Genomic DNA, 57,671 nt, shown 5'->3' with positions numbered 1-57,671 from the left:
GTCCATGAAGAAGAACGTCGCGATCAGCGAAATCGGCAGCGACAGCGAAATGACGAACGTGCTCCAGCCGTCGCGCAGGAAGAAGAAGATGATCAGGATGGCCAGCATGCCGCCGAAAACGGCATCGAACTGCACGCCGCTGATCGCGCTTTGGATGAACACCGACTGGTCGTCCACCGTGCGCAGTTCCGCGTCGGCCGGGATCTGGCTGCGGATCCGCTCGATCGTCTCCTTGACGGCGTCGGCCACGGTGACAGTGTTGGCGTCGCCTTCCTTGTAGATGGCCAGCTCGACCGCCTCGCGGCCGTCGAGGCGGATGATGGCCTCGCGTTCCTTGAAACCCTGGACGACGCTTGCGATGTCGCGCAGGCGGATCGCCTGGCCGCCACCCGGTCCGCTGCCGGAGCCCGACGCCGCGCTCTGTGCGCTCGCCGACGCCGCAAGCGCCTCGGCCGAACCGGTCAGGGCGGCCACGCGCGCGGCCGCGGCCGCCGCCTCCTGCGCCGCGCTGTTGCCACCGCCGGCAGTGCGTGCCGTGATCAGCAGGTCGCGCATCTGGTCGACATCGGAGAACTGGTTGATCGTGCGCACCAGATAGCGCTGGCTGCCGTCTTCGATGCGGCCGCCGGAGATGTTGACGTTTTCGGCCTTGAGCCGGTCGATGACCGTGCCGATGCCGAGGTTGAGCTGGGCCAGCTTCTGCTGGTCGATGTGGACTTGGATTTCGTCCTCGAGGCCACCGGACACCTTGACCGCCGCCACGCCTTCGACCGGCTCGAGCAGCTTCTTCAGCTCGTCGTCGGCGAAGCGGCGCAGGCGCACCAGTTCGGCATTGGCATCGGCCGCACCGGCCTTGTCGCTGGCCGAAAGGGTCAGGCGCACGATCGGTTCGGTGGTCGGGTCGAAGCGCAGAAGCACGGGTTGCTTGGCCTCCAGCGGCAGGCGCAGGGACTCGAGCTTGTCGCGGACTTCCAGGCTGGCCCGGTCCATGTCCGTGCCCCAGGCGAACTCCAGCACGACGTCGCTCTGGCCGGTGCGCGACACCGACTTGAGCTTGCGCAGGCCTTTGACGACGCCCACCGCTTCTTCGACCGGCTCCGAGATCAGGGTCTCGATTTCCGAAGGCGCTGCGCCGGTGTATTCCGTGCGCACGGTCAGGGTGGGATAGCTGAGGTCCGGCAGCAGGTTGACTGGCAGCGACGACAGACCGATCACGCCGAACAGGACAAAGGTCAGCGTCACCATCAGCACGGTGACGCGCCGACGGACGGAGAACTCGACGAGATTCATCAGTTGGAGGTCCCGTTGCCGTTCTGGGCCACCTGGGCGACGTCGGCGTCGACGGCACCGCCGGCGGGCGGATTGAGCACTTCGACGGCGGCGCCGTCGCGCAGGGTGATCTTCCCGGCAGTGACGACCTGTTCGCCTTCGGTCAGGCCCTTGCGCACTTCCACCAGCTCACCGCTCATGTGGCCGACCTCGATCGGCACGCGCACGGCCTTGGCCTCGCGCACCGCGAACACCGCGGTCTCGCCGGCGTCCTCGAGCAGCGCCGCGCGCGGCACCGTCAGCGCATCGGCGCGCTGGTCATAGACCACCTCGATGCGGCCGAACATGCCCGGGCGCAGGCCCTGGCCGCCGGAGAAGGCGGTGACGACGCGGAAGGTGCCGCTGCCCCCGTCCACCACTGGGCTGACGCGGTCGATCACGCCTTCGAACACCTTGCCCGGCATCGCGTCGGCGCTCATGCGCACGGTGAGGCCCGGCTTCATGGTCGCCAGGTCGCGCTCGGGCACGTTGAGCACGGCCTCCAGGCGCGAGTTGTCGACGATGCGGAACAGCGAGGAGTTGAGCTGGATCAGGTTGCCCTGCTTCACCGAACGCTGGGCGATGACGCCGTCGATCGGCGCGATGATGCTGGTGTAGGACAGTTCGAGCTGGGCCAGCTCGTAGGCGGCGCGCGCGGCTTCCAGGTCGTAGCGGATCTGGTCGCTGGCTTCGGCGCTGACCAGCTTGGACGCCAGAAGCTCCTGCGAGCGGCGGTAGTTGTTCTCGAGCTTGCGCACGGTGGCGCGGGCGCGCTCCATTTCCAGGCGCGGGCGATCAGGGTCGATGCGCGCCAGCACCTGGCCGGCCTTCACCTGGTCGCCCTCTTCGGCCAGCAGCTGCAGCAACACGCCCGAGGTCTTGGCGACTACCTGGGCTTCACCCGGGGCCTCTAGGTTCGCGGTGCCGGCGTAGCTGGCCGAGATCGGCCGCTTGGCGACGGCCGCGACTTCGACCGGCACGGCCTCGGGCTTCTTCTCGCCCGGCTTGCCGTCCTTGCCTTCTTCCTTGGCGGCGGCTTCGGCGGTCTTGTCGGCCTCGCCTTCGGGGGCCTGGCCGCCACAACCCGCCAGGGCCAGGGAGATCGCCAGGGCCAGGAGGGCGGCGGCGCGGAGCTTCGGTGAGCGGCTGGAGGTCTTCATGGGTCTCGGCTTTGGCGGGGGTGTTGTAGTTGAATAGAACAGTACAGGAGGGGCGTGAAGATGCGCATATGCCGGAAGTCTGGATGCCCATCGGTGACAGGCCGTCGCGGGCCCGGATGACAACCCCCTGTCCGGGCTTCGGATGCTGCGGCTATAATTTCGGTTTAACGCTGTCCGCCCGACCCTTAGCGAGCCGGAAACCCCTGATGAAGCGAATCCTGTTGTCCGCCGCCAGCCTCGTGCTTGCCGTCGCCGCCCTGCCCGCCGCCGCCAAGGGCGACGCCGAGAAGGGCAAGGCCCTGTTCTACACCTGCACGGGCTGCCACGGCATCGCCGACTACAAGAACGCCTACCCGACCTACCGCGTCCCCAAGGTCGGCGGCCAGAACGAGCAGTACCTGGTGACGGCGCTGACCGGCTACAAGAACGGCGAGCGCAAGCACCCGACCATGCAGGCCCAGGCCGAGTCCTTCTCCGAACAGGAGATCGCGGACATCGCCGCCTACCTGTCCAGCCTCAAGCCGGCCAAGTGAGGGCCCCGATGACCATGCTGCGTACTGCCTCCGCCCTCGCCCTGTTTGTCCTGACCGCCCCGGCCCTGGCCGCCGGCCCGAAGGGCGATGCCGTCGCCGGTGCCGAAAAGGCCAAGACCTGCGCGTCCTGCCACGGCGCCACCGGCAACGAAAGCCTCGACGACACCTACCCGAAGCTGGCCGGCCAGTATCCGGAATACCTGGCCAAGGCCCTGCACGATTACAAGTCGGGCGAGCGCAAGAATGCCGTCATGGCCGGCTTCGCCGCCGGGCTGAGCGACGAGGACATCGACGACCTGGCGGCCTTCTTCGCCAGCCAGCCCGGCGACATCCACGACCTGAGCAAGGTCGACGAACGCTGAGCGTTCCGCACTGTCGCGCTGGAAAACAAGGCCCCGCAAGGGGCCTTGTTCATTTGATGGGCATCTCGGTGGCCTTGGCCAGCGGTTTGCGGCATTGCGCTTCGTACAGGTCGCGCGTGTGGCGCCAGACGTCCTGGCTGCTGGCGCCGACGATGCGGTCCCACCAGGCCTGGCACTGCTTGTCCTCTTCCGGATCGAGCGTGTTCGGGTCGTCGGTTTCGACCACGTAGCCGTCGTTGTTGTTGCGGATGCCGCAGCCGCCGCCGGCGGCGAGGATGGACACCGAACACACCAGCTTCGATCCCGGGCTGCCCGGGATCGGGATCTCGATGCTCTTGGTGGTCTTCTTCACCGCCTCTTCCAGCAGCGAGGTCAGCACGTCCTTGTTCGGCTTCCAGTAGCGGTCGAAGCGCGTGCCTTCGTAGACGAGTGCCGGCTGGCGCTGCATGAAGGTGCCCGACTCCGCCAGCCCCGGCATCTGGAAACCGAACTGGCGATCGTTGCTGGTCGGGTCGGCCAAGCCGCGCTTGACGTCCTCGGGCAGATCGAGCGAACCGTCGGCGCGGAAAAGCTGCAGGCCGCCGGTCGACGGCCTCGCCACCGGCGAGAGTTCCACCGCCTGCATGGTTCGCGACGCCGACGCCGACGGCGGCGGCGACGCGGCGAGCGGCGCGGACGGCGGCGGCTGGCCGACCGGCGCTTCGGGCAGCGGCTCGGGCTCGGGCTCCGGCACGTCGCCCAGGGCGACCTCCGGCTTGATCTTCTTCTTGCGCGGCACTGGCGCGGGCAGCGGCTCCGGTTCCGGCGGCGACGCCACCGACAGGCGTCGGGGTGCCTGCGAAGGCAGCTCGACCGGCGCCGGCGCCGGCGCGACCTCGATGTCGATCTTCGGTGCGGTGGCGACGATGCGCTCGGGCGCCGGCGATTCGACCGGCAGGGTCACCAGCTGCGGTTCGGGCACGTCCAGCACCACCGGCTCGGGTTCCGGAGCGGGCTCCGGCTCGGGTTCAGCGGGCGGCGCGGGTTCCGGCGCCGGCGGGGCTTCCGGCGCGGGCTCGGGCTCGGGCTCGGGCTCGGGCTCGGGCTCGGGCTCGGGCTCGGGCTCGGGCTCGGGCTCGGGTTCGGGTTCGGGTTCGGGTTCGGGAGCCGGCTCCTCCGGTTCGGGTTCCGGAGTCGGTTCGGGCTCGGGTTCTTCCGGCACGGGGGCCGGCACCGGTTCGGGCTCGGGGATGGGCTCCGGCTCCGGAATCGGCTCCGGAATGGGCTCGGGCTCCGGCGGCGGATCCAGGAAGACCAGGGTCGTGATGCGGTCGCGCTCGGGCGGCGTCACGCTGAAGGTGCTGTTGTCGAAAACCCACAACGCCAGCATGTGACCGCCCAGCACCAGCATCAGCACGCCGACGCGGATGCGCAGGGGCAGCGGCTCCGAGCGCGTCGAGAACGACCGCCAACGCCAACGGTACCCGGCTTCGTTGAGCGCCTGTGCCGGATCGAAGTCGTGGTCGTCGCTCACGGGCACCGCGGATGTGGGGAGGGCCGCGAGAGAGTAACGGCCTCCCCCGGAAAGAATCGGTTAAGCGGCGCAGCGGCGCCGGCTCCGTTCAGCCGCGGGCAATATACGGCGCATCGCCGGTGCTGTGGTCGGTGGCGTCGCGCACCGCGGTGACTTCCGGCAGTTTCGCCATCAGGGATTTTTCGATGCCCTGCTTCAGCGTCACGTCGGCCATGCCGCAGCCGTGGCAGCCGCCGCCGAAACGCAGGTAGACCACGCCGTTGGCGTCGATCGAATCCAGCGTCACGCGACCCTTGTGCGACGCCAGCTGCGGATTGACCTCGGAATCGAGCAGCCACTGCACGCGCTCGACCAGCGAGGCGTCGCCCTTGGGCTGGTCGCCCTTGATGCGCGGCGCCTTGATGGTGAGCTGGCCGCCGGTGGCATTGCCGACGAAGTCGATGTCGGCCGAATCGAGGAAGGGCGCGCTGGGCGCGTCCACGTAAAGCGTGAAGCCCTCGCATTCCACCGCCCACTCGTCGCCCAGCAGGTCGCCGTGCTCGGCGAACTCCAGGCGGGCGTCGGCGCGCGGCGTGCCCGGGTTGACGGCGGAGAGGCGGATGCCGACGGCATCGCCGCCCTGGGACTGGAGCAGGCGCTGGAAATAGCCCTGCGCGGATTCGGAGATGTTGATCATGGCGCGCATTGTAGACCCGCGGCCTATACTTTCCCCCAACCGCCACGGAACGCTGTCATGACCTCGATCAATGAACTCGCCTCGCGCCGCTGCCAGCCGCTCAAGGGCGCCCAGCACCGGCTGTCGGAAGAGATGGTCGCCCGTTACCTCGAAGCCCTGCCCGGCTGGGACCTGGTCGAGGACGGCGCCGCCATCCGCAAGACCTTCCGCTTCCCGGACTACTACCGGACGTTGGCCTTTGTGAACGCCCTGGCCTACGTCGCCCACGCCGAAGACCACCACCCGGACCTGGGCGTGCACTACGACCGCGCGGTGGTGCGCTATTCCACCCACGACGTGGGCGGGCTGAGCGAAAACGATTTCATCTGCGCCGCCAGGGCGGAGCGGCTGTAATCCGGCTCAGACCAGGCGGTCGAGCACGGCGGTGAGGTCGTCGCTCAGCGGCGCATTGATCAGGTAGGGCATCTTGCCCTTGTCGAGGGCGAACTCGATCGAGGCGGCATGCAGGAACAGCCGCTTCAGCCCGACCTGCTGGGCCAGGCGCTTGTTCGCTTCCTCGTCGCCGTACTTGTCGTCACCGGCCACCGGATGGCCCAGGTGCGCGGCGTGCACGCGGATCTGGTGCGTGCGCCCGGTCTCGATCCGCACTTCGCAGTAACTGTGGCCACCGCGGCGCTCGAGCACCTTGAAGTGGCTGACCGAGGGTTTGCCGGCCGGGTCCACGCGCACGGAGCGCTCGCCGCCCTGCAGCACCGACTTCTGCAGCGGCGCATCCACCGTCAGCGTGCCGTTGGGCACGCGGCCGACCAGCAGCGCCAGATAGCGCTTGCCCGGGCCTTCGTCGTCCTCGCCGGCGCGCATCAGCGCCTGGAGCTCCAGCAGCGCCGAGCGCTTCTTGGCGACGATGATCACGCCCGAGGTGTCGCGGTCGAGCCGGTGCACCAGCTCCAGCGGCTCGCCCGGGCGCAGGGCCCGCAGCGACTCGATCAGGCCGTGGCTGATGCCGCTGCCGCCGTGGGTGGCCAGGCCGCTGGGTTTGTTCACGGCCAGCAGGGCCTTGTCCTCGAACACGATGCTGGCGGCCAGGCGGTCGAGCAGCCCCTTCGGGACCGGGCGGGCCTCCCCGGCCTCGTTCAGTTTCACCGGCGGGATCCGGACCTCGTCGCCCCCGGCCAGGCGGCTGTCGGCCTTGGCCCGCTTGCCGTTGATGCGGACCTGGCCGCTGCGCACGAGCTTGTAGACCAGGCTCCGCGGCGCGCCCTTGAGCTGCAGCAGCAGGAAATTGTCCAGGCGCTGGCCGTCCCGGTCTTCCGGGACCTTGACCATCCTGACGCCGGTGGACGCTTCATTTGCCGCCATGGGGGTTCCGCCTATACAATCGCTTCGCGAGATAACGTCCTGATTTCGCTGGGGGTGTCGGCCGAAAGCCGCCCACCCGCGAATCCCGAGGAACCGCTACCACACCCCACGGGGGTGACCATGTTAGCCGGTGCCGAAGGCAGACGGATATCGCCGCGAACCCCCGGGTCCGCGAACACCGGATCGCGCTCGGCGCGCCCCGGGCCCCTCTACCGAACAAAACACAACAAGCGCTCCCGCGGGTACGCCCAAGGTAATGAAGCGCTGGAAGTTCCTGCCAGGCCTGGGTGCGCAACGCGCCCCGGGTCGGAAACATCGGGCGCGGACCCCGGCGTTCCTCGCGGTAAGAGCGCGTGAGGACACCAGACAATGAAGCGTATGTTGATCAATGCCACGCAGGCCGAAGAGCTGCGCGTGGCGATCGTCGATGGCCAGAACCTTTACGACATCGACATCGAGCAGCCCTCGAAAGAGCAGAAGAAGTCCAATATCTACAAGGGCCGCATCGTCCGCCTCGAGCCCTCGCTTGAAGCGGCTTTCGTGGAATACGGCGGCGAGCGCCACGGCTTCCTGCCGCTGAAGGAAATCTCCCGCGACTACTTCGTGCCCGGCGTCGACCCGAACAAGGCCGGCCTGAAGGAATTCCTGCGCGAAGGCCAGGAAGTGGTGGTCCAGGTCGACAAGGAAGAGCGTGGCAACAAGGGCGCCGCCCTGACCACGTTCATCTCCCTGGCCGGCCGCTACATGGTGCTGATGCCGAACTCGCCCACCGCCGGCGGCGTCTCGCGCCGCGTCGAGGGCGACGACCGCCAGGCCCTGAAAGAGGCCATGGACGCCCTGACCATCCCCGACGACATGGGCGTGATCATCCGCACCGCCGGCGTCGGCCGCGCCGCCGACGAGCTGCAGTGGGACCTCGATTACCTGCTGCAGGTCTGGAAGTCGATCACCGATGCCGCCCTGGCCAAGCCGGCGCCCTTCCTGATCTACCAGGAATCGCGCCTGATCATCCGCGCCCTGCGCGACTACCTGCGCGCCGACGTCGGCGAGATCCTGGTCGACACCCGCGAGATGTACGACGAGGCCAAGGACTTCATGGCCTCGGTGATGCCGCAGAACCTGCGCAAGCTCAAGTTCTACGAAGACCCGACGCCGCTGTTCAACCGCTACCAGATCGAGTCGCAGATCGAAGGCGCCTACGAGCGCCAGGTGCGCCTGCCCTCGGGCGGCAGCATCGTCGTCGACCAGACCGAAGCGCTGACCGCGATCGACGTCAACTCCTCGCGCGCCACCAAGGGCAGCGACATCGAAGAGACCGCGTTCAACACCAACCTGGAAGCCGCCGACGAAGTTGCCCGCCAGATGCGCCTGCGCGACCTGGGCGGCCTGGTGGTGATCGACTTCATCGACATGTCCTCCGGCAAGCACCAGCGCCTGGTCGAAGAGCGCCTGCAGCACGCCCTGAAGCAGGACCGTGCGCGCGTGCAGATCGGCCGCATCTCGCGCTTCGGCCTGCTGGAGATGAGCCGCCAGCGCCTGCGTCCGTCGCTGGGCGAATCCAGCCAGATCGTCTGCCCGCGCTGCGAAGGCCACGGCCGCATGCGCAGCGTCGAATCGCTGTCGCTGAGCATCCTTCGCCTGGCCGAAGAGCACGCGATGAAGGAGAACACCGGGCAGGTGCTGGTCCAGGCCCCGCCGGAGATCGCCAACTACCTGCTCAACGAAAAGCGCCGCGCCCTGGTCGAAATCGAGACCCGGCACGACGCGCCCGTGGTGGTCGTCGCTGACGACCAGCTCGAGACGCCGCACTTCAACATCAGCCGCGTGCGCGAGAACGAACTGGGCGAAGAAACCAGCAAGCCCAGTTACCACCGCACCACGCCGCGCAAGCTGGCGGTGCACTCGCTGACCAAGGCCCATATCAACGTGCCCGACCTGCCGGCTGTCACCGCCGTGCGCCCGCCGAACCCGGCGCCGGTGCGCGAGGAAGCCGAGCCCGAAGTCGCGCCCGCCCCGGTGTTCGCCAATACCGCGCCGGCGCCCAAGCGCGGCTTCTTCTCGCGCCTGATGGCCGTGTTCACCGGCGACGAAACCCCGGCCGCGGCGGCCCCGGCGCAGCCGGCCCGCCCGGAACGCGGCGAGCGCAACGATCGCGGCGGCAATGGCGGCCGTCGCGACCGCAACGACCGCAATGGCCGTGGCCGCGATCGTGGCGACCGCGGTGAGCGTGGTGACCGCGGCGAACGCGGCAACAAGCCGGCGCAGCCGCAGGCCCAGGGCAAGCCGCAGCAGCCGCCGCAACAGCAGGCCAAGGCGCCCAAGCCCGAGCGCACTGAAGAGCAGAAGAAGCTCGACGAGATCAAGCGCCTCGAGGCGCAGGTCCGCCGCGAAGAGCAGCAGAAGAAGGAAGCCGAACGCCGCGAACAGCAGCGCCAGGAAAACATCAAGCGCGAACAGGAGCGCCGCGAGGCCCGCGCTGCCCGCCTGGCCGCGCAGGCCGCCGCCAGCGGCGGTGAACTGGCCGAGGGCGAAGCGCCGGTCGCGCCGGTTGTCGACGCCGATGGCCAGCCGGTCGCGGGCGTGGAGAACAGCGCCGCGCCGGGCACCGACGCCGCCAATGCCGAAGGCAGCGGCCGCCGCCGCCGCGGCCGTCGCGGTGGCCGTCGCCGCCGTCGTCCGGACGGCAGCCCGGAAACCGCCGAGAACGCGATGGGCGGCGAAGGCCAGCTCGCCGACAACGACGCCGACTACGAAGACGAAGAGCCGGAACTGCAGGACGCCGCCACCCCGCGTGCCGCTGCCGCGCCGACCGTGACCGCCGCCGAGTCCGACTTCGACGACCTGGGTCCTGCACCCATGGCCGCGCCGAAGCCGGCTGCGCCGGTCGCCACCCCGGTTCCGATGGCCATGCCGGCCATCGCGCCTGTCGTGGCCGCCGTGGTGCCGACCCAGACGCCGCAGGAAGCGCCGGTCACCCCGACACCGCAGCCGCAGCCTGTGCCGACACCGGTGCCCGCACCGACGCCGGAACCGGCGCCCGCCCCGGCCCCGGCGCCAGCACCGATTCCGACCCCCGTGCCGGTGCCCGAACCCGCGCCCTCGCCTGCCCCGACGCCGGTGGCACCGGTGGCCACCGCCGTGCCGGTGCAGGCCAGCCTGATCCCGGCCGAACCGGAGCCGCAGCCGGTGGCGCCCGCCGCCCCGGTGAACCCGTTCCTGCGCACGCAGCCGGCCGTGTTCGACGCGCCGCCGCCCTACGAGGCCAAGCGCGAAACGCCCGTCGCCGAAGCCGCGCCGGGAACTCCGGCCGACGACGCGGACGCCATCCCGCCGCCGTCCAACTGGACGCTGGAAGGCGGCGACGAGCCGCCCCAGCCGGGCAAGCCGGGTTGATCGAAAGGGCGCCGCAAGGCGCCCTTTCCTTTTGCGCCGCTCAGATCGCGTAGACCGGATCGGAGACGCCGTGCCGCGTGGCCAGCCGCGCCAGCGCCACCGTGTCCTTGATGCCCAGCTTCTCGAACAGGCGGTACTTGTGCGTGGCCACCGTCTTGCCGCTCAGGCTCAGGCGCTTGCCGATCTCCTCCATGCGCATGCCGTGGCACAGCATGCGCGCGACCTCGAGCTCGCGCGGCGACAGCAGGTCGAAGGGCGTACCGTCGCCGGAGATCTTCGCCAGCGCCATGTGCTGGGCCACGTGACTGGCCAGATAGCGCCGGCCGCGGAACACTTCGCGGATGGCCTTCACCAGCTCCTGCGCGTCGCAGCCCTTGCCCAGGTAGCCGCTGGCGCCGGCTTCGATCAACCGGCGCGGCATCGGCCCGTCTTCCTGCACCGACACGATCAGCACGCGGGCACCGGAGTCGCCGCGCACGATGCGTTCGGTCACGTCCAGGCCGCTGATGCCTGGCAGGTGCAGGTCGCACAGCACGACGTCGGGCTTGATGCGGCGGATGAGCGGCAGGCCCTCTTCGCCGCTGCCGGATTCGCCAACGACTTCGATGTCCTTTTCCTGCTGCAGGATCAGCCGGTAACCGGTGCGCACCAGCGCATGGTCGTCCAGCAGAAATACTCGGATCATGTTCGCGCTCCCCATTGGCACGACCCCACGCTAGCGACCGGCGGCCCCGGCAGCCAGCGCACTTGGCTGGCGGACGGGTAGGAATTGATCGGTGCCGGGGCGGCGGGATCATCATGCGTCGCGACGGAGCGAACCGCGCATGAGGGCCCGAGCTTGGCTCCATTCGCTAACGCCATTAGCGATACTGCATCAGCATCGGCGCGGGCGGGTTTTCGCAGGCTAGGATGACCGCGTAGCCCCTTCTGGAAGGCCGATGACGCTGCGTCGGAAACTGCAGTTGTTGGCGATGTCGCTGCTGCTGCCGGCCGTGCTGCTGGCCTGCACCCATGTCTTCGTGGCCGCGCTGATGCGCGTGGGCGACAGCGACCGCGCTATCGTCTGGGCCCAGGGTGAACCGTCGGCCATCGCCGCCGTGCGACGACAGGTGGAATCGAACCAGGATTTCCGCAATGGGCGCGTGGAAATTCCGGCTTTGCCGCGTTACCGCCCCGCCGACTGCGCGCCGGAGGCCGTCGAGCTGTCGTTCGGCGGCCTTGGCGCGCACGACGCCCAGGCTGCGCGCGACGCGCTGGAATCGCACGCCGAACAGGGCGGGCTGCAGATCTGCGCCACCGACATCTTCCTGCTCAACGACACCCGCACCGATGACGCCGCCGGCCGCGCGCGCTTCGTCGCGATGCACCTGCTGCTTTACCTTGTAGTTCCCGGCGGCGTCGCGCTGTGCGTGTTCTGGATGTTCCGTGAACAGTTCGCGCTGCCGGCGCCCTTCCCCGCCGGTTCGGCGGCACGCGGCCTTGCCTGGGGCCTGGCCGCCCTTCCCGCACTGGTCGCGATGGCCGCCGCCATCAACCTCGCCTTCGGCCTGCCCTGGCCCGGCGACCGTCCCGGCCTGGCGCCGGGCACGGACGCCGCGACGGTGGGCATGGTGCTGGCGCTCGTCGCGCTGTCGCCGCTGTTCGAGGAAACCGCCTGCCGCGGCTGGCTGATCCCGCTGGCCGAACGCGCGATCGGCCCCTGGGCCGCGGCGGCCCTGTCGAGCTTCGTGTTCGCGGCATCCCACCTGCCGGCGTCGGAACGCGAGTGGGGGTTGGGCCTGATGCTGGGCGCGGTCTGCTCGCTGCTGTACCTGCGCACGCGGTCGCTGTGGGCGCCGATCACCGCGAACGCGGGTTTCAGCCTGCTGATGCTCGCGGCGAGCACGGCGCTGCGCTGAAAGATGGCGGAGAGAGTGGGATTCGAACCCACGGAAGGTTTGACCCTTCGGCGGTTTTCAAGACCGCTGCCTTAAACCACTCGGCCATCTCTCCGTTGTTCCACAAAACCGTTCCACGCGCTGCGGCGGGCGATACATATCTATGTATCCGCGGCCGCCCTGCCCCGGCGGCCGCGCCGCGATTCTACGCGTGCGCCTTGACCGGCGCGCCATTGCCGGGCGCCTTGGGCTTCTCGCAGGGCACGCCGCCGGGCGTGCCGCATTTCAGGCGCGTGTCTTCGATCAGAGTGGGCAAGCGCTCGGCCAGGAAGTCGATGAACACGCGCACCGCCGGCAGCAGGCCGCGGCGCGACGGGTAGATCGCGTGGCAGATGCCCTGCGGCAGGTTCCATTGCGGCAGCACCACCTCGAGCTCGCCGCGGCGGATCGATTCGGCGCAGGTCAGCTCGGGCAGCAGCACCACGCCCATGCCTTCGCGCGCGGCCGCCATCAGCAGCGGGAAGTCGTGCGCCATCAGGGTCGGGTGCAGGTCCACCTTCTGCACCTGGCCGTCGGGGCCGTGCAGGGTCCAGCGCTGGCGGCTGTCGTCCTCGCTCATGCTCAGCGTGGTGTGGTGGGCCAGGTCGCTGGGCAGCTGCGGGCGGCCGATGCGGTCGAGGTAGCGCGGGCTGGCCACCAGCAGTTCGCGCAGCTGGCCGAAGCTGCGGGCCACCATCTCGCCGTCGTCGGTGAGCTGGCTGCGCACGCGGATGGCGATGTCGAAACCTTCCTGGATCACGTCCACGCGGCGGTTGCTGACGTGCAGCTGCACGCGCACCTGCGGATGCTTTTTCATGAAGTCGGGCAGGATCGGGCCCAGCACTTCCTGGGCGATCGCCACCGGGCAGCTGACCTTGATGCTGCCGCGCGGCGTGGCGCTGACGCGGTCCACCGCCTCGCGCGCGGCCTGGGCCTCGGCCAGCATGGTCTGGGCGTGGCGGTACACGCTCTGGCCGACGTCGGTGACGGCGAACTTGCGGGTGCTCCGCTGCAGCAGGCGCACGCCGAGCTCGGTTTCCAGCTGGGCGATGCGGCGGCTCAGGCGGCTCTTGGGTATGCCCAGGGCGCGTTCGGCGGCGGCGAAACCGCCGTGTTCGACCACCATGGCGTAGAACTGCAGGTCGTTGAGGTCCGGGTGGTTCATCCGATGCGCTCCTGGTTGCCCATGTAGGGCCGCAGTACTTCGGGGACGACGATGCTGCCGTCGGCCTGCTGGTAGTTCTCCATCACCGCGATCAGGCAGCGGCCGACGGCCACGCCCGAACCGTTCAGGGTATGCACGGGTTCCGGCTTGCCGGTGGCCGGGTTGCGCCAGCGGGCCTGCATGCGCCGGGCCTGGAAATCGCCGCAGTTCGAGCAGCTGCTGATCTCGCGGTAGGTGTCCTGCGACGGCAGCCAGACTTCCAGGTCGTAAGTCTTGATGGCGCCGAAGCCCATGTCGCCGGTGCACAGCAGCACCTTGCGGTAAGGCAGGCCCAGTTTTTCCAGCACCACTTCCGCACACCGGGTCATCCGCTCGTGCTCTTCCTCGGATTCTTCGGGCCTCGCGATGGAAACCAGTTCCACCTTTTCGAACTGGTGCTGGCGGATCATGCCGCGGGTGTCGCGGCCGTGGCTGCCGGCCTCGGCGCGGAAGCACAGCGAATGCGCGCTCATGCGCAGCGGCAGCTGGGCGTCCTCGACGATGCTGTCGCGCACGATATTGGTCAGCGGCACTTCGCTGGTCGGGATCAGGTAGCGCCGGCTGTCGCCCACGTCGGTGGCGAACAGGTCTTCCTCGAACTTGGGCAGCTGGCCGGTGCCGCGCAGGCTGTCGGCGTTGACGATCAGCGGCACATTGGTTTCCAGGTAGCCGTGTTCGCCGGTGTGCAGGTCGAGCATGAACTGGGCCAGGGCGCGGTGCAGGCGCGCCAGCGGGCCGCGCAGCACGGTGAAGCGGGCGCCGCTGAGCTTGGCGGCGGTGTCGCCGTCGAGCCAGCCGTCGCGGGCGCCGAGTTCGACGTGGTCCTTGACCGCGAAGTCGAAGGCGCGCGGCGTGCCCCAGCGGTGGATTTCCTTGTTCTGGGTCTCGTCGCTGCCCAGCGGCACCGAGGCGTGCGGGATGTTCGGGATGGTCAGCGCGATCCGGTCGAGCTCGGCGCGGATCTGCTCCAGGCGCTCTTCCGACGCCTTGAGCTCGTCGGCGATGCCGGCGACTTCAGACATCAGCGCAGTGGTGTCCTCGCCCTTGCCCTTGGCCATGCCGATCGCCTTGGAGCGCGTGTTGCGCAGGTTCTGCAGCTCCTGGGTGCGGGTCTGCAGCTGTTTGCGCTCGGCCTCCAGGCGCTCGAGCGTGGCCACGTCCAGGTCGTAGCCGCGGGTGGCCTTCAGGCGCGCGGCGGTGTCGGCGAGCTGGCCGCGCAGCAGGGTCGGGTCGAGCATGGGGTCATTCCATAAATGAAACGGGACGCGGCATTATCGCCGCGCCCTGCCCGCCCATGCAACGAAAATCCCGAGTCAATCCGGGGGCAGAGTGCATTTATTTGGCCGACGCGGCCAAGATAAATGCACTCTGACCCCGGATTTCAGCGGAGCTCGCGGCGGAGGATCTTGCCGACGGCGGACTTGGGCAGGCTTTCGCGGAACTCGATGGCCTTGGGCTGCTTGTAGCCGGTGAGGTTCTTGCGGCAGTGGGTGCGCAGGTCGTCCTCGCTCAGGGCCGGGTCGCGGCGCACCACCACCAGGCGCACCGCCTCGCCGCACTTCTCGTCGGGCATGCCGACCACGGCCGCTTCCAGCACCCCCGGATGCAGGGCCACCACGTCCTCGACCTCGTTCGGGAAGACGTTGAAGCCCGAGACCAGGATCATGTCCTTGCGGCGGTCGAGCAGGAAGTAATAGCCCTGCGCGTCCTGGCGGGCGATGTCGCCGGTGCGGAACCAGCCGCCGTCGAAGAAGGCCTGCGCGGTCTCACCGGGCTGGTTCCAGTAGCCGGTGGTCATCTGCGGGCCGCGGGCGCAGAGCTCGCCGGCTTCGCCCGGCGGCACCTCCACCCCGTTCTCGTCGCGCAGGCTGATCTCGACCTCGCCCAGGGCCAGGCCGATCGAGCCGACCGGGTTGGGCGCGTCCCAGCGGTTGTAGGTGATGGCCGCGCTGGTTTCCGACAGGCCGTAACCTTCCACCACGTCCTTGCCGGTGAGCTGCTTCCAGCGTTCGGCGGTGCCGCGGCGCAGCGCGGTGCCGCCCTGCAGGCAGAGCTTGAGGCCGGACAGATCGAGCTTCGCAAAATCCGGATGGTTCATCAGCGCGTCGTACAGGGTGTTCACGCCGGAGAAGAAGGCCGGCTTCACCCGGTCCAGCGTGGCGACCAGGCCGGGGATGTCGCGCGGGTTGGTCACCAGCTCGGCACGGTAGCCATGCACCATCGTGAACAGCAGGTTGGTGTAGGCGGCGATGTGGTAGATCGGCAGGCAGATCACGAAATCGTCGGTGGCCGGGTCCATCGCGTAACCGAAACACTGCTCGGCCGCGGCCACGTTGGCGATCAGGGCCCGGTGCGGCAGGATCGCGCCCTTCGACAGCCCGGTGGTGCCGCCGGTGTACTGCAGCTGCGCGGTGTCGGTGGCCTTGGCGGACGACACCACGCGCGGAAGCTTGCTGCCCGCCGCCAGCGCCGCCGGCCAGCGGATCGCGCCGGGAATGGCGAAGGCCGGGATCATCTTCTTCACCCGCTTGAGCATGAAGTCCACGATCAGCGACTTCGGCCAGCGCAGCATGTCGCCGACGCGGGTGGTGATGACGTGTTCGACGGGCGTGCCCGGCAGCGCTTCCTGCGCGACGGCGCCGAAGTTGTCCAGCACCGCCAGCACGCGCGCGCCGGAGTCGGCGAGCTGGTGCCTGAGCTCGCGCGCGGTGTACATCGGGTTCACCAGCACCGCGACCAGGTCCGCGCGCTGCACGCCCAGCACCGCCACCGGGTACTGCAGCAGGTTGGGCAGCATGATCGCGACGCGGTCGCCGGGCTGCAGCTTCAGGTCGTGGCGCAGGTAGGCGGCGAAATCGGCGCTCTGCCGGTCTATGTCGGCGAAGCTGAGCGATTGCCCCAGGTTGCTGAAGGCGGTCCGGTTTCCATGGCGCTGGCAGCAGTCGATCAGCAGCTGCGGCAGCGTGTGGCCGGCGTCGAAGGCGCGGCTGGCGACGTTGCGGAAGTCCGGCTGCGCGAGCACGGACACCTGGTTGCGGCCGAACGGCTGGGTCATGGCGCCCTCCCCTGAGCAGGCTTCACCTTACCCGCGGGGTGGCGCCGGGCCAAGCCGGGGCGCAGGCGCACCCCGACCAGGCCGACGGGCGTCAGGCGCCCTTGCGGCTCAGCCACCAGGCCATCGGCAGGCCGGCCAGGAACCAGCCGGTCACGGTGCCGATCAGGCTGCCCAGGGTGAAGGCGTCACCGAAGCGATACCAGTTCCAGTACGGCACGCTGATCACCAGCCAGGCGAACAGGCCCAGCGCGGTGGCGATGGCCAGGCGCTTGCCGAAACCGAACGGCGCCAGCGCCAGGATCCAGGCCGCCAGCAGGGCCGAGACGAGGTTGGTCGCGAATTCCTTGCCCAGCTGCGGCCCCATGGCCATGCCGTCGCGGCCGACCGGCTGGTAGAAGATCACCGCGTTCGGGTTGGCCGTGGCCTTGGCCGAATAGGCGGCAACGGCGGCGGCGTCCTCGTACTTGTCCGGCGCGAGACCCGGCACGTGGTACACGCCCTCCTGCGCCGGCAGCCCGTCCTTGAGCGCGGCCATCACCACATCCTCGTTGACCGCCTGCCCGTGCCCCATCTCGCCGACGGGCAGGATCATGTGCGACACGAAACCCCAGAAGAACAGCACGGTGCCGCCGAGCAGGGCGGCGATGAGCAGACGCATGGTTTGTCTCCTTCCCCAAGGAGGCTTGAGCCTACGCCCGGGCGACGAACGCGACAACTCCGTGCGGGTTGCGGCTTGGACTACTGAACCGCCACCTCAGTTGCGCCGAAGCTCGAATCAAGTGACCCTGACCCCGATTAACCGGAGAAACCTGTTGATGATTGGCGCGCGCAAGGTGATCGCAGTCGGGCTCCTCATCGGGGCATTGCTCCCCGCTCTCCTGTATTCCGCGCTCTATCGGCACGCGGAGGGTCCGGTGCCTGTCGCCCTGCCGGTGACGATGGGTCTGGTCGTGCTGGCACGGATGCTGTTCGTAACCTATCTCGTGCCATGGGTGTTTTGGCGGGTGTCGCGGGGAAGCCGATGGTCGTTCGTTCGCGGCCTGGCGCCAGCGACCGCTGTCCTCGTGCTTGCCTTCGTGGGGTGGGTCTGGACCCGTGCAATCCAATGGGAACTGGCGATTGCGGCATCGCCGATGAACCGCGTCGGCAACGTCGTGGACGCGCCGGCGTTGGCAGCGGTCCGGATGGACGAAGTGTTGCCCGCGTACGTGTGTGCGATCACCCTGTCCGTGTGGGCACACCTGACGCGGGAGGAGGCATCGCGTGGTACGTTCGCGCGGATTCAGTGGTACTTCGTCCTCGCGCTGGCCTCCTCCTTGTTTGCCGCGTGGCTCGCCATTTGGCTCGATACCGCCATCTCAGTTCTCGGTTGATAAATGCTCCGGCGGCGAATGTGGACTTCGGATTCAACTTAAGCCAGTGATTGCCGCAGCCCAGTCGCCGTGCCAGAAGGACTCTTGTGCCGCTTCGCCGTTGATCCCAGCCATCGGCGCCTAGGTGCTCATCTGCCTTACGCTCAACCCCCAACGCCATCCTATCGACCAGGATTTCGTGGACAGATGCGAAATCAACCCGACTTGATGACATCGGCCAAGCGCGCGCCCGCCCATACCAGGAAGAACCCACCCACCAGCGTCAGCCCGAGATACCCCGCCAGCACACCGGCCTTCGCCCCACGCGCCATCATCAGGCACTCCAGCGTCAGGGCGGAGTAAGTGGTCAGACCGCCAAGCACGCCGACGATCAGAAAGGCGCGCAGGTAGAGCGCGCTGGGGCCCCGGCCTTCCAGCCACACCAGCAGGAAACCCGCGGCGAAGCTGCCGAGCAGGTTCACCGCCAGCGTGCCCCAGGGCATCCCATCGCCGAGCTGGCGCAGCAGCCAGCCGCCGATCAGGTGCCGGGCGCCGGCACCGAGGGCGCCGCCGGCCATCACCAGCCACAGCAGGCTCCAGTTCACCGCTTCTTCGCCTGGGCGGCTTCGCGCGCGGCGCGCAGGCGGTCGAGTTTTTCCTTGAGCTTGATCTCGAGGCCGCGTTCGACCGGCTCGTAATACACGCGTTCACCCATCGCGTCCGGGAACGCCGTCTGGTCCAGGGCGATGCCGTCGGGCGCGTCGTGGTCGTACTGGTAGCCGCTGCCGTAGCCCAGTTCCCTCATCAGCCTGGTCGGCGCGTTGCGCAGATGCAGCGGCACGTCCTGGGTGCCGTGTTCGCGAACGTCGGCCTGCGCCGCCTTGAAGGCGACGTAGCCGGCGTTGGATTTGGCGCAGCTGGCCAGGTAGATCACGAGCTGCGCGAGGGCGAGGTCGCCTTCCGGGCTGCCCAGGCGGTCGTAAGTGGCCCAGGCTTCGATGGCCATCTGCAGGGCGCGCGGGTCGGCCAGGCCGACGTCTTCCACGGCCATGCGGGTCATGCGCCGGGCCAGGTAGTGCGGGTCGCAGCCGCCGTCGAGCATGCGGGTGAACCAGTACAGCGCGGCGTCGGGGTTGGAGCTGCGCACGGATTTGTGCAGGGCCGAGATCTGGTCGTAGAACTGTTCGCCCTGCTTGTCGAAGCGGCGGGTGCGGTCGGCCAGCACCTGCACCAGGGTGGCCTGGGTGATGCGGCCGCCTTCGTCGGCGGCCAGTTCGGCGGCGATCTCGAGCAGGGTCAGGCCACGGCGCACGTCACCGTCGGCGGCGCCGGCGATTTCGCGCAGGCGTTCGTCGTCGACTTCGATGCCCTGCCCGCCCAGGCCGCGGGTTTCATCGGCCAGCGCGCGCTTCAGGGCCTGGACGATGTCGTCCTGCGACACCGCTTCCAGCACATGCACGCGGCAGCGCGACAGCAGCGCCGAGTTGAGCTCGAAGCTGGGATTTTCGGTGGTGGCGCCGACGAACAGGATGCTGCCGCGTTCGATATGCGGCAGGAAGGCGTCCTGCTGCACCTTGTTGAAGCGGTGCACCTCGTCCACGAACAGCACGGTCTTGCGGCCTTCGTTGAAGCGCTGCTCGGCCGCGGCCAGCACCTCGCGCACCTGCGGCAGGCCGGAGAGCACCGCGGAGATGGCGATGAACTCGGCTTCGGCGTAACGCGCCAGCAGCAGCGCGAGCGTGGTCTTGCCGCAGCCCGGTGGGCCCCAGAGGATCATCGAATGCATGCGGCCGGATTCGACCGCGCGGCGCAGCGCGCTGCCCGGCGACAGCAGGCGGCGCTGGCCGACCATTTCGTCCAGCGTGGCCGGGCGCATGCGCTCGGCCAGGGGCTTCAGGCCCTCGGGCGGCTGGAACAGGGAGGTGTCGCTGGCGGGTTTTTTCTTGGCCACGCGGGCATTCTCGCCGGAAAGGCGATGCCCGGCGACCCTGCGCCGGACGCGCCCGACGGATCAGTCGGTAAGCGGCACGACCTGCGCCTTGTTCACCGGCTCACCCACCACGTCCACGCCCGCAGGCGGGGTGAAGTCGAAGGTGTCGGCCGCGAAGGCGGGATTGCGCTTCCAGGCCGAAAAGCCCAGCACGGTGCGCTGGCCCAGCCCGTCGTACAAATCCATGCGCACCAGGCCAGCGGCGCCGAAGCCCAGGCGGGCGCGCTCGAACGGCGCCTCGTCGGGCTTCTTCGGCCTCAGCTCCAGCCAGTCCAGGCCCTGGCTACGGCCGCCCTCTTTCACGGTGAACTGGCGCTCGAGCTCGGTCGGATCGATCAGCACGGCCAGCGGGCTGCTGTTCTCCTCGGCGCTCTGGTTGCGCACGTTCACCTGCTCCAGGTCCGGGTCATAGACCCAGAGGTTGTCGCCGTCGGCGACGATCAGCTGCGGGAAGGGCTGGGTGACCTCCCAGCGGAACTGGCGCGGCGCGCGCAACTTCACCGTGCCGCTGGACTTGTCCTTGACCTCGCCGTTGGGGCCGTACACGCGCTGGGCGAAGTTCGCCGACAGGCCTTCGATGCCGCGGCTGAAGGTGTCGAGCTGGTCGCGGGCGCCGGCGTGGGCGGCCAGGGACAGCGGCAGCAGGCACAGGGCGATCAGGGAACGGGACAGGAAGTTCATGGCGGATCTCGTGGGCGTTGGGCGGCAGCTTGGCGGGCACTGGCTGAACGCGGGTCAACAACCCGGGGTCAGAGTCCATTTATCTGAGCCCGGCGGGGCTCAGATAAATGGACTCTGACCCCGGATTTCAGCGCGGCGGTGGCGGCGCGATGACGGTGCGGTCGCCGTTGTGTTCGGGGCCGGAGACGATGCCGGCGGCTTCCATGGCCTCGATCAGGCGGGCGGCGCGGTTGTAGCCGATCTTCAGGCGGCGCTGCACGCCGGAGATGGAGGCACGGCGGGTCTCGGTGACCACCTTCACCGCCTCGTCGTACAGCGGGTCGGACTCGTCGCCGCTGCTGCCGGCCTCGGGCAGGCCGCCGGGGCCGACCACGATGCCGTCGCCCATGGTCTGCACTTCCTCCAGCACGCCCTCGATGTAGTCCGGGCCGCCGCCGCTGGCGCGCAGGTGTGCCACCACGCGGTGCACCTCGTCGTCGCTGACGAAGGCGCCGTGCACGCGTTCGGGCATGGCGGTGCCGGGCGGCAGGTAGAGCATGTCGCCGTTGCCCAGCAGGGTTTCGGCGCCGGACTGGTCAAGGATGGTGCGCGAGTCGATCTTTGAGCTGACCTGGAAGGCGATGCGGGTCGGGATGTTGGCCTTGATCAGGCCGGTGATCACGTCCACGGACGGCCGCTGCGTGGCCAGGATCAGGTGGATGCCGGCCGCGCGGGCCTTCTGCGCGAGCCGCGCAATAAGCTCCTCTACCTTTTTGCCGACGATCATCATCATGTCGGCGAATTCGTCGATGAACACGACGATGTAGGGCAGCGCCTCGAGCGGGCGCGGGGCTTCGCCCAGGTCCGGGTTCGGGCGGAACAACGGGTCCATCAGCGGCTGTCCCGCGTCCTGGGCGTCCTTGACCTTGCGGTTGAAGCCCGCGAGGTTGCGCACGCCCACGGCGCTCATCAGCTTGTAGCGGCGCTCCATCTCGGCCACGCACCAGCGCAGGCCGTTGGCGGCCTCCTTCATGTCGGTGACGACGGGCGCGAGCAAGTGCGGGATGTTCTGGTAGACCGAGAGCTCGAGCATCTTCGGGTCGATCATCAGCATGCGCACGTCCTTGGCGCTGCTCTTGTAGAGCAGGCTCAGGACCATCGCGTTCACGCCCACCGACTTGCCCGAGCCGGTGGTGCCGGCGACCAGCAGGTGCGGCATGCGCGCCAGGTCGACCACCACCGGGCGGCCGGCGATGTCCTTGCCCAGGGCCATCGCCAGCGGCGAGGCCAGCTTGTCGTATTCCTTCGAGCGCAGGATCTCGCTGAGGTAGATCGTCTCGCGGTGCGAGTTCGGGATTTCCAGGCCGACCACGGACTTGCCGGGGATCACGTCCACCACGCGCACGGACTTCACCGACAAACCGCGGGCGATGTCCTTGTCCAGCGAGCTGATCTGGCTGCCCTTCACGCCCGGCGCCGGCTCCATCTCGAAGCGGGTGATCACCGGGCCCGGATAGGCGCCGACCACCTGCACCTCGACCCGGAAGTCCTTGAGCTTGAACTCGATCTGGCGCGACAGCGTTTCCAGGGTTTCTTCGGAATAGCCCTTGGGCTGCTCCTTGGGATCGTCGAGCAGGGACAGCGGCGGCAGCCCCTCGTCGCCGCCGGCGTTGAACAGCGGGATCTGCTGTTCGCGCTGGGCCCGTTCGGACTTCTCGATCACGGGCTTGGGCGGCGGCTCGATGTGCACCGGCTCGCGCTTGGCACGCTTGACGGTTTCGACCTTGCGCACTTCCTCGCGCTCCTCGCGCATGGCGCGGGCGCGCTGCCATTCCGCGGCCTGCTTGGTGCTTTCGCCCAGGCGGCCGAACAGCGCCAGCACCTTGCCGCCGATCCAGTCCATCAGCGCGAACCAGCTCAGGCCCGTGGCCAGGGTGACCGACATCAGCAGCACGGCGAACAGGAACAGGTTGCCGCCCATGCCGCCGAACACGGTGCGCATGGACTTGCCGACCAGCTGGCCCAGGATGCCGCCCGATTCCGCCGGCAGGTTCGGCGCGGCGCCGCCGAGCGTGTGGCACAGGCCGCAGGCCGAGACGAGGAAACCGACGATGCCGATCAGGCGCAGCGCCGGCCCGAAGTCGACGCGGCCGTCGCCGTCCGAATCCAGGCCGAACAGCGCGATCCAGGCGACGCCGCCCAGCACCACCGGCACGGTGTAGGCCACGTAGCCGAAGAACCAGAAGGCCAGGTCGGCCAGGTAGGCGCCGACCAGGCCGCCGAAGTTGTGCAGGGCGCCGGCGACGCTGCCGGTGCGCGACCAGCCCGGATCGTCAGGGTGGTAACTGAGCAGGCTGGCCAGCAGATACAGCAGCAGCGGCGAGATGGCGACCAAGGCCAGTTCGCGCCAGAGTTTCTGGCGGCGGTCGAGGCCGGCGGTGGTGCTTCGATCGGGAGAGCGCGCCACTGAGAGAAAAGACCTCAGGAAAACGTTATAGATGGCTGTTTATACAGCAATTCATGGTGACGCGCCCAGTCTTCCGCCGGGCTGGCCCGAAACACAGTGGCCGGAGCGCTTGCCTTGATTTGCCCTGCTTCGGCCTACAAGCTACGGGACCTTCGCGACCGCCGCGGAACTCCGCTTCCGCCGCCGCCGCGCTGCCCCTTCATAAGCCCGAAGAATCATACATGACCGCCCCCAAGCACAGCCGCCTGCTCATCCTCGGTTCCGGCCCCGCCGGCTACGCCGCCGCGGTCTACGCCGCCCGCGCCAACCTCAAGCCGGTGCTGGTGACCGGCCTGCAGCAGGGTGGGCAGCTGATGACCACTACCGAGGTCGACAACTGGCCGGGCGACGCCCACGGCCTGATGGGCCCGGACCTGATGGCGCGCATGCAGGCCCACGCCGAGCGCTTCGAGACCGAGATCATCTTCGACCACATCCACACTGCCGACCTCGCCCGCCGGCCCTTCCGCCTGGTCGGCGACAGCGGCGAGTACACCGCCGACGCCCTGATCATCACCACCGGCGCCAGCGCCAAGTACCTGGGCATCGAAAGCGAGCAGAAGTACATGGGCAAGGGCGTCTCCGCCTGCGCCACCTGCGACGGCTTCTTCTTCCGCGACCAGGACGTGGCGGTGATCGGCGGCGGCAACACGGCCGTCGAAGAGGCCCTGTACCTGTCCAACATCGCGCGCAAGGTCTACCTGGTGCACCGCCGCGACAAGCTGCGTTCGGAGAAGATCCTGCAGGACAAGCTCTTCGCCAAGGCCCAGGCCGGCAAGGTCGAGCTGATCTGGGACCACACCGTGGACGAGGTGCTGGGCGACGACTCCGGCGTGTCGGGCATGCGCATCCGTTCGACCAAGGACGATTCGACCCGCGAGATCGCGGTGCAGGGCTTCTTCGTGGCGATCGGCCACACGCCCAACACCTCGCTGTTCGAGGGCCAGCTGCAGATGCGCAACGGCTACCTGACCATCAAGTCGGGCCTGGAGGGCAATGCCACCGCCACCAGCATCCCGGGCGTGTTCGCCGCCGGCGACGTCGCCGACCAGGTGTACCGCCAGGCCATCACCTCGGCCGGTTTCGGCTGCATGGCGGCGCTGGACGCCGAGAAGTTCCTGGACAAGGAGTGAGCCCGCCGCGCGCCGGCCTCCGCCGGCAGCGCGCCCTGCGCCGCTTTCCGCACACCCCGCCGCCACGGCCGGCGGGGTAATCTCGGCCCATGCCCGAACTGCGCCTGCACGCCCGCCTCGACGAGATTCCCGCCGACGCCTGGGACGCGCTGCACGACCGCCGCAATCCCTTCGTCGAACACGCTTTCCTGTCCGGCCTGGAGCGCGAAGGCTGCCTGCGCCCGCGCTGGGGCTGGACGCCGCGGCACGCCACGCTCTGGCGCGACGGTGCGCTGGTGGCGGCGGCACCGGCCTACCTGAAGTCCAATTCGCACGGCGAGTTCGTGTTCGACCAGGCCTGGGCCGCGGCCTATGCCCGCGCTGGCCGCGACTACTACCCGAAGTGGCTGGTGGCCGTGCCCTACTCGCCCGTCACCGGCCCGCGCCTGCTGGCCCGCGACGCCGGCGACCGCGGCGCGCTGGCGGCGGCGCTGGTCGAACGGGCGCGCGGCGACGGGCTGTCGTCGGTGCACGTGAACTTCCATCCCGAGGGCGAGCACGACGCCTTCGGCGCCGGCTGGATGGCGCGGCAGGACGTGCAGTACCACTGGCGCAACCGCGGCTGGCGCGATTTCGACGACTTCCTGGCGGCGCTGCTGCCCAAGAAGCGCAAGAACCTGCGCCAGGAGCGCGACAAGGTCCGTCGCGCCGGCTACCGCTTGCGCACCGTGCACGGCGACGAGGCCAGCCACGACGACCTGGCGGCGATGCACTTCTTCTACTGCCGCACCTTCGGCGACTACGGCAACCATCCGGCGCTGACCCTGGAGTTCTTCCGGCACCTGGCTTCGGCGATGCCGCGCCAGCTGGTGCTGTTCCTGGCCGAGAGGGACGATGAAACCGTGGCCGGCGCGCTTTGCCTGCGCGGCGGCGACCGCCTGTACGGCCGCTACTGGGGCAGCAGCGAGGCGCAACCGGCGCCCGGCCTGCATTTCGAGACCTGTTATTACCAGGGCATCGACTACTGCCTGCGCGAGGGCCTGCAGGTGTTCGAACCCGGCGCCCAGGGCGAACACAAGGTCGCCCGCGGTTTCCTGCCGGCGACCACGCACAGCCGGCATTGGGTCGCCGACCCGGAGTTCGCACCGGCCCTGGCCGAGTGGTGCGCCCGCGAACGCGCCGGCACCGCCGACTACCATCGGGCCGTGCTGGCCCACAGCCCCTACCGCGATGCCGATCCGCCTGCCCCTGCTGCCGCCTGATCCCTCGGCGCCCTTCCCGCCCGCCGACGGCGCCACCCGCGATCCGAACGGGCTGCTGGCCATGGGCGGCGACCTGTCGCCGGCGCGGCTGCTCAACGCCTACCGGCACGGCATCTTCCCCTGGTACTCGGCCGGCGAACCGATCCTGTGGTGGTGCCCGGACCCGCGTTTGGTGTTCCGCACCGACGCCTTCGCGCTGTCGCGCCGCCTCTGCCGCGACCTGCGCCGCAGCCCCTGGCAGGTCCGCGCCGACACCGCCTTCGCGGCGGTCATCGACGCCTGCGCGCGTTGCCCGCGGCCAGGCCAGGACGGCACATGGATCACGCCGGAGATGCGCGCGGCCTACGTCGAGCTGCACCGGCTGGGCCATGCCCACAGCGTCGAGGTGTTCGACGGGCCGCGCCTGGTCGGCGGCATCTATGGCGTGGCCGTGGGCCGGATGTTCTTCGGCGAGAGCATGTTCAGCGCGGAATCGGGCGGCTCGAAGGTGGCGCTGGCCGGCCTGGTCCGGATCCTGCGCGGATGGGGCTGGCCCCTGCTCGACGCCCAGGTCGAAAACCCGCACCTGCTGAGCCTGGGCGGGCGGCGGATGCCGCGCCCCGCCTTCCTGGCCGAGGTCGCCCGGCTGACCGCCCTGGCGGCCGAACCGGGGCCCTGGACCGCGCGGGTGGCGGCTTTCCCGGCCGCGGCCCTGGCCGGCCCGACCCCGGATTAACCAAATTTTTGCAAGCCCGGCAAGGGCATGGCAGAATGCGCGGCTTCCAAGGGCGGCTTTTCCGTCCAGCGAAACCAAGAATGTCCAAAGACGATTCCATCGAATTCGAAGGCACGGTGCTCGAGACCCTTCCGAACACCATGTTCCGGGTCAAGCTCGAGAACGGCCACGTCATCACCGCCCACATCTCCGGCCGCATGCGCAAGAACTACATCCGCATCCTCACCGGCGACAAGGTCAAGGTCGAAATGACTCCTTACGACCTGACCAAGGGCCGCATCACTTACCGCATGAAGTAATACGCGGTCCTGGCAACAAGAACGGCGGCCCTGGGCCGCCGTTTTGATTTGTCCGCTTCGGGTCCGTCCGGGATCGCCGGCGCAGCGCTAGACTCCGGCAATGACCAGAGCCCACGCCGCCCCACGCGCGCTTGCCTTCCTCCTTGCCCTTGTCGTGCCGATGCTCTTTCCGGCATCGGCGTCGGCGGATTCCTGGGGATCGCCGGAAACCAAGGTCACGTTCTCCGCGAACCGCCAGTTCCGGGTGACCGTCACCCCGCGACCGCTGGGCGGGAACTTGGCGTATTTCCAGGACAAGATCGACGGCGTCGAGCCGGCGGGCCAACGTGCTGACGAGGCCCAACGAACGCCGATCGCCCGCGTCGAGCAGCGGGCCGAACGGGGCGCCTGGCGACTGATCTGGCAGAGGCCGCTGGTCAACGACGTCGGGCCGGTGTCCGCGCTGTTGGCGGACGATGCCTCGTTCCTCGTCACGTTCGACAACTGGCACTCGGCCGGATACGGCGATGACACCATCGCCATCTACGATCGCGAGGGCCGCCTGGTGCGAAAGCTGTCGCTAGAAGAGATCCTGCCGCCGGCCTATCTCCACCACCTTCCAAGGTCCGTCAGCTCGCGCTGGTGGGGCGGCAAGCACCGGTTCGTGAATGGCGGTCGCTTGCTCGAACTCCAGGTCGTGCACCCCGATCCCAACTACGTACGCAACGAAGTTCGCAAACACGCACCCGTCCGCATCCGGCTCGCGGACGGAACGGTGCTGCCTCCGGGCGGCAAGGCGTGGAAGCGCGCGATGGCCGAGGCGATCCCCCGCGAGAACCAGCGCCTGGCCGATTGGCAGGAACTGCGCCGGCTCCGGGCAATGCCGTTGGCGGCCCCGGCGTCCCGGAATACCAGGGAATGGCGCCGCTACCTGTTCGAGTTGCGCGACCGCATCGCGGGCGACGACGAACCGATGGGCGGAATGGTGCTGGCAGCCCCCGGTGAAGATCCGGGATTCCATGAAAGCCCCGACATTTCAGACTGGATCCTGGGCTATTCCCCGGACAAGCCCTACCTGGGCACCCGCTACATCCTGGCGTCTCCGACCTCCGACCGGTTGGCGGCCCTGCTGGTGAAGGCGCTGCGGGCCCGGTCGCCGGGTTCGATGAAGAATGCACGCATCGTTTTTGTCGGAACGCCGGCCGAAGGCAAACAGGTCGCCGAGGCCGCCGAAGCAACCGGCGCGGAGATCGAGGTGATCGATCGGACCGCGGTCCACCCGCCCGGCGAGCCGCTGCCCCCGTCCCCGCCATCCGAGTGGATGCCGCCACCGGCCCGATGGCGCTGAACCCGGAAAGACAATGCCCGCCATGAAGGCGGGCATTGGTCCTGGCCAGTCGCGGTCGTTCAGACCGTCGCGGGCAGCAGCTTCTCCGGCTCGGCCTGCGAATCGACCACCAGCTCGCCGTCGCGCACGTCCACCGTGACCTTGCCGCCGTTGGCGAGCTTGCCGAACAGCAGCTCGTCGGCCAGCGGACGCTTGATCTTGTCCTGCAGCAGGCGCGCCATCGGGCGCGCGCCCATCTGCGGGTCGAAGCCGTGTTCGGCCAGCCATTGCCGCGCCGCCGGCGTGGCCGACAGCGAGACGTGCTTCTCGTGCAGCTGGGCCTCGAGCTCGATCAGGAACTTGTCCACCACGCGCAGGATGTGCTCCATGCCCAGCGCGCCGAACTGGATGATCGCGTCCAGGCGGTTGCGGAACTCCGGCGTGAAGGCCTTGCGGATCACTTCCAGCGCGTCGGTGGTGTGGTTCTGCTCGACGAAGCCCATGGTGCGGCGGGCCGCCTGGGCCGCGCCGGCATTGGTGGTCATCACCAGCACGACATTGCGGAAATTGGCCTCGCGGCCGTTCGTATCCGTCAGCACGCCGCGGTCCATGACCTGCAGCAGGATGTTGAACACGTCCGGATGCGCCTTCTCGATCTCGTCGAGCAGCAGCACGCAGTGCGGCGTCTTGACGATCTTCTCGGTCAGCAGGCCGCCCTGGTCGAAACCGACATAACCCGGGGGCGCACCGATCAGGCGGCTCACGGAATGGGCCTCCATGTATTCGGACATGTCGAAGCGCACCAGCTCGATGCCCAGCTGCATCGCCAGCTGCTTGGTCACCTCGGTCTTGCCCACGCCGGTGGGGCCGGCGAACAGGAAGTTGCCGATCGGCTTGTCGGGATTGGCCAGGCCGGAACGGGCCAGCTTGATCGCCGACACCAGGGTCTCGATGGACGGGTCCTGGCCGAAGATCACCATCTTGAGGTTGCGCTCGAGGTTCTTGAGCACGTCCTTGTCCGAAGCGCTGACCTGCTTGGTCGGGATGCGGGCCATCTTGGCCACGATCAGCTCGATCTCCTCGACGTCCACGACCTGCTTGCGCTTGTCGGCGTCCATCAGGCGCTGGCGGGCGCCGGCCTCGTCGATCACGTCGATGGCCTTGTCCGGCAGCAGGCGGTCGTTGATGTGCTTGACCGACAGGTCCACCGCCGCCTGGATGGCGTCGCTGGCGTATTCGACGTCGTGGTGGGCCTCGAAGCGGGTCTTGAGCCCGTTGAGGATGGCCACGGCCTCGGCCACGGTCGGTTCGACCACGTCGATCTTCTGGAACCGGCGCGCCAGGGCGCGGTCCTTCTCGAACACGCCCCGGTATTCCTGGAAGGTGGTCGAACCGATGCAGCGCAGCTCGCCGCTCTGCAGGACCGGCTTGATCAGGTTGGACGCGTCCATGGTGCCGCCCGAGGCCGAACCCGCACCGATGATGGTGTGGATTTCGTCCACGAACAGGATGGCGCCCGGCTCCTTGCGGATCTGCTGGATGACCGCCTTCAGGCGCTTCTCGAAATCGCCGCGGTACTTGGTGCCCGCGACCAGGGCGCCCAGGTCCAGCGAATAGATGGTGGCGTCCTTGAGCACGGCCGGCACCCGGCCCTCGACGATGCGCCAGGCCAGGCCCTCGGCCAGGGCGGTCTTGCCCACGCCGGCCTCGCCCACGAACAGCGGATTGTTCTTGCGGCGGCGGCAGAGCACCTGGATGGTGCGCTCGACCTCGTCCTCGCGGCCGATCAGCGGGTCGATCTTGCCCTCGCGGGCCAGCTCGTTGAGGTTGGCCGCGAATTCCTGCAGCGGATTGCCCTTGGACTCGCCGCCCTCCTCGCCCTCGGGCTTGGCTTCGGGCGCGGGCTTCTCTTCGGCACCGTCGCCGATCTTGGCGATGCCGTGCGAGAGGTAGTTCACCACGTCCAGGCGGGTGATTTCCTGCTGATTGAGGAAGTAGACCGCGTGCGAATCCTTCTCGCCGAAGATGGCGACCAGCACGTTGGCGCCGGTGACCTCCTTCTTGCCCGAGGACTGCACGTGGTAGACGGCGCGCTGCAGCACCCGCTGGAAGCCCAGGGTGGGCTGGGTGTCGCGCGGGTCGTCGGCCGGAAGCACGGGCACCGTGTCGGCGATGATCTGCCGCAGCCCGGTGGCCAGCTTGGGCTGGTCGGCGCCGCAGGCCTTGAGCACGCTGGCCGCCGACGGGTTGTCGAGCAGGGCCAGCAGCAGGTGCTCGACCGTCATGAACTCATGGCGGGCTTCGCGGGCCTGCTTGTAGCACTGGCCGATGGTGTACTCGAGATCCTTGCTGAACATGGGCTACTCCGGAACGTTTGCTCCGATATGGGGCCAGCCTAGGTCTTTTCCATGGTGCACAACAGGGGGTGCTGGTGCTGCCGGGAGAATTCGTTGACCTGCGTCACTTTCGATTCAGCCACTTCCCGCGTGTAGACGCCGCAAACGCCCTTGCCGCGGGTGTGCACGTGGAGCATGACCTGGGTGGCCTTTTCCCGGTTCATGGCGAAAAAGACCTGCAGGACCTCGACCACGAAGTCCATGGGCGTGAAGTCGTCGTTGAGCAGGACCACCTGGTACAGCGGCGGGCGCACCACCTCGGGCTTGGCCGTCTCTACCGCCAGGCCGTGGTCGTGTTCGCGTTCGGGATGGGGGTCTTGGGGCATGCCGGCAGTATAAATCGGGCCGGGACCGCCGGGTTGCAAGAGCGCGGCCGGCGGCCGGCCGCGGCATGGACGCCCCGCCGCGTTTGCGCCGACAATGGCCGGGCCGGAAAGCCGGCCCAATACCAATCCAGGGGAACTCCGATGACCATGCGTGCTGCCTGCCTCGCCCTCGCCTGCCTTGCCGTCTCCGCCACCGCCGTCCATGCCGCCGACGCCGATCCGGTCGTGAAGGCGCAGCTCGAGAAGAAGGGAACGCCGTTCACCATCGACGACGACGGCGACTTCCAGATCACCGTACGCATCGACGAGAACCGCACGCAGCTGGTCTGGGTGCGCTCGGCGGTCGAGGAAACCAACCACATGCGCGTGCGCGAGATCTGGTCGCCGGGCTACCAGTCCGAAGGCGCGGCCTTCCCGGCCGCCATCGCCAACGACCTGCTCGAGCGCAGCAACACGCTCAAGCTCGGCTCCTGGGTCAAGCAGGAGAAGGTAGCGATGCTGGTCACCAAGATCGCCGCCGATGCCAGCGCCGACGAACTGGACGAAGCCATCGACCTGACCGCCACCGCCGCGGACGAGGTCGAACTCGACCTGACCGGCAAGGACGACCTTTGACCTATCGCGAGGGGCGCTTCTGGCAGCCTGACGTCACCGTCGCCACCGTGGTGGTGCGCGACGGCCGCCTGCTGGTGGTCGAGGAACGGGTGCGCGGCGAACTGGTGCTCAACCAGCCCGCCGGCCACCTGGAGCCCGACGAGAGCCTGCTGGAAGCCGCCCTGCGCGAAACCCTGGAAGAAACCGGCTGGGAAGTGACCCTGACCGCCTTCATCGGCGCCTACCAGTGGAAGGCGCCGGCCGACGGCCGGCACTTCCTGCGCCTGGCCTTCGCGGCCGAGCCGCTGCGCCACCATCCGGACCGCACGCTGGACGAGGGCATCGTGCAGGCCCTGTGGCTGACGCCGGCCGAACTGGCGGCGGAAACCGCCCGCCACCGCAGCCCGCTGGTCTGGCGGGCGGTCGAGGATTTCCTGTCCGGGCGGCGTTTCCCCTTGCAGGCCCTCACCCACTGCCCATGAGCAGCGCCCGGGTCATCGTCGGCCTGTCCGGCGGCGTCGATTCGTCGGTCGCGGCCCTGCTGCTGCAGCGCCAGGGCGAGTCGATCGCCGGGCTGTTCATGCAGAACTGGGACGATGATGCACAGGGGAGTGCGAACGTCGCGGAAGGCAGGAAGCCGGGAGCGACGCAGACAAGCAACTGCCGCGCCGAGGACGACCGCCGCGACGCGCTGGGCATCGCCGGCCGGCTGGGCATCCCCTTCCACAGCCGCAACTTCGCCCGCGAATACTGGGCCGGCGTGTTCGAACACTTCATCGCCGAATACCGCGCCGGCCGCACGCCCAACCCGGACGTGCTGTGCAACCGCGAGATCAAGTTCAAGACCTTCCTGGACGAGGCCCGCGCCCTGGGCGCCGAGGCCATCGCCACCGGCCACTACGCGCAGGTCGCCCGGCGCGACGGCCGCTGGCAGCTGCTGCGCGGCGCCGACGAGGGCAAGGACCAGAGCTACTTCCTGCACCAGCTCGGCCAGGAGCAGCTGGCCCGCACCCGGTTCCCGATCGGCCACCTGCCCAAGGCCGAAGTGCGCCGCCTGGCCGCCGAGGCGAAGCTGCCGACCGCGGCCAAGAAGGATTCCACCGGCATCTGTTTCATCGGCGAGCGGGATTTCCGCGACTTCCTCGGCCGCTACCTGCCGGCCCAGCCGGGCGAGATCCGCAGCGTCGACGGCGCGGTCGTGGGCCAGCATGCCGGCGTCTGGTATTACACCCTGGGCCAGCGCGAGGGCCTGCAGATCGGCGGCGTGCGCGGCCGCGCCGCGGCGCCCTGGTTCGTGGTCGGCAAGGACGTGGCGCGCAACATCCTGCACGTGGACCAGGGCGGCGACAGCCCGTACCTGATGTCCCGCCGGCTCTGGACCGAGACCGCGCACTGGGTCGCCGGCGCACCGCCCGCCGCGGAGTTCGGCTGCACGGCGAAAACCCGCTACCGCCAACCCGACCAGGCCTGCGACGTGGCGCTGGACGCGCAGGGCCGCCTTTCCGTAGCCTTCGCGTCCCCGCAGCGTGCCGTCACGCCCGGCCAGTCCCTGGTCCTGTACCGTGGCGACGAGTGCCTGGGCGGTGCCGTGATCGCCGCCACCGATGCCCCCCTCGAGATGAACTCCCGTCCCGCATGAAGGATCGTGCCCTCGCCCTCGCCGGCCTGCTCCAGGCCGTGCACCTGGTCCAGCAGATGGCCCAGAACGGCCAGTCCGAAGCGCGGCCGCTCGGTGCCTGCATCGACAGCCTGTTCCGCTTCGACGCCGAAACGCCGGAGGCCGTGTTCGACGGCGCCGCCAAGCTCGACATCGGCCTGGCCCGCCTGGTCAACCAGCTCGAGGGCGGCAGCGGCCGCGACGCCGCGGTCACCCGCATGGCGATGACCGTGCTGCATCTGGAGCGCCGCTTCATTGCCAACCATGCCGCGGTCGAGGGCGTGCGCAAGGGCCTGGAGGAGATCGCCCGCCAGCGCGACCACTGGGGCCCGACCCATCCAACCGTGCTCTCGCGCCTGGGCGAGCTGTATGCCAAAGAGCTGAGCCCGATCGGGCCGCGCGTGCTGGTCCAGGGCAATCCGGTCTACCTGGGCCAGCCCGACCTGGTCGGGGAAGTGCGCGCCACCCTGCTCGCGGCGATCCGCGCAGCGGTGCTCTGGCGCCAGCTCGGCGGCAGCTACTGGGACTTCCTGTTCGGCCGCCGCGCCCTGGTGCAGGCGGCGCGCGAATGGCAGGAATCCGCGCGCGCCTAGACCTTGGTCGCAGCCCCGGCAGCGGACGGGAGGGTATGGTTTCGGGCATAATGCCGGGCTAGCGCGGCAGCCTTGCGCGCCACTCCCAGCCCTCTCCCCGATCCAGCCCGGAGCCTGTCCATGAGCGACTCCTTCGCGACCCGCGACCAGCTTGCCGTCAACGGCAAGACCTACACCTACTTCAGCCTCGCCAAGCTCAGCCAGCGCTTCAACCTGGCCCGCCTGCCGTATTCGATGAAGATCCTGCTGGAGAACCTGCTGCGCTGCGAAGACGGCGGCATGACCGTGGGCAAGGACCACATCGAAGCCGTGGCCACCTGGGACGCGGGCAAGGAGCCGGATACCGAGATCGCCTTCATGCCCGCCCGCGTGGTGCTGCAGGACTTCACCGGCGTGCCCTGCGTGGTCGACCTGGCGGCGATGCGCGACGCGGTGGTCAAGCTCGGCGGCAAGGCCGACCAGATCAACCCGCTGATCCCGTCCGAACTGGTCATCGACCACTCGGTGCAGGTGGACGTGTTCGGCAAGGCCGAGGCGCTGGACCTCAACGGCAAGATCGAGTTCGAGCGCAACATGGAACGCTACAGCTTCCTGCGCTGGGGCCAGAAGGCCTTCGACAACTTCAAGGTCGTGCCGCCCAACACCGGCATCGTGCACCAGGTGAACCTCGAGCACCTGGCGCGCGTGGTGATGACCACCACCAAGGACGGCGTCGAATACGCCTACCCCGACACCGTGTTCGGCACCGACTCGCACACCACGATGATCAACGGCATCGGCGTGCTGGGCTGGGGCGTCGGCGGCATCGAGGCCGAGGCCGCGATGCTGGGCCAGCCGAGCTCGATGCTGATCCCGCAGGTCGTGGGCTTCAAGCTCACCGGCAAGCTGCCCGAGGGCGCCACCGCCACCGACCTGGTGCTGACCGTCACCCAGATGCTGCGCAAGCACGGCGTGGTCGGCAAGTTCGTCGAGTTCTACGGCGACGGCCTGGACCACCTGCCGCTGGCCGACCGCGCCACCATCGCCAACATGGCCCCGGAATACGGCGCCACCTGCGGCATCTTCCCGGTCGACGAAGAGTCGCTGAACTATCTGCGCCTGTCCGGCCGCGACGAAGCGCAGATCGCGCTGGTCAAGGCCTATGCCCAGGCCCAGGGCCTGTGGCGCGTTCCGGGCGCGGCCGACGCCGAATACAGCTCGTCCCTGCACCTGGACATGGCCGAAGTGAAGCCCTCGCTGGCCGGCCCCAAGCGTCCGCAGGACCGCGTGCTGCTGACCGACATGAAGGCCAACTTCAACGCCAACCTCGGCGGCCTGACCAGCAACCGCAAGCCGAAGAACGGCGACGTCGCGCGCATGGATTCCGAAGGCGCGGCCCAGGAACAGGCTGAACACCTGGCCTCCAAGCCAAGGTCCAAGATCCGCATCCAGGACCAGGACGCGCACCTGACCGACGGCTCGGTGGTCATCGCCGCCATCACCTCGTGCACGAACACCTCCAACCCGGCGGTGATGCTGGGCGCCGGCCTGCTGGCCCGCAACGCCGTGGCCAAGGGCCTCAAGGCCGCGCCGTGGGTCAAGACCTCGCTCGGCCCGGGTTCGCTGGTGGTCACCGACTACCTGAAGAAGGCTGGGGTGCTCGACGACCTGGAGAAGCTCGGCTTCTACGTGGTCGGCTACGGCTGCACCACCTGCATCGGCAACTCCGGCCCGCTGCCGGACGAAGTGTCCAAGGGCATCGCCGAGAACGACCTGGTCGTGACCTCGGTGCTGTCGGGCAACCGCAACTTCGAAGGCCGCGTGCACGCCGAAGTGAAGATGAACTACCTGGCCTCGCCGCCGCTGGTGGTCGCCTACGCCATCGCCGGCACCGTGGACATCGACCTGGCGTCCGAGCCGCTCGGCCACGACCCGGCCGGCAACCCGGTGTACCTCAAGGACATCTGGCCCTCGAACAAGGAAATCGGCGATTTCATCGCCCGGACCGTCGGCCCGGAGATGTTCAAGCTCAACTACGCCAACGTCTTCGCCGGCGACACCCGCTGGAACCAGATCGCTTCGCCGGACGGCGCCAAGTTCGCCTGGGAAGACGCCTCGACCTACATCAAGAACCCGCCCTACTTCGACGGAATGAAGATGTCGGTCGGTTCGATCAGCGACATCCAGGGCGCGCGCGTCATGGGCGTGTTCGGCGACTCCATCACCACCGACCACATCAGCCCGGCCGGCAACATCAAGGCCAGCTCGCCGGCCGGCAAGTTCCTGCAGGCACGCGGCGTGGCGCCGGCCGACTTCAACAGCTACGGTTCGCGCCGCGGCAACGACGACGTCATGGTGCGCGGCACCTTCGCCAACATCCGCATCAAGAACCTGATGCTGGGCGGCGAAGAAGGCGGCAACACCATCCACTACCCCACCGGCGAGAAGCTGGCGATCTACGACGCGGCCATGAAGTACAAGGCCGAGGGCGTGCCGCTGGTGGTGTTCGCGGGCAAGGAATACGGCACCGGCTCCTCGCGCGACTGGGCGGCCAAGGGCACCAACCTGCTGGGCGTGAAGGCGGTCGTGGCCGAAAGCTTCGAGCGCATCCACCGCTCCAACCTGGTCGGCATGGGCGTGCTGCCCTGCCAGTTCCTGGACGGCCAGAACGCCCAGACCCTGGGCCTGAAGGGCGACGAGGTGATCTCGATCACCGGCCTGCAGGACGGCGCCGCCAAGCAGGCGACCGTGCTGGCCAAGCGCCCGGACGGCACCGAGCTGCGCTTCCAGGTCCAGGTGCTGCTGCTGACGCCGAAGGAAGTCGAGTACTTCCGCCACGGCGGCATCCTGCACTACGTGCTGCGCCAGCTGGCTTCGAAGAAGGCCGCCTGATCCGGCCCCCCGGTCCGGCGCGTGAAGAAGGGCGGCCTCGGCCGCCCTTCTCATTGGCCGGTCAGAGCGTCGGTTCCCAGCGCGCCGAAATCAGCCGCCACTCCCCGCCTTCGATGCGCCAGCCGGTGGTCACCCGGTAGATCTGGCCGCGGTCGGGCATCCAGCCTTCGCCGCCGGTCGCCGCCGCGGTGAAGCCGACATTGGCGCGTTCGTCCACCAGCTCGACCTCCAGCGGCCCCAGGCTGACCCCGACCTCGCGATTGCGCAGCCAGAGCACGGCCAGGTAGCGCCGGAACGTGTCCCGGTCCATGCCCTCGGGGCCGACGAAGTCCTCCGAAATCGATTCGGCCAGCGCGTCGGAATCGCGCGCCTCGGCGGCGGCCTGCATGGTCGCGATGGTGGCCCGCAGGGCCTGTTCCGGGGGCTCGCGCGAACAGCCGGTGAGCAGCCCCAGCAGCGCCACCAGCAGCAGTGTGAAGACGCTGCGTTTCCGTACGCCGGGCGCCTTGCCTGGCCCCGGGGGGTATGCTCCAATCGAGTGAATACTCCAATCCGCGGCGCGCGTGCGCGACCCGGATTGCGGGCGGCAGTTTTCGGCAATCGGGGGTAGGTGCATGGGTTCGGAACGTCCTTGGCTGGCCAATTATCCGCAGGGTATCCCGGCGGAGATCGACATGGACAAGTATGCGTCCATCGTGTCGGTCCTCAATGAGGCCTGCGCCACCTACGGCGACCGGCCGGCCTTCGCCAATTTCGGCAAGCAGCTGACCTATGCCGAGGTCGACCGCCTCAGCACGCAGTTCGCCAACTACCTGCTGCACGAGCTCAAGCTCAAGAAGGGCGACCGCGTCGCCCTGATGATGCCCAACGTCCTGCAGTACCCGATCGCGATCTTCGGCGCGCTGCGCGCCGGCCTCACCGTCGTCAACACCAACCCGATGTACACGGCCCGCGAGCTCAAGCACCAGCTCGTGGACTCGGGCGCCAGCGCCATCGTCGTGCTGGAGAACTTCGCGCACGTGGTGGCCGAGGTGGTCGGGCAGACCCAGGTCAAGCAGGTCATCCTCACCGGCGTGGGCGACATGCTCGGCTTCCCCAAGGGCGCGCTGATCAACTTCGTGCTGCGCCACATCAAGAAGCAGGTCCCGGACTATGACCTGCCCGGCGCCATCGGCTTCCGCGAGGCGCTCGCCAGCGGCGCCCGGCACACGCTGCCGGACATCGACATCCGCGGCCACGACATCGCCTTCCTGCAGTACACCGGCGGCACCACCGGCGTCGCCAAGGGCGCCATGCTCACCCACCGCAACCTGGTGGCGAACATGCAGCAGGCCTCGGCCTGGCTGGGCACGAACAGCAAGCCCGGGCACGAGGTGATCATCACCGCGCTGCCGCTGTACCACATCTTCGCGCTGACGGCGAACGGCCTGGTCTTCATGAAGTTCGGCGGCCTGAACTACCTGATCACCAACCCGCGCGACATGAAGGGCTTCGTCGCCGAGCTCAAGAAGATCCCGTTCACTGCCATCACCGGCGTCAACACCCTGTTCAACGGCCTGCTCAACACGCCGGGCTTCGACGAAGTGGATTTCTCGCACATGCACCTCTCGCTCGGCGGCGGCATGGCCGTGCAGCGGGCCGTGGCCGAACGCTGGAAGAAGGTCACCGGCGTGACCCTGGTCGAGGCCTATGGCCTGACCGAGACCTCGCCCGCCGCCTGCATGAACCCGATGGACCTGGCCGACTACAACGGCGCCATCGGCCTGCCGATCCCGTCCACCGAGGCCTGCGTGAAGGACGATGCCGGCCAGCAGCTGCCGGTCGGCGAAGTCGGCGAGCTCTGCATCCGCGGCCCGCAGGTCATGGCCGGCTACTGGCAGCGCCCGGAGGAGACCGCCAAGGTGATCGACGCGGAAGGCTGGCTGCACACCGGCGACATGGCCAAGATGGACGAGAAAGGCTTCTTCTACATCGTCGACCGCAAGAAGGACATGATCCTGGTCTCGGGCTTCAACGTGTATCCGAACGAGGTCGAAGACGTCATCGCCCTGATGCCCGGGGTGCTGGAAGTGGCGGCCGTAGGCGTGCCGGACGAGAAGTCGGGCGAGGCCGTGAAGGTGGTCATCGTCAAGAAGGATCCGAACCTGACCGCCGAGCAGGTCAAGGCCTTCTGCCGCGAGAACCTCACCGGCTACAAGCACCCCAAGCTGGTCGAATTCCGGACCGAACTGCCCAAGTCCAACGTGGGCAAGATCCTGCGCCGCGAGCTGCGCGACGCCGTCAAACCGGCGGCCTGAGGGCCGCCCGCCCTCTCCTCCGGAGGGTCGACCGGGTCACATCGCCAAGCTGACTGGCGGGTGTACACTCGCCCCGTCGCCCTTGCCTTTCTCCTGACAACCGTGTAGGGCGACGCCCCTACCCTTGCCCCGGAGAACCGCCATGTCCATCGTCGAGAGCATCAACCGAGAGGTCAGCTTCAACAGCATCGAGCACAAGTCCGAGGCCGAAACCGGCATCGAGTGGTGCTTCATGCACCACAACACCCGCAACGGCTACCGCCCCTGCTTCTCCGAACCGCTGCTGGTCGAACTGCGCGAATGCCAGCGCCAGATCGCCGCGCGCATGGCCAACGAGCCGGCCAACAACGGCGAGATCCGCCACCTGGTGCTCGCCTCGCATTCCGACGTGTTCAACCTCGGCGGCGACCTGGAGCTCTTCAGCCGCCTGATCCGCACCGGCGACCGCGCCCGCCTGCTGGCCTACGCCCAGCTCTGCGTCTCGGTTGCGTTCCACTTCGCGCGCCTGGCCGACGACCGCGTGCACAGCATCGCCGTCGTACAGGGCGAGGCGCTGGGCGGCGGCTTCGAGGCCGCGCTGTGCTGCCACACCATCATCGCCGAGGAAGGCACCGGCATGGGCTTCCCTGAAGTCCTGTTCGACCTGTTCCCGGGCATGGGCGCCTACACCTTCCTGTCGCGCCGCGTCACGCCGGCCCAGGCCGAGCGCATGATGCTCGACGGCAACGTCTATTCCAGCGAAGAACTCTACCGCATGGGCGTGGTGGACATGCTGGTGCCGCGCGGCGAAGGCCTGCAGGCCGCGCGCGAACTGGTCCGCCGCCGCAAGCGCATGGGCAATGCCCTGCGTTCGATGAACACCGTGCGCGCCACCTGCAACCCGGTCAGCCTGGACGAGCTGATGGCCGTCACGACGACCTGGGTGGACGCCGCGATGCGCCTGAGCGAACGCGGCCTGGGCACGATGGAGCGCCTGGTGCGCGCGCAGAAGCGCCGCGTCGGCGAGGTGCCGGAACTGCGCCAGGTCGTGTGAGTCGCCCCGGGCGGCCGTCGTGCAAGGGCGGCGGCCGCCTGGACTCCCGCGTCAACCGGACTCGTGGTCCGGCGGGCGGGAGGCATCCCCTTGCGGAATGGCCGAAATTCGCGCCAGCTCGCGCCGCACCTGCTCCGCCGTCGCTTCCAGCAGCGTGCCCAGCAGGCCGAGGTAACGCCGCCATTCCTTCCCGAGCACCGCGTCGCTGGAGCGCATGATCTCGGTGCTGCGTTCGACCAGTGCCTGTGCACCCAGGTTTTCAGACACGCCCTTGAGCGCATGCGCGGCCTCGCGCACCGCTTCCCAACGCCCGGTCGCCGCGCCGCGTTCGGCTTCGGCCAGGCAGCGGCTGGCGTCGCGGAGGCACTGCTCCGCGAAATCGTGCAGGAAGTCCTTGCCCAGGCCCATGCCCGCCAGTTCCTCCAGCACATCGGTGCGCAGGGTCGGCACCAGGCGGTCCTTGCGCGCAACCGGCTCGTCCTGCACGCCACCGGCGATCTCGGCCAGCGACTCGAGCAGTCGCGAGGCCACCACCGGCTTGGTCAGGAAGGAATAGGCGCCAGCGGCCTCGGCGTCACGCACCGCATCCACGGTGGCGTCGGCGCTGAGCACCAGAATCGGCGTGCGGGCACCGCCGGCCTGCATCACCCTCGCCTGCTTGATCACCTCAAGTCCGTCCATGACCGGCATGTGCAGGTCGACGATGGCCGCATCGATGTTTTCGTCCTCCAGGCGCTCCAGCGCCTGCTCGCCGTCCTCGGCGAACACGGCGGAATGACCTGCCTTCTCGAGGATGCGCTGCAGCACCAGCCGGTTGGCCGGGATGTCGTCGGCGACCAGGATGCGCAGCGGCCGGACACGCGCCCGGTGCCGCACGAAGGGATCGTCGAAGGCGATGACCTTGCCGTCGCCATCGGCCGCGGCGGCGGTTCCGGGCTCGTCCACCACCACCGGGAACTCGAGGTCGACGAAAAAATGCGTGCCGCCGCCCGGGTTGTCCTCCAGGTCGATGCGGCCGCCCAGCAGTTCGGTCAGGGTCTTGGCGATCGTCGTGCCCAGGCCGGTGCCGCCGAAGCGCCGGGTGGGCCCGCTGTCGACCTGCTCGAAAGCCTTGAAGATGCGGCCCTTGTCTTCGGCCGGCACGCCCACGCCGGTGTCGCGCACCGAGAAGCGCAGCGCCACGACGCCGTCGCGGTGTTCGCGCACCAGCACGTCCAGACGCACGCTGCCGGTGTCGGTGAACTTGATGGCGTTGTGCAGCAGGTTCAGCAGCACCTGGCTCAGGTGCCCGGCATCGCCATGCAGCCGCTGCGGCACGCCGTCGGCGACCTCGACCGTGAACTGCAGGCTCTTGCTGGCCGCCATTGGCTGCAGCATGGTGCGGATCCGGCGCACCTGCTCGCGCAGCGAGAAGTCCGAGTCCTGGCGCCGGAGCTTGCCGGCCTCGATGGCCGAGATGTCCAGCACGTCCTCGACCAGCAGCAGCAGCGTCTGCGCCGAAGTCTGGATCACGTCGGCCGCTTCGCGCTGCTCGGGCGCCAGCCGGGTGCTGCTGAGCAGCTCGGCCATGCCGATGATGCCGTTGAGCGGCGAGCGGAACTCGTGGCTCATGTTGGCCAGGAAGCGGCTCTTGGCGGCATTGGCGCGCCGGGCTTCCTCGCCGGCGCGGCGCAGGTCGCGCAGCAGGGTGATCAGGTAGGCGGGAATCGCCACCAGGCCCACCACCAGGCCCCAGGCGATATAGGGGTTGGCCTGCCAGTAAGGCGTGTTGAAGATCACCGTGACGAAGGTGAGCAGGGCCAGCCCGATCGCGGCGAACAGATAATGCGTGCCGAAACGCAGGCCGTTGCCGACCGTGACCCACAGGATGATCACGTACAGCGGCGCCAGCACCTCGCCCTTGAGGATCATCATCGCCGCGAGCGTGCCGTAGTCGGCCAGCATGCCGATCACCCGGCGGGTATGCGACACGCCCGGGTTCATGATGATGGCGATGACCAGGCCCAGCCCGAGCACGGTCTCGGCCAGCAGCACGTAGACGCTGAGCAGCACCTCGCGCCCCGCACTGGCGCCGCTGGCCAGTCCGGCCAGGTAGATCAGCAGCACCGCCGCGATCGCCAGCCGGACCAGTGCCTGGCCGTGCTCGCTGTCCGGGCGGTTGGCGAAGGCGCGGATCATGGGGCGGCGGGAGGCCGGAGGGCCTGCGCGTCGTCAGCCCTGGGCGGCGCCGGGGCCGAGGTAGCGATGGATCTCCTCGATGCGCTCGCGCCGGCTCAGCACCGCGTCGATCACGGTCGGGTCGAACTGGCTGCCCGACTGGGACTTGAGGTAGTCCAGGGCGGCCTGCAGGGTCCAGGCTTCCTTGTACGGCCGCACGGTGGTGAGGGCCTCGAGCACGTCGGCCACGCCGACGATGCGCGCCGGCAGCGGGATCTCCTCGCCGGCCAGGCCGTCGGGATAACCGCTGCCGTCCCAGCGCTCGTGGTGGCTGAGCGCGATGCTGGCGCCGACCTGGACGAACTTGCTGCTGCTGTCGCGCAGGATGTCGTAACCCAGGCGCGGATGCTGCTTGACGCCCGCGTACTCTTCTTCGGTCAGCTTGCCGGGCTTGAGCAGAATGCTGTCGGAGATGCCGATCTTGCCGATGTCGTGCAGCGGCGCCGCCAGCTCGATCATCTTCACCTCGTCCTCGGGCAGGCCCAGGGCTTCGGCGATGAGGGCGGAATAGCGCGCCATGCGTTCGAAATGCGCGACATGGCCGCCGTCGCGGTAGGACGTGGCCTTGGCCAGGCGGTGCAGGATCTCGCGCTCGCGTTCGTCCAGTTCGTGCATGCGCGCGAGCAGCTGGCGCTCGAGTTCGTGGGCGCGGAACTTCAGGTTCTGCTGCTGCTGGCGCAGGGCCAGCAGGTTGCGGCAGCGCGAGCGCAGTTCGCGCGGGCGCACCGGCTTGACCAGGAAGTCGATGACGCCGGCCTCGAGCGCGGCATTGCGGATCGGCTCGTCGCCGACCACGGTGATCAGGATGATGGGCACGTCGCGGTGCGAGAGCGGACGGCGGAAGCGGCGGGCGAACTCCAGGCCGTCGAGCTTGGGCATGCGGTAGTCGAGCAGCAGCAGGTCCGGCGAGCTGCGCTGGGACCAGAGCAGGGCTTCCACCGGATCGCCGAAATCGGTGACCTTCACTTCCGGGCTGATGTCCTCCAGCAGGTGGCGGAACATCGTCCGCTGCGAAGGCTGGTCGTCGACAATCAGTACGTTCACGTGAAGCTCCCGGGTGCGGACACCGTGATTGCCGCGGATCGCGGCTCGACCCCAGCTTACTCCCGCGAATTCAACCCCGGCAAGCACTTGCCCGACATTCCTGCCGTACACCCTCCTGGAGGAAAGCCCCCTTGGTAAGGGGGCGCGGCGACAGCCGCGGGGATCGGAAAGTGCAGATTGGGGCCCGCGGTTCGCGAAGCGAATCGTGGGGGAGGCTGTGCGCACGCACAGACTCCCTCCCCCTTGGTAAGGGGGGCGTGGCGGCAGCCGCGGGGGATTGGAAGTGATGAGCCCGGGGCCCGCGGTTCGCATAGCGAACCGTGGGGGAACCTGAGCGAATGCTCAGGTTCCGGCTTCGGGCCGCATGTACGGGAACAAGAGGACGTCGCGGATCGAGGCCGAATCGGTGATCAGCATCACCAGCCGGTCGATGCCGATGCCCAGGCCGCCGGTCGGGGCCATGCCGTACTCCAGGGCCCGGATGTAGTCGGCGTCGAAATGCATGGCCTCGTCGTCGCCGCCCTCCTTGGCCTCGACCTGGGCCAGGAACCGGGCCTTCTGGTCTTCGGGGTCGTTGAGCTCGGAGAAACCGTTGGCGATCTCGCGGCCGCCGACGAACAGCTCGAAACGGTCGGTGATCTCCGGGTCGCGGTCGCTGGCGCGGGCCAGCGGGCTGACCTCGACCGGGTGGTCGGTGATGAAGGTCGGCTGGATCAGCGTGTGCTCGACGGTCTTCTCGAACACTTCCAGCAGCAGCTTGCCCCAGCCGTAGCTGGGCTTGAACTTGATGCCCAGGCGCTGGCAGTGCGCGCGCATGGCGTCCAGGTTCCGCAGCTCCTCGCGCTTGATCTCCGGGTTGTGCTCGAGCACCGCCTCGGTCATGGACCAGCGGCGGAAGGCCGGGCCCAGGTCGATCGCCATGCCTTCCCAGGTCAGGGCCGCGGTGCCACGCGCCTTGACCGCCACGTCGCGGATCAGGCCTTCGGTCAGGTCCATGACCTCGTGGTAGGTCGCGTAGGCCTCGTACAGCTCCAGCATAGTGAACTCGGGGTTGTGCCGGGTCGACACGCCCTCGTTGCGGAAGTTGCGGTTGATCTCGTAGACGCGCTCCAGGCCGCCGACGGTCAGGCGCTTGAGATAGAGCTCGGGGGCGACGCGCAGGTACAGGTCCAGGCCCAGCGCGTTGTGGTGGGTGGTGAAGGGCTTGGCCGTGGCGCCACCGGGGATGTAATGCATCATCGGCGTTTCCACTTCCAGGAAGCGGCGCGCGTCGAGCCAGGCGCGCATCGCCGAGACGATGCGCGAACGCTGCACGAACACCTCGCGCGCCTCCGGATTCACGATCAGGTCGACGTAGCGCATGCGATAGCGCTGTTCGACGTCGGCCAGGCCGTGGAACTTGTCCGGCAGCGGCCGCAGCGACTTGGTCAGCAGGCGCAGGGTGGTCGCCTTGATCGACAGCTCGCCGGTTCGCGTGCGGGTCAGGCCGCCCTGCACCGCCAGGATGTCGCCGATGTCCCAGCCCTTGAAGGCCTCGTAGCTTTCGCCCAGGTCCGCGCCCTGCAGGTAGAGCTGGATGCGGCCGCTCATGTCCTGGATCTGGGCGAAGCTGGCCTTGCCCATCACGCGCTTGGCCATCAGGCGGCCGGCGACCACGACCTGGCGGTCGAGCGCCTCGAGCGATTCGGCGGTCCACTTCTCCTTGTCCGCGAACTCGTCCTGAAGGTCCTGCGCGTAATGCTCGCGCTTGAAGTCGTTCGGGAAGGCGATGCCCTGCCCGCGCAGCGCCGTGAGTTTCGCGCGGCGCTCGGCGATCAGCGAATTCTCGTCGGCGGCGGGCGGGGGCGTGGTGGGCTGGGTCATGGCGTCGTCGTGTTATGCGGTGGTTAGGCGTCGGAGCGCTTGGCGCCGACCTGCAGTCCGGCCTTGAGGCTGGCCTCGATGAACTCATCCAGGTCGCCGTCCAGCACCTTCTGCGTGTCGCTGCGCTCGATGCCCGTGCGCAGGTCCTTGATGCGGCTCTGGTCGAGCACGTAGTTGCGGATCTGGCTGCCCCAGCCGATGTCGGACTTGGTGGCCTCGACCGCGTCGCGTTCGGCGTTGCGCTTCTGGATCTCGAGTTCGTAGAGCTTGGCGGCCAGCATCTTCATCGCGGTGTCGCGGTTCTGGTGCTGGCTGCGGCCGGTCTGGCAGGCGACCACGATGCCGGTGGGCACGTGGGTGATGCGCACCGCCGACTCGGTCTTGTTCACGTGCTGGCCGCCGGCGCCGGACGAACGGTAGACGTCGGTCTTGAGGTCGGCGGGGTTGATCGTGATGTCGATGTTGTCGTCGACTTCCGGCGACACGAACAGCGACGTGAAGCTGGTGTGCCGGCGGTTGTCGGAGTCGAACGGCGACTTGCGCACCAGGCGGTGCACGCCGGTCTCGGTCTTGAGCCAGCCGTAGGCGTATTCGCCTTCGACCCGGAAAGTGGCCGACTTGATGCCGGCGACGTCGCCGCCGCTGACTTCCATCAGCTCGGTTTTCCAGCCACGCGACTCGCACCAGCGCAGGTACATGCGCAGCAGGATCTCGGCCCAGTCCTGCGCCTCGGTGCCGCCGGCGCCGGCCTGGATGTCGACGAAGGCGTTGCAGGCGTCCATCTTGCCGGAGAACATGCGGCGGAACTCGAGCTGCTCGACTTCCCTGGCGGTCTTCTCGACGTCTTCGGCCACGGAGGCGACGGTGTCCTCGTCGTTCTCCATCTCGGCCAGGTCGATGAGCTCGGCGCCGCCGACCAGGTTGTCGGTCAGGGTGCGGATGCCGTGCACGACCTTTTCCAGCGAGGCGCGCTCGCGGCCCAGGGCCTGGGCGTTTTCGGCGTTGTTCCAGACGTCGGGGCTCTCGAGCTCCCGGTTCACTTCCTCGAGGCGTTCAACCTTGAGGTCGTAGTCAAAGATACCCCCTGAGCGAGTCCAGCCGGCCCTTGAGGTCGGCGATTCGCTGGCGGATGGGATTGAGTTCCATGGTGTTCCGCAATGGCTTTGGATCGGCCGCGAATGATACCAGAAGGCCGCGCCTTCCCTGCTCCGCGGACGCCTCCACGCGGGATGGGGACGTCGGGAAACGGCGCCCGGGCCGCCCGGCCGGGGCGCCTCGCCACCTAGGGGCCGGGCGCCGCGGCGGGCGACGCCGTCAGCGGATGTCGGCCTGGATCCGGAAGCTGCCGCTGTCGCCCCCGAAGGTGATGGCGACCACCTCGTAGTCGCCGGGCTCCAGGTCCACTTCCAGGCGCGCGTCGGTGTCGTCGCCACCGTCGTCGTCGGTGCCGATGACCTCGCCATCGCGCAGCAGGTGCAGCACGCTGTCGAAGTCCGAGGACCGCATGGTCAGCACATAGCTCGCCGATTCGGGCACGGACAGGCGATAGCGCCGCTGTTCGCCGACCGCGAGCGAGCCCGGCTGCTGAACGCCCGGCACCAGCGCCGGCATCGCGTCGGACGCGGGCGTGACGGTGGCCGACAGAGTGAACAGGCCGGCGTTCTCTTCGCCCAGGTCGAAGGCGGTGACGGTGTAGGTGCCGGGCTCCAACAGGGTCACCAGGCGCGAATCGGTGTCTTCGCCGCTGTCGTCATCGCTCAGCCGCACGCCGTCCCCGGCCAGGTCGAGGCGGGTATCGAAGTCGTCGCTTTCCAGAGCCAGCGCCACCCGTGCGCGCTGGGCGAGCACCAACTGGTAGCTGGCCGGTTCGCCCTGGAGCATGCCGGTGACGTCCCGGCCGGTCGGCAGTTCACCGCCGTTCTGCAGTTCCAGGCCCGGCGCCACTGCGCTGTCCTTCTTCAATATCGACAGCCGGTACACGCCGCCGTTGCTGCCGACCCGGCCCAGGGTCAGGCGGTAGTCGCCCGGCTGCAGGTAGGCGGTCAGGCGGGCGTCGGTGCTCTCGCCGTCGTCGTCGTTCTCGCGCGACACGCCCTGGCCTTCGAGCTTGAGGGTCGGGTCGAACTCGGCGGAGCGCAGGTCGATCTGGTACTGCCCGGCCTCGGCGATCTTCAGCGCCACGGTCTTTTCGGCCGACCACAGCCCGGCGACCTCGTCGCCGGCGACCAGGTCCCGATCGCCATCGAGCTTGAGCGGCGACATCGACACGCGGTAGGGACCGAAGTCGCCCGGCTCCCGGCCGCTGAAGGCCAGCAGGTAGCGGCCGCCCTCGGGGCTGACACTCGAACGCATCTGCACCAGGCGGCCGTCCTTCTCAACGCAATCGCCGTCGGTGGCGGGGCCCTGCAGCACCTGGCGGCCGTCGGCGTCCAGCGAATACAGGGTCAGGCGACCGCAGAAGGCGGCGCCGGCTTCGATGGCGACGGCGTCGCCCGGCTCCAGGTCGAGGCGGAAGGTGGCGGTGCGCGTGCCGTCGCTGTAGTTCAGGCGATTGCCCGAGGTGATCTCGCCGGTGGCGGGCTTGTCGAGTGCCAGACGCTGGCCGTCGTCCGCGGACGGAGCGCCGGTCCGCTCGCAGCCGGCGAGGGAAAACGAGAGGACAAACGCGCAAAAAACAGCCGAGCGACGGACGATTCGGGTCACGGATGCATTCCAGTGGGGGGCAAGCCGCAGAGCGTGGCAGACGCGCGCTCGGACTGACAAGCGCGGCGTGCGTTCAGACGGGCTGCCAGTGCCTCACCAGCAGCTGCACGCCGCGCCGTCCGTTCCAGTCGTCGAGCTCGAGCTGATAGGCGACGCGGATGCGCGTCGGCAGCGGCGCGTCGGTGCCACCGCCGAAGTGGATCGCCGACAGCGGCACCCCGCCCTGCTCCGGCAGCAGGCTGAGCTTGAGGTGGCGGCCGCCGGACAGCGGCCGCGCCTGCAGCACGGTGAACACGCCGTCGAACACCGGCTCGGGAAAACCCTGGCCCCAGGGACCGGCCAGGCGCAGCTGTTCGGCCAGGCCGCGGCCGAAATCGGCGGGCGCCAGCTCGCCGTCGCTCAGCAGCTCCGACTGCAGCTGTTCGGCCGACAGCATCGTGGCGACCTGCCGAGCCAGCGCGTCGCGGAAGGCCTCGAAATCGGCCGCCGCAAGGCTCAGGCCGGCGGCCATGGCGTGGCCGCCGAAACGTTCGATCAAGCCCGGGTGTTTCGCGTCCACCGCCGCCAGTGCGTCGCGGATGTGCAGGCCCGGGATCGAGCGCGCCGAGCCCTTGAGCTGGTCGCTGCCCGGTTCGGCCGGCGCGAAGGCCAGCACCGGCCGGTGCATGCGCTCCTTGAGCTTGGACGCCACCAGGCCGACCACGCCCGGATGCCAGTCGGCGTCGCGCAGGCAGTAGACCACCGGCCGCTCGCCCGCCGTCGGCGGCAGCGCCGCCACCAGGGCTTCAGCGGCGTCCACCATCTGCTGCTGCATGTCGCGGCGTTCGGCATTGATGCGGTCGAGCACGGTCGCCAGCTCCCGCGCGCGCGTTGGGTCGTCGCAGAGCAGGCATTCGATGCCCAGCGCCATGTCCTCGAGCCGGCCGGCGGCATTGAGCCTAGGCGCAAGGCCATAGCCGATGTCGCCCGCGCTCAGCGTGGCCAGGTCCTTGCCCGCGAGTTCGGCCAGGGCGCGCAGGCCGGGCTGGCACTGGCCCTGGCGGATGCGGCGCAGGCCGGCCGACACGAGCAGCCGGTTGTTGAAGTCCAGCGGCACCAGGTCGGCGACGGTGCCGACCGCGACCAGGTCGAGCAAGGATGCCAGGTCGGGTCCGGCGCCGGCGAAGGCGCCCGCGTCGCGCAGGCGGCGGCGCAGCGCCAGCAGCAGGTAGAACACGACGCCGACGCCGGCCAGCGCTTTGCTCGGGAACGGATCGCCGGCGAGGTTGGGATTGACGATCGCATCCGCCGGGGGCAGTTGTTCGCCCGGCAGGTGGTGGTCGGTGACCAGCACCTGCCAGCCGCGCGCCTTGGCGGCGGCGATGCCAGTGTGGCAGGCGATGCCGCTGTCGACGGTGAGCACGAGGTCGGGCGCCATCGCCACCAGGTCCTCGACCAGGGCCGGCGACAGGCCGTAACCATGGGTCACGCGGTGCGGCACCTGGTAGCCGACGCGGCGCGCACCGAGCAGGCGGAGCCCGCGCACGGCAACGGCGGTACCGGTGGCACCGTCGCAGTCGAAGTCGCCGACCACCAGGATGTGGCGGTCGTGCGCGATGGCCTCGGCCAGCAGGGCCGTGGCGGCGTCGACGCGGCCCAGGGCCTCGGGCGGGAGCAGGCGCGCCAACCGCAGCTCGCCCTGGTCCGGCGTGGTGACACCGCGAGCGGCGTAGATGCGCTGCAGCACCGGCGACACCGTGTCGGGCCAGGGCCCGTGGGCGGGGACCTCGCGCCGGCGGATCCGGATCGGCGCCGGCGTCACGCCAGCTTCGCCAGCGGTCGGCGCCAGAACCGGAAGCGCTGCCGGGATTCGAGCGCCAAGCGCGTGCCGTCGGCGAAATCCAGCTGCACGCCGCCCAGCGTCCCGGCCAGGGTTTCGAGCAGGGCCTTTTCAACCACGGTCCAGTCGCGTTCGGACCGCAGGTCCAGCAGCAGTTCGTGGCGCGAGGAATCGGGGTTGGCGCCCGCGAGCCTGGCCAGCGCCATCACGCCCGGATCGGCCGAGACCACCTGCGGAACCGCGCACCGCACCCGGTCGGGAAGGCGCCCCGCGCCCCAGAAGCACAGGCTGTTGGCGGTGATTCGCCCGGCGGCGGCGCGCGCCGCGTTCACCGGGTGGTTGTGCAGCAGGATCTGCGCCTCGTTGAGCAGGGCGCGCCAGCGCCGTCCCTCGGGCCCATCGGGCAGATGGCTGAAGAGGTCGTCGCCCAGCACCGCTTCCGGCGGCGAGAACTCGGGAAGCTTCGCCTCGCGCGGCAGCGCCAGGTACCAGCGCGACGGCTGCGGCGCCGAGATCGGGAAGCCGGCGTCGCCGAACAGCGAGCGCAGCGGCGCGACCAGCGCGTTCGCCTCTTCCGCGCTCAGGCCCAGCTCACCGATCGCGAGCACGCGGGCGCCAGTCATGTCGGGCCGCACGTGCGCGGGGTCGGCGCGCAGCCAGGTGTGCAGGTGGGCGTCGTCCGCGTCGAGCGAACGGGTGATGGCGGCCATCGGCCAGCCGCGCGGCAGCAGGTCGAAATGGCGCAGCAGCTGGGCCCGCTCGCCCGCCTCGCCCGCCGGAAGGACATCGGCGCGCGCCAGCGCCCGCGCGACGGGGGGCGACAGCGGCTGGCCGGCGTAGCGCCGGCGTTCGGGCAGCAGCAGGGTCAACGCGGGCGCGGCGGCAGGGGTCGCCATCGGGCCGCGCTCAGCCTTCGTAGCGGACGGCGACGATGTCGTAGTCGCGGGCGCCGGCAGGCGCCTGGATGGTGACGGTGTCGCCCTCGTGCTTGCCGATCAGGGCGCGGGCCAACGGCGAGGAGATCGAGATCAGGCCCTGCTTGATGTCGGCCTCGAGGTCGCCGACGACCTGGTAGGTCACTTCGTCGCCGGTATCGCAGTCGGCCAGCTCGACGATCGCGCCGAACACCACCCGGGTGCCGGCGTTGAGGTTGGCGACGTCGATCAGCTGGGCGTGCGAGAGCACGTACTCCAGCTCCTGGATGCGGCCCTCGATGAACCCCTGCTGCTCGCGCGCGGCATGGTACTCGGCGTTTTCCTTCAGGTCGCCATGGGCGCGGGCTTCGGCGATGGCGTTGATCACCGCCGGGCGCTTCACCGACTTCAGGTTTTCCAGTTCCTCGCGCAGGCGCGCGGCGCCCTTGACGGTCAGCGGGGCTCTCATCCGTGAAGCTCCTTGTGCAGTTCCTGCAGCGACCAGACGCGGGGATTGCCGCGGGTGTCGGTCGCGCGGATCAGGGCGCGTGCGCCCGGGATCGTGGTCGAATAGGTGACGCGGTGCTGCAGCGCCTCGCGCCGGATCGAGAACGAGTCGGCGATCGCCTGCTTGCCCTCGGTGGTGTTGACGATGTAGCAGATCTCGCCGTTCTTGATCAGGTCGACGATGTGCGGCCGGCCCTCGATCACCTTGTTGATGCGCTCGCAGGCGATGCCCTGCTCCTGCAGGAACTTCGCCGTGCCTTCGGTGGCGACCAGCGAATAACCGCGCTCGATCAGGTCATTGGCAACCGGCAGCAGCCGCCGCTTGTCCGGATCGCGCACCGAGACGAAGGCCTTGCCCGGCACCGGCGCCTTGATGTTGGCGGCTTCCTCGGCGCGGCCGAAGGCCTCGGCGAAGGTGCGGCCCACGCCCATGACTTCGCCGGTGGAGCGCATTTCCGGGCCGAGGATCGGGTCGACGCCCTGGAACTTGGCGAACGGGAAGATGGCTTCCTTCACCGAGAAGTAGTCCGGCACGATTTCCTTCGTGGCGCCCTGCTCGGCCAGCGTCTTGCCGGCCATGCAGCGCGCGGCGATCTTGGCCAGCGGGATGCCGATGGCCTTGGAGACGAAGGGCACGGTGCGCGAGGCGCGCGGGTTCACTTCCAGCAGGTAGATGATCTCGCTGCCGTCGGCTTCGGTGGTGATGGCGAACTGGGTGTTCATCAGGCCGACCACCTTCAGGGCCTTGGCCAGTTGGGCCACCTGCACGCGCAGCTTGTCCTGGGTCGCGGCCGAAAGCGAGTACGGCGGCAGCGAGCAGGACGAGTCGCCGGAATGCACGCCGGCTTCCTCGATGTGTTCCATGATGCCGCCGATCAGCACCTTGCCGTCCCTGTCGGCGATCACGTCCACGTCCACCTCGACCGCGTTGTCGAGGAAACGGTCCAGCAGCACCGGCGAGTCGTTCGAGACCTGCACCGCCTCGCGGATGTAGCGCGAGAGGTCGGCGTCGGAATACACCACTTCCATGGCGCGTCCGCCGAGCACGTAGCTGGGGCGCACGACCAGCGGGTAGCCGATCTGGTTGGCCAGGGCGATCGCCTGCTCGGCGTTGCGGGCGGTGCGGTTGGGCGGCTGGATCAGTCCCAGCTGCTCGACCAGCTTCTGGAAACGCTCGCGGTCTTCGGCCAGGTCGATCGAGTCGGGCGAGGTGCCGATGATCGGCACGCCGGCGGCCTCGAGCGCGCGCGACAGCTTCAGCGGCGTCTGGCCGCCGTACTGCACGATCACGCCCTTGGGCTTTTCGACGTCGACGATCTCCAGCACGTCCTCCAGCGTCACCGGCTCGAAGTACAGGCGGTCGGAGGTGTCGTAGTCGGTCGAGACCGTTTCCGGGTTGCAGTTGACCATGATGGTTTCGTAACCATCTTCCCGCAGCGCCAGCGAAGCGTGCACGCAGCAGTAGTCGAATTCGATGCCCTGGCCGATGCGGTTGGGGCCACCGCCGAGCACGATGATCTTCTCGCGATCGCTGGGATTGGCCTCGCACTCGTCCTCGTAGGTCGAGTACAGATAGGCGGTGGAGGTGGCGAACTCGGCGGCGCAGCTGTCCACGCGCTTGTATACGGGGCGCACGCCGAAGGCCCGGCGCAGGGCGCGGATCGCCGATTCGTCGGTGCCGGTGAGCTGGGCGAGGCGTGCGTCGGAGAAACCCTGGCGCTTGAGCTCGCGCAGGCGCTTGCCATCCAGGCCAGCCAGGCCGACGGCGGCGACGTCCTTCTCGGCGGCGATGATTTCCTCGATCTGGTCGAGGAACCAGGGGTCGATGAAGCTCAGGCCATATACGTCCTCGACGCTGAGGCCGGCGCGGAAAGCCTCGGCCACCTGGAACAGGCGCTCGGGGCCCGGCTCCTTCAACTCGCGCTTGATGCGCAGCAGGCCCTCGTCGCCCTGCCCGGCCGCGCCGGTCGGATCGAAGCCGACCTTGCCGGTCTCCAGGCCGCGCAGGGCTTTCTGCATGGACTCCTGGAAGGTCCGGCCGATCGCCATCACCTCACCCACCGACTTCATCTGGGTGGTCAGGCGGGCGTCGGCGGCCGGGAATTTCTCGAAGGCGAAACGCGGGATCTTGGTGACGACGTAATCGATCGTCGGCTCGAACGAGGCCGGGGTGGCGCCACCGGTGATGTCGTTGCGCAGCTCGTCGAGCGTGTAGCCGACGGCGAGCTTGGCGGCGATCTTGGCGATCGGGAAGCCGGTGGCCTTGGAGGCCAGGGCCGAGGAGCGCGACACGCGCGGGTTCATCTCGATCACGACCACGCGGCCGTCGTTGGCATTGATGCCGAACTGGACGTTGCTGCCGCCGGTATCCACGCCGATCTTGCGCAGCACGGCGATCGAGGCGTCGCGCAGGCGCTGGTATTCCTTGTCGGTGAGTGTCTGCGCCGGGGCGACGGTGATGCTGTCGCCGGTGTGCACGCCCATCGGGTCGAGGTTCTCGATCGAGCAGACGATGATGCAGTTGTCGGCGGTGTCGCGCACCACCTCCATCTCGAACTCCTTCCAGCCCAGCACCGACTCTTCCACCAGCACTTCGTGCGTGGGCGAGAGCTCGAGGCCGCGGGTGACGATCTCGACCAGCTCCTCGCGGTTGTAGGCGATGCCGCCGCCGCTGCCGCCCAGGGTGAAGGACGGACGGATGATCGTCGGGTAGCCGACCGTCGCCTGGATGCGGATGGCTTCGTCGAGCGAACGCGCGACCTCGGCCTTCGGGCACTCCAGGCCGATCTCGCGCATGGCGACGCGGAAAAGTTCGCGGTCCTCGGCCATGCGGATGGCCTCGCGCGAGGCGCCGATCAGCTCGACGCCGTGTTTTTCCAGCACGCCGGCGTCGGCGAGGTCGAGCGCGCAGTTGAGCGCGGTCTGGCCGCCCATCGTCGGCAGCAGCGCGTCGGGCTTTTCCTTGGCGATGATGCGCTCGACCGTGGCCGGGTTGATCGGCTCAATGTAGACCGCGTCGGCCATGTCCGGGTCGGTCATGATCGTCGCGGGGTTGGAGTTCACCAGGATCACCCTGTAACCCTCGTCGCGCAGGGCCTTGCAGGCCTGGGCGCCGGAGTAATCGAACTCGCAGGCCTGACCGATGACGATCGGGCCGGCGCCGATGATCAGGATGCTCTTGATGTCACTGCGCTTGGGCATTTTCTTGCGTTTCCGGTGTTTCGGTGAGGGGCGGCGCCAGGCGGACCTTGACGATGTTGTACTTGGGCATCGAGAGCGGGAAGCCGCCCTCTTCGGGGGCCAGCTTGATGACGATGCTGATCGAGCTGGCACCGGTGAGCACGCCGCGGCGCACGGTGCCAAGGCTGGTGCTGACCTCGACCGCCGCGCCCAGGTGCGCGGGCAGGTCGTCGTAGGCGATCTCCGTACCGGGGGCCGGCGCTTCGTCGGCGGTCGCATCGGCAGGCGCGGCCGGGGCTTCCGCGGCGGCGACAGCCGGCACCGCGGCCGCATCCTGCGCACCCGTGGCCGCGGCGGGCGATGTCGAGGCGAACTGGTCGGCGGGCAGGAAGACCAGCGGCGCCGTGAAATCGTCGTTGTGCTTCACCGTCGCATCCACGAACAGGCCGAGACCGTCGAGACCGACCTCCTGCAGCTGGGCCAGCGGGCCCGGGCGCAGCGGTCGCGCCAGGATCGTCAGCTTTCCGCCGTCGCGCACGAAGCCGGTATAAGCCTGGTCCATCGCCGCACCGGGCACCAGCCCGTCGGCCGCGAAGCCCGCGCGCACCGCCTCGACGTGCCGGGCGACGAATTCCTGCGGCGAGATGCCGAGCTTGCGCGCGCAGTAGGCGTTGCGGCGGCCGCCGAATCCCTGGTCCTGGATCAGGATGTTCAGCGATTCGAAGCCGGCGGTCAGCAGGCGCATGGAGGGATTGCCGGCCGGGCCCAGGCTGAGGTTGATGTCGCCGCTTAGCGTGGCCTGGCCCGGCGTCTCCGATTCGATGCGCAGGCGCAGGTGGTCGGCGCCGCCGTATTCCATGGTGAGGGCGAAGTTGCCCTCGGCATCGCGCAGGCCCAGCGCGTTGGCGACCTCGAGCGTCAGGCCCGGCTCGCAGCCGGCGAGCTCGAACGGGAACATCACGTGCCCACCCAGCATCGCGGCTTCCAGCGCCTCCGGCGGACCGTCGACGCCGGCACCCGAAAGGCTGAAGCCGAAGCGCGAAGGGATCTCGTCCGGCACGCCGAAGATGGCGCTGCGCAGCACCCAGAAGATGCCCGGCGTACGCAGCACGGCGCGGTCGGCGGTGACCCGGATCGCCGGCATCGGCGACCCGGCCTGGGGCTGGATCACCAGCTTGCGGATGCCGACATCGCCGTTGAGGCCCAGCACGGTGCCGCCGCGGCGGATGTCCATGAAGGGCCGCAGGCTGTCGAGCTGGCGGTCGATCGCCACGCCCGTACGCCACCACAGCACGGCGTAGATGAGCCCGAGCGGCAGGACCAGCCGCGTGAAGACCCAGAAGATCGCCGGGCCGATCGAAGACCCGCCGCGCTTCCCTCGTGATCCGGTCTTGCTGGCCATTCAGTGCATTCCGTTCGGTTGGGCGGGGTGGCCGGTGCTCAAGGCAGCTTGACGCCGCAGGTATCCATCGCACGCGCCATCAGCTTGCCGGCCAGCGCGGAACCGAGCTGCTCGCCGGCCGCCTCGTTCTCCTCGGCCGACTTGGCGGTGTTGAGCTGGTTGCCCAGGCCCGCAAGCTCGCGCAGGCCGGCGTGCTCTTCGGCGCTGAAGAAGGTCATGAAGGCCTCGAGCTGCTCGGGCGCGTACCCGGCCAGCAGCTGTTCGGGGTCGGCCTGCACGCCCGTGCGCTCGCCCTCCGCACCGGCCAGGACGAGCTTGCCGAACATCTCCGCCACGCCGCTCTCGACCAGGGCGATGTCGCTGTCCAGGCGCCCGGGGTTGGCGTCGGCGTAAACCTGCACCATGCCGCGGGCGTACCGCCGGTAGCCCTCGGTGGAGAGCTCGCCGCGCAGGCAGACCAGCTGCCTGGCGCTGATCTCGTCGGCTCTTTCCATGGCCGGCCAGCTCGGATCGGCCGCGGCGACGCTTTCGAAGATGGTGCCGAACGGCATCAGCACCACCATCGAGTCGGTCAGCCGGTCGATGCGCTGTTCGTGGGTCTGCGCGGTCTCGGCGAGGACCGGACCCGCCGCCAGCACGAGGCTGGCGGCGAGGCAGAGCTTGCGGAATACGCGAAGGGTCATGGCGTGGGCCTCAGGGTGCGCCGGTCGCCGGCTTGGGCGTGCCGATGTACTTGTCGAGGAACTTCTCCATCGCGGTGTAGAGGTCGACCTGGTTCTGGTAGTCGTAGAAACCGTGGCCTTCCTTGTCCTCGACGATGGTGACTTCCGGCGGCTTGCCGGCTTCCTCGAGCTTCTTCATCAGGAAGTCGTACTGCGAGATCGGCACGCGCGGGTCCTTGGCGCCATGCACCAGCATCAGCGGCACGCGGATCTTGTCCACGTTGAATGCCGGCGACTGTGCCTGGCGACCAGCCTCGTCCTCGGGGAAGACCCGGACCTGGTAGTTGCGGCCGCTGTCGCTCTCGCGGTCGGCGACGTCGCTGTCCTTCATCCAGAGCGACATGTTGTACAGGCCGACGTAACCGATGGCGCAACGGTAGCGGTCCGGTTCGCGGACCACGCTCTGCACGGCAGCGTAACCGCCGTAGGAGGCGCCGTAGGTGCAGATGCGGTTGGAATCGGCGATGCCCTGGTCCACGACCCACTTAACCGCATCGGTCATGTCGTCGATCATGGCCGTGCCCCACTTGCGGTAGCCGGCGCTTTCGAACGCGCTGCCGTAGCCGCCCGAACCGCGGAAGTTGATCTGCAGCACCGCGAACCCGCGGTTGGCCAGGAACTGCACTTCCGGGTTGAAGCCCCACTCGTCGCGCGGGCCGTGGGGGCCGCCGTGCGGGTGCAGGATCAGCGGCAGGTTCTTGCCGTCGCTGTACTTCGGAACCGTCAGGTAGCCGTGCAGCTCGGTGCCGTCGCGCGCCGTGACCACGATCGGGTCCATCGGCGACATCTGCTCCGGCTTGATCCACTCCATCGCCGACAGCAGGAACTTCGCCTGGCCGGTCTGGCGGTCGAACAGGTAGTAGGAGCCCGGATCCACGTCGCTGTAGGCGCGGATGAGGATGTACTGGCCATTGCGGCTGATGCCGTCGAAACGCACCGCGTGGTCCGGGAACGCGTTGATCAGGCCAGCGTAGACCTTGGACTCCGGATGGTCCTTGTTGACGAAGGTGTAACCCGGCGTGCCGTCCATGTATTCGACGGCCAGCAGGTCGCGCTCGTCGCTGCTGGTGAGGTAGTCGATCGGATCGACGTTCTCGTTCCAGGCCAGGCGGGTCTCTTCGCCGCCTTCGGGATTGGTGAGCACCAGTCGCGAGGGTTCGCCCTTGTCGCTGATGGCGAACAGGACCCGCTTGTTCTCGCGGTCGAAGCCCATGGGCCAGCGCATCGCGCCGCCCATCTCGGATTTGGCCACCGGCTCCCAGCGGTCGCCGACGCGGCGCAGGGTGATGTTCTGGTTCTTCTCGTCGGTGCCCACGGCGAATCGCACGTTCAGCTCGTGGTCGAGCACGAAGCTGCCCTGGTGGATCGGGGCGGTTGCGATCGTGCGCACGCCGCCGTCGTAGACATTCAGGCGCGAAAGCACCGCGGAATCCCAGGAGCGCGACACGATGATCGTCTTGGGATCGTCCCAGGTGCTGTCGACGATCTGGTAGGTGCCTCCGTTGGGGATGTCCGCACGCTGCGTGCCGTCAACGTTGCTGGCGTAGACGTCGGCATTGCCGACGCGCCGGTCGAATCGGCCGACCTTTTCGGTCACGTACATGAAGAAGCGCTCATCGTTGACCCAGCGAACGCCTTCGATGTGCTTCTTCGCGCCGTAGTCCCACTTGCCCACCAGCTTCATGTCGGCCACGCGGAACGCGGCCAGCAGCGTGCGGTCGCCCTGGGGCACGGATACGGTAATGAAGTCGCCATTGGGCGACAGCGAGACGTCGGTGAACTCGGGATCCTTGAAGAAATCACCGACCGGGACTTCGACCGCCTGCACCGCGGCGGGCGCGGTGACGGCAAG

46 protein-coding genes, 1 tRNA gene and 1 pseudogene (2 of these 48 cut by a window edge) are annotated in these 57,671 nt (G+C 68.9%); 18 read left to right on the top strand and 30 right to left on the bottom strand.

The window, feature by feature from the left end; genetic code table 11:
* Nucleotides 1–1,290 carry the 5' end (the start) of an efflux RND transporter permease subunit gene (locus E1B00_RS02105; protein ID WP_139445134.1) on the bottom strand. 2,148 nt of this gene lie to the left of the window's left edge, so the window shows 1,290 of its 3,438 coding nt (coding positions 1–1,290); its start codon is at nt 1,288–1,290; its stop codon lies off the left edge, out of view.
* Complete coding sequence (locus E1B00_RS02100) at nt 1,290–2,468, bottom strand: efflux RND transporter periplasmic adaptor subunit (protein WP_139445132.1); 1,179 nt, start codon at nt 2,466–2,468, stop codon at nt 1,290–1,292. Before E1B00_RS02100 ends, E1B00_RS02105 begins: the two co-directional genes overlap by 1 nt.
* A 206-nt stretch (nt 2,469–2,674) precedes the next feature.
* Here E1B00_RS02100 and E1B00_RS02095 point away from each other — a divergent pair, with 206 nt between their 5' ends.
* Together E1B00_RS02095 and E1B00_RS02090 are read left to right on the top strand one after the other, a co-directional pair.
* Complete coding sequence (locus tag E1B00_RS02095; RefSeq protein ID WP_139445130.1) at nt 2,675–3,001, top strand: c-type cytochrome; 327 nt, start codon at nt 2,675–2,677, stop codon at nt 2,999–3,001.
* A gap of 8 nt (nt 3,002–3,009) precedes the next feature.
* Complete coding sequence (locus E1B00_RS02090; RefSeq protein ID WP_139445128.1) at nt 3,010–3,363, top strand: c-type cytochrome; 354 nt, start codon at nt 3,010–3,012, stop codon at nt 3,361–3,363.
* A gap of 49 nt (nt 3,364–3,412) precedes the next feature.
* Here the strand turns inward: E1B00_RS02090 and E1B00_RS15505 are convergent, their stop codons facing one another.
* On the bottom strand, nt 3,413–4,876 hold the full coding sequence (locus tag E1B00_RS15505; RefSeq protein ID WP_176693084.1) for a hypothetical protein: 1,464 nt from the start codon (nt 4,874–4,876) through the stop codon (nt 3,413–3,415).
* Between the two features lie 88 nt (nt 4,877–4,964).
* Complete coding sequence (locus E1B00_RS02080; protein ID WP_139445126.1) at nt 4,965–5,552, bottom strand: NfuA family Fe-S biogenesis protein; 588 nt, start codon at nt 5,550–5,552, stop codon at nt 4,965–4,967.
* Nucleotides 5,553–5,609: 57 nt separating this feature from the next.
* Here E1B00_RS02080 and E1B00_RS02075 point away from each other — a divergent pair, with 57 nt between their 5' ends.
* Nucleotides 5,610–5,945: a 4a-hydroxytetrahydrobiopterin dehydratase gene (locus E1B00_RS02075; protein ID WP_139445124.1), complete on the top strand. Its 336-nt coding sequence runs from the start codon at nt 5,610–5,612 to the stop codon at nt 5,943–5,945.
* Between the two features lie 6 nt (nt 5,946–5,951).
* Here E1B00_RS02075 and E1B00_RS02070 read toward each other — a convergent pair whose 3' ends face one another.
* Nucleotides 5,952–6,911, bottom strand: a complete 960-nt coding sequence (locus E1B00_RS02070; RefSeq protein ID WP_139445122.1) for an RluA family pseudouridine synthase — start codon at nt 6,909–6,911, stop codon at nt 5,952–5,954.
* A 369-nt stretch (nt 6,912–7,280) separates the two neighbouring features.
* On the opposite strand from E1B00_RS02070, the gene E1B00_RS02065 reads away from it, so the two are divergent.
* A complete protein-coding gene (locus E1B00_RS02065) occupies nt 7,281–10,304 on the top strand; it encodes an Rne/Rng family ribonuclease (RefSeq protein WP_139445120.1) in 3,024 nt (1,007 codons plus the stop codon).
* Nucleotides 10,305–10,344: 40 nt separating this feature from the next.
* Here the strand turns inward: E1B00_RS02065 and E1B00_RS02060 are convergent, their stop codons facing one another.
* A complete protein-coding gene (locus tag E1B00_RS02060; RefSeq protein ID WP_139445118.1) occupies nt 10,345–10,989 on the bottom strand; it encodes a response regulator in 645 nt (214 codons plus the stop codon).
* 253 nt (nt 10,990–11,242) lie between these two features.
* Here E1B00_RS02060 and E1B00_RS02055 point away from each other — a divergent pair, with 253 nt between their 5' ends.
* Nucleotides 11,243–12,202, top strand: a complete 960-nt coding sequence (locus tag E1B00_RS02055; protein ID WP_139445116.1) for a CPBP family intramembrane glutamic endopeptidase — start codon at nt 11,243–11,245, stop codon at nt 12,200–12,202.
* A gap of 4 nt (nt 12,203–12,206) precedes the next feature.
* On the opposite strand, the gene E1B00_RS02050 is transcribed toward E1B00_RS02055, so the two are convergent.
* The 5 genes from E1B00_RS02050 to E1B00_RS02030 form a co-directional block, all read right to left on the bottom strand.
* Nucleotides 12,207–12,296 (bottom strand) — tRNA-Ser (locus E1B00_RS02050).
* A 90-nt stretch (nt 12,297–12,386) separates the two neighbouring features.
* Entirely contained in the window at nt 12,387–13,385 is a 999-nt protein-coding gene (locus E1B00_RS02045) for a LysR substrate-binding domain-containing protein (protein WP_139445114.1), read from the bottom strand.
* Nucleotides 13,382–14,662, bottom strand: a complete 1,281-nt coding sequence (gene serS / locus E1B00_RS02040; protein ID WP_139445112.1) for a serine--tRNA ligase — start codon at nt 14,660–14,662, stop codon at nt 13,382–13,384. Before serS ends, E1B00_RS02045 begins: the two co-directional genes overlap by 4 nt.
* Before the next feature lie 143 nt (nt 14,663–14,805).
* On the bottom strand, nt 14,806–16,479 hold the full coding sequence (locus tag E1B00_RS02035; RefSeq protein WP_139445110.1) for an AMP-binding protein: 1,674 nt from the start codon (nt 16,477–16,479) through the stop codon (nt 14,806–14,808).
* Nucleotides 16,480–16,570: 91 nt separating this feature from the next.
* The gene (locus E1B00_RS02030) at nt 16,571–17,137 is read right to left on the bottom strand and encodes a hypothetical protein (RefSeq protein WP_139445109.1); all 567 of its coding nucleotides are present in this window, start codon (nt 17,135–17,137) and stop codon (nt 16,571–16,573) included.
* A gap of 121 nt (nt 17,138–17,258) precedes the next feature.
* On the opposite strand from E1B00_RS02030, the gene E1B00_RS02025 reads away from it, so the two are divergent.
* Entirely contained in the window at nt 17,259–17,852 is a 594-nt protein-coding gene (locus E1B00_RS02025; protein WP_139445107.1) for a hypothetical protein, read from the top strand.
* Between the two features lie 194 nt (nt 17,853–18,046).
* On the opposite strand, the gene E1B00_RS02020 is transcribed toward E1B00_RS02025, so the two are convergent.
* The 4 genes from E1B00_RS02020 to E1B00_RS02005 form a co-directional block, all read right to left on the bottom strand.
* Nucleotides 18,047–18,409, bottom strand: a complete 363-nt coding sequence (locus tag E1B00_RS02020) for a CrcB family protein (protein WP_139447643.1) — start codon at nt 18,407–18,409, stop codon at nt 18,047–18,049.
* A gap of 23 nt (nt 18,410–18,432) precedes the next feature.
* Nucleotides 18,433–19,707, bottom strand: coding sequence for a replication-associated recombination protein A (locus E1B00_RS02015; RefSeq protein ID WP_176693172.1), 1,275 nt, complete (start codon nt 19,705–19,707; stop codon nt 18,433–18,435).
* Nucleotides 19,708–19,842: 135 nt separating this feature from the next.
* Entirely contained in the window at nt 19,843–20,502 is a 660-nt protein-coding gene (lolA, locus tag E1B00_RS02010; RefSeq protein WP_139445101.1) for an outer membrane lipoprotein periplasmic chaperone LolA, read from the bottom strand.
* A 127-nt stretch (nt 20,503–20,629) separates the two neighbouring features.
* Nucleotides 20,630–22,948, bottom strand: a complete 2,319-nt coding sequence (locus E1B00_RS02005) for a DNA translocase FtsK (RefSeq protein WP_425456423.1) — start codon at nt 22,946–22,948, stop codon at nt 20,630–20,632.
* A gap of 221 nt (nt 22,949–23,169) precedes the next feature.
* Here E1B00_RS02005 and trxB point away from each other — a divergent pair, with 221 nt between their 5' ends.
* The 5 genes from trxB to E1B00_RS01980 all read left to right on the top strand — a co-directional run bounded on the left by trxB (nt 23,170) and on the right by E1B00_RS01980 (nt 27,702).
* Nucleotides 23,170–24,120 (top strand): thioredoxin-disulfide reductase, encoded by a 951-nt coding sequence (trxB, locus tag E1B00_RS02000; RefSeq protein WP_139445098.1) that lies wholly within the window; start codon nt 23,170–23,172, stop codon nt 24,118–24,120.
* An 89-nt stretch (nt 24,121–24,209) separates the two neighbouring features.
* Nucleotides 24,210–25,361, top strand: coding sequence for a GNAT family N-acetyltransferase (locus tag E1B00_RS01995; protein ID WP_139445096.1), 1,152 nt, complete (start codon nt 24,210–24,212; stop codon nt 25,359–25,361).
* The gene (gene aat / locus E1B00_RS01990; protein WP_139445094.1) at nt 25,330–26,076 is read left to right on the top strand and encodes a leucyl/phenylalanyl-tRNA--protein transferase; all 747 of its coding nucleotides are present in this window, start codon (nt 25,330–25,332) and stop codon (nt 26,074–26,076) included. Before E1B00_RS01995 ends, aat begins: the two co-directional genes overlap by 32 nt.
* A gap of 80 nt (nt 26,077–26,156) precedes the next feature.
* Nucleotides 26,157–26,375, top strand: coding sequence for a translation initiation factor IF-1 (gene infA, locus E1B00_RS01985; protein WP_034211033.1), 219 nt, complete (start codon nt 26,157–26,159; stop codon nt 26,373–26,375).
* Nucleotides 26,376–26,475: 100 nt separating this feature from the next.
* Nucleotides 26,476–27,702 (top strand): hypothetical protein, encoded by a 1,227-nt coding sequence (locus E1B00_RS01980; RefSeq protein ID WP_139445092.1) that lies wholly within the window; start codon nt 26,476–26,478, stop codon nt 27,700–27,702.
* A gap of 59 nt (nt 27,703–27,761) precedes the next feature.
* On the opposite strand, the gene clpA is transcribed toward E1B00_RS01980, so the two are convergent.
* Both clpA and clpS read right to left on the bottom strand, forming a co-directional pair.
* A complete protein-coding gene (clpA, locus tag E1B00_RS01975; protein WP_139445091.1) occupies nt 27,762–30,038 on the bottom strand; it encodes an ATP-dependent Clp protease ATP-binding subunit ClpA in 2,277 nt (758 codons plus the stop codon).
* A 38-nt stretch (nt 30,039–30,076) separates the two neighbouring features.
* Complete coding sequence (gene clpS / locus E1B00_RS01970) at nt 30,077–30,403, bottom strand: ATP-dependent Clp protease adapter ClpS (protein ID WP_139445089.1); 327 nt, start codon at nt 30,401–30,403, stop codon at nt 30,077–30,079.
* Nucleotides 30,404–30,544: 141 nt separating this feature from the next.
* Between clpS and E1B00_RS01965 the strand changes: the two genes are divergently transcribed.
* The 5 genes and pseudogenes from E1B00_RS01965 to acnA form a co-directional block, all read left to right on the top strand.
* Nucleotides 30,545–31,018: a hypothetical protein gene (locus E1B00_RS01965; RefSeq protein ID WP_246048450.1), complete on the top strand. Its 474-nt coding sequence runs from the start codon at nt 30,545–30,547 to the stop codon at nt 31,016–31,018.
* Nucleotides 31,015–31,479, top strand: a complete 465-nt coding sequence (locus tag E1B00_RS01960) for an NUDIX hydrolase (RefSeq protein WP_139445087.1) — start codon at nt 31,015–31,017, stop codon at nt 31,477–31,479. The genes E1B00_RS01965 and E1B00_RS01960 overlap by 4 nt, the downstream gene beginning before the upstream one ends.
* Nucleotides 31,476–32,636 carry a tRNA 2-thiouridine(34) synthase MnmA gene (mnmA, locus tag E1B00_RS01955; protein ID WP_139445085.1) on the top strand — a complete coding sequence of 387 codons (1,161 nt, stop codon included), beginning with the start codon at nt 31,476–31,478 and terminating at the stop codon, nt 32,634–32,636. Before E1B00_RS01960 ends, mnmA begins: the two co-directional genes overlap by 4 nt.
* On the top strand, nt 32,633–33,247 hold the full coding sequence (hflD, locus tag E1B00_RS01950) for a high frequency lysogenization protein HflD (protein WP_139445084.1): 615 nt from the start codon (nt 32,633–32,635) through the stop codon (nt 33,245–33,247). The genes mnmA and hflD overlap by 4 nt, the downstream gene beginning before the upstream one ends.
* 120 nt (nt 33,248–33,367) lie before the next feature.
* Nucleotides 33,368–36,046, top strand: a pseudogene (gene acnA / locus E1B00_RS01945) (aconitate hydratase AcnA); the annotation flags it as partial.
* A 133-nt stretch (nt 36,047–36,179) separates the two neighbouring features.
* Here acnA and E1B00_RS01940 read toward each other — a convergent pair.
* Nucleotides 36,180–36,581, bottom strand: coding sequence for a nuclear transport factor 2 family protein (locus tag E1B00_RS01940; RefSeq protein ID WP_246048449.1), 402 nt, complete (start codon nt 36,579–36,581; stop codon nt 36,180–36,182).
* A 151-nt stretch (nt 36,582–36,732) separates the two neighbouring features.
* On the opposite strand from E1B00_RS01940, the gene E1B00_RS01935 reads away from it, so the two are divergent.
* Together E1B00_RS01935 and E1B00_RS01930 are read left to right on the top strand one after the other, a co-directional pair.
* On the top strand, nt 36,733–38,415 hold the full coding sequence (locus tag E1B00_RS01935; RefSeq protein WP_139445080.1) for a long-chain fatty acid--CoA ligase: 1,683 nt from the start codon (nt 36,733–36,735) through the stop codon (nt 38,413–38,415).
* A 142-nt stretch (nt 38,416–38,557) separates the two neighbouring features.
* Nucleotides 38,558–39,448, top strand: coding sequence for a crotonase/enoyl-CoA hydratase family protein (locus E1B00_RS01930; protein WP_139445077.1), 891 nt, complete (start codon nt 38,558–38,560; stop codon nt 39,446–39,448).
* Nucleotides 39,449–39,499: 51 nt separating this feature from the next.
* On the opposite strand, the gene E1B00_RS01925 is transcribed toward E1B00_RS01930, so the two are convergent.
* From E1B00_RS01925 to E1B00_RS01870, 12 genes are all read right to left on the bottom strand, one after another.
* On the bottom strand, nt 39,500–41,626 hold the full coding sequence (locus E1B00_RS01925) for a hybrid sensor histidine kinase/response regulator (protein WP_139445075.1): 2,127 nt from the start codon (nt 41,624–41,626) through the stop codon (nt 39,500–39,502).
* 33 nt (nt 41,627–41,659) lie between these two features.
* Complete coding sequence (locus E1B00_RS01920; protein ID WP_425456465.1) at nt 41,660–42,748, bottom strand: HD domain-containing phosphohydrolase; 1,089 nt, start codon at nt 42,746–42,748, stop codon at nt 41,660–41,662.
* A gap of 303 nt (nt 42,749–43,051) precedes the next feature.
* A complete protein-coding gene (gene lysS / locus E1B00_RS01915) occupies nt 43,052–44,572 on the bottom strand; it encodes a lysine--tRNA ligase (RefSeq protein ID WP_139445071.1) in 1,521 nt (506 codons plus the stop codon).
* 23 nt (nt 44,573–44,595) lie between these two features.
* A protein-coding gene (gene prfB, locus E1B00_RS01910; RefSeq protein ID WP_139445069.1) for a peptide chain release factor 2 occupies nt 44,596–45,718 on the bottom strand; the annotation gives its coding sequence in 2 pieces (ribosomal slippage) (nt 44,596–45,645 and nt 45,647–45,718; 1,122 coding nt in all).
* 168 nt (nt 45,719–45,886) lie between these two features.
* Nucleotides 45,887–47,275: a hypothetical protein gene (locus E1B00_RS01905; RefSeq protein ID WP_139445067.1), complete on the bottom strand. Its 1,389-nt coding sequence runs from the start codon at nt 47,273–47,275 to the stop codon at nt 45,887–45,889.
* Between the two features lie 73 nt (nt 47,276–47,348).
* On the bottom strand, nt 47,349–49,076 hold the full coding sequence (gene recJ, locus E1B00_RS01900) for a single-stranded-DNA-specific exonuclease RecJ (RefSeq protein WP_139445065.1): 1,728 nt from the start codon (nt 49,074–49,076) through the stop codon (nt 47,349–47,351).
* Complete coding sequence (locus E1B00_RS01895) at nt 49,073–49,990, bottom strand: phosphoglycerate mutase (RefSeq protein ID WP_139445064.1); 918 nt, start codon at nt 49,988–49,990, stop codon at nt 49,073–49,075. Before E1B00_RS01895 ends, recJ begins: the two co-directional genes overlap by 4 nt.
* Nucleotides 49,991–50,000: 10 nt before the next feature.
* Entirely contained in the window at nt 50,001–50,477 is a 477-nt protein-coding gene (greA, locus tag E1B00_RS01890; RefSeq protein WP_139445062.1) for a transcription elongation factor GreA, read from the bottom strand.
* Complete coding sequence (carB, locus tag E1B00_RS01885) at nt 50,474–53,716, bottom strand: carbamoyl-phosphate synthase large subunit (protein WP_139445060.1); 3,243 nt, start codon at nt 53,714–53,716, stop codon at nt 50,474–50,476. The genes greA and carB overlap by 4 nt, the downstream gene beginning before the upstream one ends.
* Entirely contained in the window at nt 53,700–55,097 is a 1,398-nt protein-coding gene (locus tag E1B00_RS01880) for a hypothetical protein (RefSeq protein WP_139445058.1), read from the bottom strand. The genes carB and E1B00_RS01880 overlap by 17 nt, the downstream gene beginning before the upstream one ends.
* A gap of 38 nt (nt 55,098–55,135) precedes the next feature.
* Nucleotides 55,136–55,780: a hypothetical protein gene (locus tag E1B00_RS01875; protein ID WP_139445056.1), complete on the bottom strand. Its 645-nt coding sequence runs from the start codon at nt 55,778–55,780 to the stop codon at nt 55,136–55,138.
* Nucleotides 55,781–55,790: 10 nt separating this feature from the next.
* Nucleotides 55,791–57,671: the 3' portion of an alpha/beta hydrolase family protein gene (locus tag E1B00_RS01870; protein ID WP_139445055.1), read on the bottom strand. Its footprint extends 36 nt past the window's final position; only the last 1,881 of its 1,917 coding nucleotides appear in the window; the start codon falls outside the window, past its right edge; it ends in the stop codon at nt 55,791–55,793.

Origin of the sequence: Arenimonas terrae (assembly GCF_006265115.1) — a bacterium.
Taxonomy (GTDB): Bacteria; Pseudomonadota; Gammaproteobacteria; order Xanthomonadales; family Xanthomonadaceae; genus Arenimonas; species Arenimonas terrae.
The sequence above is the reverse complement of the archived record's forward strand: the minus strand, read 5'-3'. Positions and strand labels throughout refer to the sequence as shown.

What these genes read in the sequence shown, in the direction of transcription:
- mnmA (WP_139445085.1), top strand. Translation starts at nt 31,476, where the DNA reads ATGAGCAGCGCCCGGGTCATCGTCGGCCTGTCCGGCGGCGTCGATTCG.
- E1B00_RS02055 (WP_139445116.1), top strand. Translation starts at nt 11,243, where the DNA reads ATGACGCTGCGTCGGAAACTGCAGTTGTTGGCGATGTCGCTGCTGCTG.
- E1B00_RS02060 (WP_139445118.1), bottom strand. Translation starts at nt 10,989, where the DNA reads ATGATCCGAGTATTTCTGCTGGACGACCATGCGCTGGTGCGCACCGGT.
- E1B00_RS02015 (WP_176693172.1), bottom strand. Translation starts at nt 19,707, where the DNA reads ATGCGCCCGGCCACGCTGGACGAAATGGTCGGCCAGCGCCGCCTGCTG.
- clpA (WP_139445091.1), bottom strand. Translation starts at nt 30,038, where the DNA reads ATGTTCAGCAAGGATCTCGAGTACACCATCGGCCAGTGCTACAAGCAG.
- trxB (WP_139445098.1), top strand. Translation starts at nt 23,170, where the DNA reads ATGACCGCCCCCAAGCACAGCCGCCTGCTCATCCTCGGTTCCGGCCCC.
- E1B00_RS01930 (WP_139445077.1), top strand. Translation starts at nt 38,558, where the DNA reads ATGTCCATCGTCGAGAGCATCAACCGAGAGGTCAGCTTCAACAGCATC.
- E1B00_RS02065 (WP_139445120.1), top strand. Translation starts at nt 7,281, where the DNA reads ATGAAGCGTATGTTGATCAATGCCACGCAGGCCGAAGAGCTGCGCGTG.
- E1B00_RS01875 (WP_139445056.1), bottom strand. Translation starts at nt 55,780, where the DNA reads ATGACCCTTCGCGTATTCCGCAAGCTCTGCCTCGCCGCCAGCCTCGTG.
- lysS (WP_139445071.1), bottom strand. Translation starts at nt 44,572, where the DNA reads ATGACCCAGCCCACCACGCCCCCGCCCGCCGCCGACGAGAATTCGCTG.
- E1B00_RS02030 (WP_139445109.1), bottom strand. Translation starts at nt 17,137, where the DNA reads ATGCGTCTGCTCATCGCCGCCCTGCTCGGCGGCACCGTGCTGTTCTTC.
- E1B00_RS02090 (WP_139445128.1), top strand. Translation starts at nt 3,010, where the DNA reads ATGACCATGCTGCGTACTGCCTCCGCCCTCGCCCTGTTTGTCCTGACC.
- carB (WP_139445060.1), bottom strand. Translation starts at nt 53,716, where the DNA reads ATGCCCAAGCGCAGTGACATCAAGAGCATCCTGATCATCGGCGCCGGC.
- E1B00_RS02035 (WP_139445110.1), bottom strand. Translation starts at nt 16,479, where the DNA reads ATGACCCAGCCGTTCGGCCGCAACCAGGTGTCCGTGCTCGCGCAGCCG.
- E1B00_RS01895 (WP_139445064.1), bottom strand. Translation starts at nt 49,990, where the DNA reads ATGGCGACCCCTGCCGCCGCGCCCGCGTTGACCCTGCTGCTGCCCGAA.
- infA (WP_034211033.1), top strand. Translation starts at nt 26,157, where the DNA reads ATGTCCAAAGACGATTCCATCGAATTCGAAGGCACGGTGCTCGAGACC.
- E1B00_RS02070 (WP_139445122.1), bottom strand. Translation starts at nt 6,911, where the DNA reads ATGGCGGCAAATGAAGCGTCCACCGGCGTCAGGATGGTCAAGGTCCCG.
- E1B00_RS02020 (WP_139447643.1), bottom strand. Translation starts at nt 18,409, where the DNA reads ATGGCCGGCGGCGCCCTCGGTGCCGGCGCCCGGCACCTGATCGGCGGC.
- clpS (WP_139445089.1), bottom strand. Translation starts at nt 30,403, where the DNA reads ATGCCCCAAGACCCCCATCCCGAACGCGAACACGACCACGGCCTGGCG.
- E1B00_RS02075 (WP_139445124.1), top strand. Translation starts at nt 5,610, where the DNA reads ATGACCTCGATCAATGAACTCGCCTCGCGCCGCTGCCAGCCGCTCAAG.
- E1B00_RS01965 (WP_246048450.1), top strand. Translation starts at nt 30,545, where the DNA reads ATGACCATGCGTGCTGCCTGCCTCGCCCTCGCCTGCCTTGCCGTCTCC.
- aat (WP_139445094.1), top strand. Translation starts at nt 25,330, where the DNA reads ATGCCGATCCGCCTGCCCCTGCTGCCGCCTGATCCCTCGGCGCCCTTC.
- lolA (WP_139445101.1), bottom strand. Translation starts at nt 20,502, where the DNA reads ATGAACTTCCTGTCCCGTTCCCTGATCGCCCTGTGCCTGCTGCCGCTG.
- E1B00_RS01925 (WP_139445075.1), bottom strand. Translation starts at nt 41,626, where the DNA reads ATGATCCGCGCCTTCGCCAACCGCCCGGACAGCGAGCACGGCCAGGCA.
- E1B00_RS02095 (WP_139445130.1), top strand. Translation starts at nt 2,675, where the DNA reads ATGAAGCGAATCCTGTTGTCCGCCGCCAGCCTCGTGCTTGCCGTCGCC.
- E1B00_RS01980 (WP_139445092.1), top strand. Translation starts at nt 26,476, where the DNA reads ATGACCAGAGCCCACGCCGCCCCACGCGCGCTTGCCTTCCTCCTTGCC.
- E1B00_RS02045 (WP_139445114.1), bottom strand. Translation starts at nt 13,385, where the DNA reads ATGAACCACCCGGACCTCAACGACCTGCAGTTCTACGCCATGGTGGTC.
- E1B00_RS01995 (WP_139445096.1), top strand. Translation starts at nt 24,210, where the DNA reads ATGCCCGAACTGCGCCTGCACGCCCGCCTCGACGAGATTCCCGCCGAC.
- E1B00_RS02100 (WP_139445132.1), bottom strand. Translation starts at nt 2,468, where the DNA reads ATGAAGACCTCCAGCCGCTCACCGAAGCTCCGCGCCGCCGCCCTCCTG.
- serS (WP_139445112.1), bottom strand. Translation starts at nt 14,662, where the DNA reads ATGCTCGACCCGACCCTGCTGCGCGGCCAGCTCGCCGACACCGCCGCG.
- E1B00_RS01880 (WP_139445058.1), bottom strand. Translation starts at nt 55,097, where the DNA reads ATGGCCAGCAAGACCGGATCACGAGGGAAGCGCGGCGGGTCTTCGATC.
- greA (WP_139445062.1), bottom strand. Translation starts at nt 50,477, where the DNA reads ATGAGAGCCCCGCTGACCGTCAAGGGCGCCGCGCGCCTGCGCGAGGAA.
- E1B00_RS01935 (WP_139445080.1), top strand. Translation starts at nt 36,733, where the DNA reads ATGGGTTCGGAACGTCCTTGGCTGGCCAATTATCCGCAGGGTATCCCG.
- hflD (WP_139445084.1), top strand. Translation starts at nt 32,633, where the DNA reads ATGAAGGATCGTGCCCTCGCCCTCGCCGGCCTGCTCCAGGCCGTGCAC.
- E1B00_RS02080 (WP_139445126.1), bottom strand. Translation starts at nt 5,552, where the DNA reads ATGATCAACATCTCCGAATCCGCGCAGGGCTATTTCCAGCGCCTGCTC.